This window comes from Pseudoduganella sp. R-43 (genome assembly GCF_049913255.1).
Classification (GTDB): Bacteria; Pseudomonadota; Gammaproteobacteria; order Burkholderiales; family Burkholderiaceae_D; genus Rugamonas.
On sequence record NZ_CP183988.1, the window covers coordinates 3,618,076 to 3,675,578 of the forward strand.

General features: G+C 61.2%; 46 protein-coding genes, 4 tRNA genes and 1 riboswitch (2 of these 51 only partly in view). Of the genes, 28 read left to right on the forward strand and 22 right to left on the reverse strand.

The window, feature by feature from the left end:
* Positions 1-797 carry the 5' portion of a hypothetical protein gene (locus ACN9M3_RS16515; RefSeq protein WP_426317981.1) on the reverse strand. The gene continues 601 nt to the left of window position 1, outside the view, so 797 of the gene's 1,398 nt are visible here — the first part of the coding sequence; it begins with the start codon at positions 795-797; its stop codon lies off the left edge, out of view.
* Between the two features lie 237 nt (positions 798-1,034).
* On the opposite strand from ACN9M3_RS16515, the gene ACN9M3_RS16520 reads away from it, so the two are divergent.
* Positions 1,035-1,502, forward strand: coding sequence for a GNAT family N-acetyltransferase (locus tag ACN9M3_RS16520; protein ID WP_426317982.1), 468 nt, complete (start codon positions 1,035-1,037; stop codon positions 1,500-1,502).
* Positions 1,499-1,894 (forward strand): GFA family protein, encoded by a 396-nt coding sequence (locus ACN9M3_RS16525; RefSeq protein WP_426161521.1) that lies wholly within the window; start codon positions 1,499-1,501, stop codon positions 1,892-1,894. Before ACN9M3_RS16520 ends, ACN9M3_RS16525 begins: the two co-directional genes overlap by 4 nt.
* A gap of 22 nt (positions 1,895-1,916) precedes the next feature.
* On the opposite strand, the gene ACN9M3_RS16530 is transcribed toward ACN9M3_RS16525, so the two are convergent.
* On the reverse strand, positions 1,917-2,492 hold the full coding sequence (locus ACN9M3_RS16530; protein WP_426161522.1) for a helix-turn-helix domain-containing protein: 576 nt from the start codon (positions 2,490-2,492) through the stop codon (positions 1,917-1,919).
* A 114-nt stretch (positions 2,493-2,606) separates the two neighbouring features.
* Between ACN9M3_RS16530 and kbl the strand changes: the two genes are divergently transcribed.
* The 9 genes from kbl (at position 2,607) to ACN9M3_RS16575 (ending at position 12,970) form a co-directional block, all read left to right on the forward strand.
* Complete coding sequence (gene kbl, locus ACN9M3_RS16535; protein WP_426161523.1) at positions 2,607-3,809, forward strand: glycine C-acetyltransferase; 1,203 nt, start codon at positions 2,607-2,609, stop codon at positions 3,807-3,809.
* Positions 3,810-3,830: 21 nt separating this feature from the next.
* A complete protein-coding gene (locus ACN9M3_RS16540; RefSeq protein ID WP_426161524.1) occupies positions 3,831-4,793 on the forward strand; it encodes an NAD-dependent epimerase/dehydratase family protein in 963 nt (320 codons plus the stop codon).
* Positions 4,794-4,813: 20 nt separating this feature from the next.
* Positions 4,814-6,193 (forward strand): L-serine ammonia-lyase, encoded by a 1,380-nt coding sequence (locus tag ACN9M3_RS16545; protein ID WP_426161525.1) that lies wholly within the window; start codon positions 4,814-4,816, stop codon positions 6,191-6,193.
* A gap of 177 nt (positions 6,194-6,370) precedes the next feature.
* A complete protein-coding gene (gene thrC, locus ACN9M3_RS16550) occupies positions 6,371-7,846 on the forward strand; it encodes a threonine synthase (protein ID WP_426317983.1) in 1,476 nt (491 codons plus the stop codon).
* A 9-nt stretch (positions 7,847-7,855) separates the two neighbouring features.
* Positions 7,856-9,052 carry a gephyrin-like molybdotransferase Glp gene (glp, locus tag ACN9M3_RS16555; RefSeq protein WP_426172224.1) on the forward strand — a complete coding sequence of 399 codons (1,197 nt, stop codon included), beginning with the start codon at positions 7,856-7,858 and terminating at the stop codon, positions 9,050-9,052.
* Between the two features lies 1 nt (position 9,053).
* A complete protein-coding gene (gene moaD, locus ACN9M3_RS16560) occupies positions 9,054-9,308 on the forward strand; it encodes a molybdopterin converting factor subunit 1 (RefSeq protein ID WP_426161527.1) in 255 nt (84 codons plus the stop codon).
* Positions 9,309-9,476: 168 nt separating this feature from the next.
* Positions 9,477-10,295, forward strand: coding sequence for a substrate-binding domain-containing protein (locus ACN9M3_RS16565; protein WP_426161528.1), 819 nt, complete (start codon positions 9,477-9,479; stop codon positions 10,293-10,295).
* Positions 10,296-10,299: 4 nt separating this feature from the next.
* The gene (locus ACN9M3_RS16570; protein ID WP_426317984.1) at positions 10,300-11,613 is read left to right on the forward strand and encodes a diguanylate cyclase domain-containing protein; all 1,314 of its coding nucleotides are present in this window, start codon (positions 10,300-10,302) and stop codon (positions 11,611-11,613) included.
* 136 nt (positions 11,614-11,749) lie between these two features.
* The gene (locus ACN9M3_RS16575; protein WP_426317985.1) at positions 11,750-12,970 is read left to right on the forward strand and encodes an NAD(P)/FAD-dependent oxidoreductase; all 1,221 of its coding nucleotides are present in this window, start codon (positions 11,750-11,752) and stop codon (positions 12,968-12,970) included.
* Here the strand turns inward: ACN9M3_RS16575 and ACN9M3_RS16580 are convergent.
* From ACN9M3_RS16580 to hpnC, 5 genes are all read right to left on the reverse strand, one after another.
* Complete coding sequence (locus ACN9M3_RS16580; protein WP_426161531.1) at positions 12,944-13,759, reverse strand: head GIN domain-containing protein; 816 nt, start codon at positions 13,757-13,759, stop codon at positions 12,944-12,946. The genes ACN9M3_RS16575 and ACN9M3_RS16580 overlap by 27 nt on opposite strands.
* A gap of 11 nt (positions 13,760-13,770) precedes the next feature.
* Complete coding sequence (locus ACN9M3_RS16585) at positions 13,771-14,553, reverse strand: DUF1700 domain-containing protein (protein WP_426317986.1); 783 nt, start codon at positions 14,551-14,553, stop codon at positions 13,771-13,773.
* Positions 14,554-14,679: 126 nt separating this feature from the next.
* The gene (gene hpnE, locus ACN9M3_RS16590; protein WP_426317987.1) at positions 14,680-16,059 is read right to left on the reverse strand and encodes a hydroxysqualene dehydroxylase HpnE; all 1,380 of its coding nucleotides are present in this window, start codon (positions 16,057-16,059) and stop codon (positions 14,680-14,682) included.
* Positions 16,052-16,885 (reverse strand): presqualene diphosphate synthase HpnD, encoded by an 834-nt coding sequence (gene hpnD, locus ACN9M3_RS16595; RefSeq protein WP_426161534.1) that lies wholly within the window; start codon positions 16,883-16,885, stop codon positions 16,052-16,054. Before hpnD ends, hpnE begins: the two co-directional genes overlap by 8 nt.
* Positions 16,886-16,923: 38 nt before the next feature.
* Positions 16,924-17,748, reverse strand: a complete 825-nt coding sequence (hpnC, locus tag ACN9M3_RS16600; protein WP_426317988.1) for a squalene synthase HpnC — start codon at positions 17,746-17,748, stop codon at positions 16,924-16,926.
* A gap of 167 nt (positions 17,749-17,915) precedes the next feature.
* Here hpnC and ACN9M3_RS16605 point away from each other — a divergent pair, with 167 nt between their 5' ends.
* From ACN9M3_RS16605 to ACN9M3_RS16665, 13 genes are all read left to right on the forward strand, one after another.
* On the forward strand, positions 17,916-18,989 hold the full coding sequence (locus tag ACN9M3_RS16605; RefSeq protein ID WP_426317989.1) for an efflux RND transporter periplasmic adaptor subunit: 1,074 nt from the start codon (positions 17,916-17,918) through the stop codon (positions 18,987-18,989).
* A complete protein-coding gene (locus tag ACN9M3_RS16610) occupies positions 18,986-22,072 on the forward strand; it encodes an efflux RND transporter permease subunit (protein ID WP_426317990.1) in 3,087 nt (1,028 codons plus the stop codon). Before ACN9M3_RS16605 ends, ACN9M3_RS16610 begins: the two co-directional genes overlap by 4 nt.
* Positions 22,073-22,303: 231 nt before the next feature.
* Positions 22,304-22,390, forward strand: a tRNA-Leu gene (locus ACN9M3_RS16615).
* A 36-nt stretch (positions 22,391-22,426) separates the two neighbouring features.
* Positions 22,427-23,764 (forward strand): trigger factor, encoded by a 1,338-nt coding sequence (gene tig / locus ACN9M3_RS16620; RefSeq protein ID WP_426161538.1) that lies wholly within the window; start codon positions 22,427-22,429, stop codon positions 23,762-23,764.
* A gap of 141 nt (positions 23,765-23,905) precedes the next feature.
* Entirely contained in the window at positions 23,906-24,523 is a 618-nt protein-coding gene (gene clpP, locus ACN9M3_RS16625) for an ATP-dependent Clp endopeptidase proteolytic subunit ClpP (RefSeq protein WP_055927915.1), read from the forward strand.
* 134 nt (positions 24,524-24,657) lie between these two features.
* Positions 24,658-25,926, forward strand: a complete 1,269-nt coding sequence (clpX, locus tag ACN9M3_RS16630; protein ID WP_426161539.1) for an ATP-dependent Clp protease ATP-binding subunit ClpX — start codon at positions 24,658-24,660, stop codon at positions 25,924-25,926.
* 247 nt (positions 25,927-26,173) lie between these two features.
* Entirely contained in the window at positions 26,174-28,582 is a 2,409-nt protein-coding gene (gene lon / locus ACN9M3_RS16635) for an endopeptidase La (protein WP_426161540.1), read from the forward strand.
* Between the two features lie 212 nt (positions 28,583-28,794).
* Entirely contained in the window at positions 28,795-29,067 is a 273-nt protein-coding gene (locus ACN9M3_RS16640) for an HU family DNA-binding protein (RefSeq protein ID WP_055927923.1), read from the forward strand.
* A 41-nt stretch (positions 29,068-29,108) separates the two neighbouring features.
* Positions 29,109-29,184: transfer RNA gene (locus tag ACN9M3_RS16645), tRNA-Val, on the forward strand.
* A gap of 38 nt (positions 29,185-29,222) precedes the next feature.
* Positions 29,223-29,299: transfer RNA gene (locus ACN9M3_RS16650), tRNA-Asp, on the forward strand.
* 21 nt (positions 29,300-29,320) lie between these two features.
* Positions 29,321-29,397, forward strand: a tRNA-Asp gene (locus ACN9M3_RS16655).
* A gap of 126 nt (positions 29,398-29,523) precedes the next feature.
* Positions 29,524-31,428, forward strand: a complete 1,905-nt coding sequence (locus ACN9M3_RS16660) for a SurA N-terminal domain-containing protein (RefSeq protein WP_426317991.1) — start codon at positions 29,524-29,526, stop codon at positions 31,426-31,428.
* 119 nt (positions 31,429-31,547) lie between these two features.
* Positions 31,548-32,348 (forward strand): hypothetical protein, encoded by an 801-nt coding sequence (locus ACN9M3_RS16665; protein ID WP_426317992.1) that lies wholly within the window; start codon positions 31,548-31,550, stop codon positions 32,346-32,348.
* On the opposite strand, the gene mnmH is transcribed toward ACN9M3_RS16665, so the two are convergent.
* Complete coding sequence (gene mnmH, locus ACN9M3_RS16670; RefSeq protein WP_426317993.1) at positions 32,314-33,369, reverse strand: tRNA 2-selenouridine(34) synthase MnmH; 1,056 nt, start codon at positions 33,367-33,369, stop codon at positions 32,314-32,316. The genes ACN9M3_RS16665 and mnmH overlap by 35 nt on opposite strands.
* On the reverse strand, positions 33,366-34,001 hold the full coding sequence (locus tag ACN9M3_RS16675; RefSeq protein WP_426317994.1) for an arylesterase: 636 nt from the start codon (positions 33,999-34,001) through the stop codon (positions 33,366-33,368). The genes mnmH and ACN9M3_RS16675 overlap by 4 nt, the downstream gene beginning before the upstream one ends.
* On the opposite strand from ACN9M3_RS16675, the gene ACN9M3_RS16680 reads away from it, so the two are divergent.
* A complete protein-coding gene (locus tag ACN9M3_RS16680) occupies positions 34,000-34,698 on the forward strand; it encodes an ABC transporter ATP-binding protein (protein ID WP_426317995.1) in 699 nt (232 codons plus the stop codon). The two genes, ACN9M3_RS16675 and ACN9M3_RS16680, sit on opposite strands and share 2 nt — an antisense overlap.
* A gap of 4 nt (positions 34,699-34,702) precedes the next feature.
* Here the strand turns inward: ACN9M3_RS16680 and ACN9M3_RS16685 are convergent, their stop codons facing one another.
* Complete coding sequence (locus ACN9M3_RS16685; RefSeq protein WP_426317996.1) at positions 34,703-36,229, reverse strand: NAD(P)H-hydrate dehydratase; 1,527 nt, start codon at positions 36,227-36,229, stop codon at positions 34,703-34,705.
* 54 nt (positions 36,230-36,283) lie between these two features.
* Between ACN9M3_RS16685 and ACN9M3_RS16690 the strand changes: the two genes are divergently transcribed.
* Positions 36,284-39,901 (forward strand): hydantoinase B/oxoprolinase family protein, encoded by a 3,618-nt coding sequence (locus ACN9M3_RS16690; protein ID WP_426317997.1) that lies wholly within the window; start codon positions 36,284-36,286, stop codon positions 39,899-39,901.
* On the opposite strand, the gene ACN9M3_RS16695 is transcribed toward ACN9M3_RS16690, so the two are convergent.
* Both ACN9M3_RS16695 and ACN9M3_RS16700 read right to left on the reverse strand, forming a co-directional pair.
* Positions 39,898-41,535: a tetratricopeptide repeat protein gene (locus ACN9M3_RS16695; RefSeq protein ID WP_426317998.1), complete on the reverse strand. Its 1,638-nt coding sequence runs from the start codon at positions 41,533-41,535 to the stop codon at positions 39,898-39,900. The two genes, ACN9M3_RS16690 and ACN9M3_RS16695, sit on opposite strands and share 4 nt — an antisense overlap.
* 12 nt (positions 41,536-41,547) lie before the next feature.
* Entirely contained in the window at positions 41,548-43,158 is a 1,611-nt protein-coding gene (locus tag ACN9M3_RS16700) for a response regulator (protein ID WP_426317999.1), read from the reverse strand.
* 219 nt (positions 43,159-43,377) lie between these two features.
* Between ACN9M3_RS16700 and purL the strand changes: the two genes are divergently transcribed.
* Entirely contained in the window at positions 43,378-47,421 is a 4,044-nt protein-coding gene (gene purL / locus ACN9M3_RS16705; protein WP_426318000.1) for a phosphoribosylformylglycinamidine synthase, read from the forward strand.
* 3 nt (positions 47,422-47,424) lie between these two features.
* Here purL and ACN9M3_RS16710 read toward each other — a convergent pair whose 3' ends face one another.
* The 8 genes from ACN9M3_RS16710 to ACN9M3_RS16745 form a co-directional block, all read right to left on the reverse strand.
* Complete coding sequence (locus ACN9M3_RS16710) at positions 47,425-48,105, reverse strand: hypothetical protein (protein ID WP_426161551.1); 681 nt, start codon at positions 48,103-48,105, stop codon at positions 47,425-47,427.
* 143 nt (positions 48,106-48,248) lie between these two features.
* The gene (locus ACN9M3_RS16715) at positions 48,249-48,914 is read right to left on the reverse strand and encodes a DNA alkylation repair protein (protein WP_426318001.1); all 666 of its coding nucleotides are present in this window, start codon (positions 48,912-48,914) and stop codon (positions 48,249-48,251) included.
* A gap of 58 nt (positions 48,915-48,972) precedes the next feature.
* A complete protein-coding gene (locus ACN9M3_RS16720; protein WP_426161553.1) occupies positions 48,973-49,749 on the reverse strand; it encodes a peptidylprolyl isomerase in 777 nt (258 codons plus the stop codon).
* A gap of 64 nt (positions 49,750-49,813) precedes the next feature.
* On the reverse strand, positions 49,814-50,593 hold the full coding sequence (locus tag ACN9M3_RS16725; protein WP_426318002.1) for a peptidylprolyl isomerase: 780 nt from the start codon (positions 50,591-50,593) through the stop codon (positions 49,814-49,816).
* A gap of 120 nt (positions 50,594-50,713) precedes the next feature.
* Positions 50,714-50,986: a BolA family protein gene (locus ACN9M3_RS16730; RefSeq protein WP_426161555.1), complete on the reverse strand. Its 273-nt coding sequence runs from the start codon at positions 50,984-50,986 to the stop codon at positions 50,714-50,716.
* Positions 50,983-51,612: a septation protein A gene (locus ACN9M3_RS16735; protein ID WP_426161556.1), complete on the reverse strand. Its 630-nt coding sequence runs from the start codon at positions 51,610-51,612 to the stop codon at positions 50,983-50,985. Before ACN9M3_RS16735 ends, ACN9M3_RS16730 begins: the two co-directional genes overlap by 4 nt.
* Positions 51,613-51,616: 4 nt before the next feature.
* Complete coding sequence (msrB, locus tag ACN9M3_RS16740; protein ID WP_426161557.1) at positions 51,617-52,015, reverse strand: peptide-methionine (R)-S-oxide reductase MsrB; 399 nt, start codon at positions 52,013-52,015, stop codon at positions 51,617-51,619.
* 10 nt (positions 52,016-52,025) lie between these two features.
* Entirely contained in the window at positions 52,026-53,489 is a 1,464-nt protein-coding gene (locus ACN9M3_RS16745) for a protein adenylyltransferase SelO (RefSeq protein ID WP_426318003.1), read from the reverse strand.
* 226 nt (positions 53,490-53,715) lie between these two features.
* On the opposite strand from ACN9M3_RS16745, the gene ACN9M3_RS16750 reads away from it, so the two are divergent.
* Positions 53,716-54,468: a PEP-CTERM sorting domain-containing protein gene (locus ACN9M3_RS16750; protein WP_426318004.1), complete on the forward strand. Its 753-nt coding sequence runs from the start codon at positions 53,716-53,718 to the stop codon at positions 54,466-54,468.
* Positions 54,469-54,525: 57 nt separating this feature from the next.
* On the opposite strand, the gene ACN9M3_RS16755 is transcribed toward ACN9M3_RS16750, so the two are convergent.
* Entirely contained in the window at positions 54,526-56,280 is a 1,755-nt protein-coding gene (locus ACN9M3_RS16755; protein ID WP_426318005.1) for a S8 family serine peptidase, read from the reverse strand.
* A gap of 100 nt (positions 56,281-56,380) precedes the next feature.
* Positions 56,381-56,469, reverse strand: a riboswitch (cyclic di-GMP riboswitch).
* A 270-nt stretch (positions 56,470-56,739) separates the two neighbouring features.
* Positions 56,740-57,503, reverse strand: partial view of a S8 family serine peptidase gene (locus ACN9M3_RS16760; RefSeq protein ID WP_426318006.1) — the 3' portion only. 991 nt of this gene lie beyond the right edge of the window; the window shows 764 of its 1,755 coding nt (coding positions 992-1,755); its start codon lies off the right edge, out of view — the gene reads right to left on this strand; its stop codon occupies positions 56,740-56,742.

Here is a 57,503-nt window from a genome sequence, read left to right on the forward strand (position 1 = left end):
CTATACCAGTCCGACGGCAGCAGCTGCACGCGGTACACCTTGGGCGAGAGACCGGTGCCGGTGTCGTTCAACACCACGCCGTAGCCTTCAAACAGGTCCTGCGCCTGCTTCCAGGCCAATTGCAGTGCATTCTGGACGGAGGTCGTTTTGATCGCCAGGTTTTGTTCGACCTTGTTGGCATCTTCAGCGCGCCAGCGGTCATAGGCGGTCTTCACAGGGATTTGCAAGGTCGATGCGAGCATCGGCCAGGTATTCTTGCCGGTCGTGGTTTTCTGGGCTTCCAGGAAGGCGCCAATGTAGGCGATACGTGCATTGTTGTACGCGGCCTGGTTGTCCAGGTAGTCGCGGTAAACCTGCGATTCGATCTTCTTCTTCGACTCTTCGCCGGTGTCCGGATCGGTCACGGTAATCGTGCGGAAGAGGTAGTTCTCAGCATCGGTGAGCTGCTTCTCGACTGCCGGATTAGGCGGTTGTGCAGGAATGTGCACGCCGTCCAGCATCTGTTTGTACATCTCGCTGATCTTGCGCGTGCTGTCGGTATAGATGGCCGACATCTTTGGCGCTACGTCCACCAATTCTGCGGTGTTGATGGCGGCGTCCTGGCTGCCATTGCTGTTACCCGGAGTCCAAGGATTGCGGAAGTCGGCTGAATTGATGGCGAGGCCGGGCTTCATCAATGAGAGTACGGTGGACGAAGCCTGGAGGACGGGTTTGCCGCCAGGTTCAGCCTGCGTGACGGAATTGAAGATGTTGTCGAAGATGTTTTGGATCAGCTTTGCTACTTCAGCTTGTGTCATGGTAGCGCTCCTCACCAGATGATTGAGTTTTTATGGCGCGCCTGTACGCGCAGGATCCGTGCTGCTTGCAACCGGTTGACGATCAATGAATTGAATGGATTGCCAGTTAAATATAGACGGCCGAGCCGCCTAGACATACACGCTTTGTCACAGCCTCGAAATTTGTTGCGGAGCGCTTGGGCAGAAACGCAGCCGTGCTAACATTTGCGGAATTTTCAATCAACTGTGTCCTTCAGCATGAGTGAATTCCGCATCACCACAAAAGCAGGCGAGCTGGATACTGGGCTCGTGCACCGATTCCTTTCGGAGCAGAGCAGTTGGGCGAAGGGCATTTCCCGCGACCTGGTCGAACGTTCGATTGCGAACTCGCTTTGTTTTGGCGGCTTCCTGGGGCGGGAGCAAATCGCATTTGCGCGCGTGATCTCCGATTACACGACCTTTGCAAACCTGGTGGACGTCTTCGTCCTGCCCGGACATCGGGGAAAAGGGTACAGCAAGGAGCTGATGGCTGCAGTCTTCGCACATCCCGAACTTCAGGGTTTGCGCCGCTTTACGCTTGCCACTGGCGATGCGCATGGACTGTATGCGCAGTATGGCTTCACTGCGCCTTTGTATCCGCAATCGCTCATGGAGCGCTATTTCCCGGGAATGTACGAAGCGAAGCCAGACCTTCAGGTCAAACATCCATCAGGAGCAATGCGATGACAAAACGCCTCGCGTCTTGCAGTTGTGGTCAGCTCACCGCCGAAGTGATTGGCGAACCAGTCAGGATCTCGATCTGCCATTGCCTGGCGTGCCAGCGCAGGACTGGCAGTGTGTTCGGCGAGCAGGCCAGGTTCCCGCGTGAGAACGTCACCGTGTCTGGAACTTCGACCGAGTACGTGCGGATTGGCGATGAAGGCGGCAAGGCCACATTTCATTTCTGCCCGACTTGCGGCTCGACGGTCTATTACGGCCTCGATAGCATCGATGGCTTCGTCGGAATTCCGGTCGGGGCTTTTGCAGATCCTGGCTTTCCCGCGCCGCGGGTGTCGGTCTACGAAGAACGAATGCACGCCTGGGTGGTTCCGCCGCCCGATGCGGAGCGGATCCCCTGATTGCCGCCGCACGGTTCCACCGCTAGCGGTGGATCACCACCAGCAGTGCCTTGGCTTCAGTCTTGCCTGGGTTGCGGATGGCGTGGTGCACGTCTGCGGCGTAGCGTGCCGTGCCGCCCAGCTTGATTTTCTTCTTGTTGGCGCCGACTTCCAGCTCCATCGAGCCGTGCAGGATGGTGAGGTGCTCGGTGGTGCCGGGATCGTGCGGTTGCGACACCAGTTCGCCGCCTGCCGACAGGGTCAGCTCGTACCATTCGTATTTGCCGGCCAACTCCATCGGTCCCAGGATGCGCAGCACATAGCCGGCGTGGGCGCCGGGCAGGGTAGGGGTTTCGTGTGCATCGATCAACTTTATCGCTTCGACATCCTTCTCGACATCGGAGAGCAGTTCGCCGATCTGCACGCCCAGCGCATTGGCCAGGCGCCAGGTGATGGCAATGGTCGGATTGGCCTTCTCGCGCTCAATCTGGGACAGCATGGATTTGGAAACCCCGGCAATGCGGGACAGGTCTTCCAGCGTCAGGCCGCGGGCCAGGCGCAGTCGTTGCAGGGCGGCGCCGACTTCCGGCGGGGCGTTGGTTGAAATGTTCGGCTTCACGCTTGCAGAGTTCAATATAGTAAAGTAGGATTCCGTATATCGAATTTACGTTCAATATAGTGAATTCCGGCCTTATTAGTGAAATAAGAGTAAACTTTACATCAGAGGACGACCATGAGCCAAGCGACGAATGCGTTTTACACCGGCCTGCAACAAAACCTGGAAAAGCTGCGCAGCGATGGCCTCTACAAGCCAGAGCGCGTGATCGCTTCCCGCCAGGGCAGCGAGGTGCAATCGGAAGACGGTCGTACCCTGATTAATATGTGCGCCAACAATTACCTCGGCCTGTCGGGCCAGGAATGGGTGGCGCAGGCCTCCATCGCGGCAACCGAGAAATACGGTTACGGCTTGTCCTCGGTGCGCTTCATTTGCGGCACCCAGACCGTGCACAAGCAACTGGAGAAGGCAATCTCCGAATTCCTGGGCACCGAAGACACCATCCTGTACGCGGCAGCATTTGACGCCAACGGCGGCGTATTCGAGCCTTTGTTCGATGAAAACGACGCCATCATCTCCGACGCGCTGAACCACGCATCGATCATCGACGGCATCCGCCTGTGCAAGGCAGCGCGCTTCCGCTACGCGCACAACGACATGGCCGACCTGGAAAAGCAATTGCAGGCGGCCGCCGACAAGCGCCACAAAGTCATCGTGACCGACGGCGTGTTCTCGATGGACGGCACGATTGCGCAGCTGGACAAGATCGTCGAGCTGGCGGAGAAATACGGCGCCCTGGTCATGATCGACGAATGCCATGCTTCCGGCTTCATGGGCAAGACCGGCCGCGGCACCCACGAGCACCATAATGTGCTGGGCAAGATCGACATCATCACCGGCACCCTGGGCAAGGCCCTGGGCGGCGCGATGGGCGGTTTCACTTCCGGCCGCAAGGAAGTCATCGACACCCTGCGCCAGAAATCGCGTCCTTACCTGTTCTCGAACACCCTTGCGCCGGCCATCGCCGGCGCTTCGCTGGAAGTGTTGAAGCGCTTGTCCGCTTCGACCGAGCTGCGCGACCGCCTGCATGAAAACACCGCCTACTTCCGCAAGGAGATCGAGCGCATCGGCTTCACCATCAAGCCGGGCACCCATCCGGTCGTGCCGGTGATGCTGTTCGATGCGCCGGTAGCACAGAAGTTCGCGGCCCGCATGTATGAACTGGGCGTGCTGCTGTCCGGCTTCTTCTATCCGGTGGTGCCGATGGGCCAGGCGCGCGTGCGCGTGCAGCTTTCCGCCGCCCACACCCGCGAGCAGCTGGACAAGGTCCTCGCAGCATTCGAACAAGCCGGCAAAGAGCTGGGCATCATCAAGAACTAATCTGGAATATAGGTAGGAATCATGGAACGCATTCTCGTCATCGGCGCCAACGGCCAAATCGGTAGTGAACTGGTGGAAGCCCTGGCAAGACAGCACGGCGAACAGAACGTCATCGCAACCGATATCAGCCCGGTCAACAAGTACAACGCAGCCCGCTACCAGGTGCTGAACGTGATGGACAAGGCCGCACTGCAAGCATTGGTTGCTGCCGAAGGCATCACGCAGGTGTACCAGCTCGCTGCGATGCTGTCCGCCACGGGCGAGGCGGCTCCGCTGAAGGCGTGGGACCTGAACATGGACGGCCTGCTGAACATCCTGGAAGTGGCGCGTGAACGCGGCGAACAGGGCAAGCCGCTGCGCATCTTCTGGCCGTCGTCGATCGCCGCCTTCGGCCCGAACACTCCGGCCGAGAACACCCCGCAGTACACGGTGATGGACCCGACCACGATTTACGGCATTTCCAAGCTGGCAGGCGAACGACTGTGCGAATACTACTTCCTGAAGTATGGCGTGGACGTGCGTTCGATCCGCTACCCAGGCATCATCAGCTTCAAATCGCCTCCAGGCGGCGGCACCACCGACTACGCAATCGCGATTTTCCACGCCGCGCTGCGCGGTGAACGCTACGATTGTTTCCTCGGCCCGAAGACCACTTTGCCGATGATCTACATGCCTGACGCGATTCGCGCAACCATTGAATTGATGGACGCACCGGCTTCACAAATCAAGATTCGTTCGTCGTACAATGTCGCCGGCGTTTCCTTCAACCCGGAAGAACTGGCCGCGGCGATTACCCGCGCACTGCCTGAGTTCAAGATCGCCTACACGCCGGACAGCCGGCAGGCCATCGCCGACAGCTGGCCGCGCAGCCTGGATGACTCCCAGGCGACCGCGGACTGGAACTGGAAAGCGAAGATCGGCGTGGAAGAGATGGTGAAGGATATGCTGGCAAATATCGACGTGAGCCTCAGCGAGGCCGCATAACTAGAGAGAGACAAGCAACAATGGACATGAGTGTTTTCGACTTATTCAAGATTGGCATTGGCCCATCGAGTTCGCATACGGTGGGACCAATGGTGGCGGCACGCCGCTTCCTGGTCGAAAACTGTCCATTGGACGATGTCGCTTCGGTGACGGCCGAGCTTTACGGTTCGCTGGCCTTGACTGGCGTCGGCCACGGCACTGACAAGGCCGTGCTGCTTGGCCTGATGGGCGAGACGCCGCAGGGCGTCGATCCGGATGCGGTGGAAGACATGCTGGCGGCAGCCGACGTGGACGGAGAGTTGCGCCTGCTGGGCGAAAAGGCCATTCCATTCACGCGCAAGCAGCACCTGGTGTTCCATATGGCCGAGAACCTGCCGGAGCATCCGAACGGCATGCGCTTTACGCTGACGCGCGCAGACGGCAGTTCGGTTTCCAGGATTTACTACTCTGTGGGCGGTGGCTTCATTCGCGCAGAAGGCGAAGAGGCAAGCACGGATGGCAAGCCTGCCGTTCGCCTGCCATACCCGTTCAACACAATGGCCGAGCTGCTGGGCCATGGCGTCAGCAGCGGCAAGACCATTCCGCAAATGCTGCGCGCAAACGAGCTGACGCGCATCAGCGAAACTGAACTCAACGAAGGCATGGACCGCATCTGGCACGTCATGCGCGACTGTATCCAGCATGGCCTGGAGACCCGCGGCCAGTTGCCGGGCGGCTTGAACGTGAAGCGCCGCGCGGCCGATCTGTGGCGCCAGGCCCAGGGCGGCGACCGTGCCAATCAGCTGCCGCACGATGCGCTGAACGGCGTGAGCCTGTATGCGATGGCGGTCAATGAGGAGAATGCAGCGGGCGGACGTGTTGTAACGGCGCCTACAAATGGGGCTGCCGGCATCATTCCCGCTGTGCTGAAATACTATGCGGAAGACTGCAAACCGGTCGACCCGGTTTCCGGCGTGCGTGCGTTTTTGCTGACGGCTGCGGCGATTGGCATGCTGTGCAAACGCAATGCTTCGATCTCCGGGGCGGAAGTAGGGTGCCAGGGCGAGGTTGGCGTTGCATGCGCGATGGCGGCTGCCGGCCTGGTGGCGGCCTTGGGCGGTTCCAATGCGCAGATCGAAAATGCGGCGGAGATCGGGATCGAGCATCACCTGGGCATGACTTGCGACCCGATCGGCGGCCTGGTGCAGATTCCTTGCATTGAACGCAATGGCATGGGGGCGGTGAAGGCGATCACCGCTGCATCGCTGGCCATGAAGGGCGATGGAACCCACTTCGTCACGCTGGATAATGTGATTGAGACCATGCGCCAGACTGGCGCTGACATGCAGGCCAAGTATAAAGAGACTTCGCTGGGCGGCCTGGCGATTCATGTGGTGTCGGTGAATCACGCCGCCTGCTAAAACCGGCAAACCAGTGTCAGGCCCGCGGGGCCTGACACTATGACGCGGCGGCTGGGGGTCAGGCACCGGTTCACCGGTTTTCGATAGAAAATTTCAAAAACTGGCTTAATTCACATAGAAACTCCGGCCAGACTATAATAGGTGTCCGTTTTCACCCGCCACCGGACTTTCTACTTTATGCAATACGTGTCTACCCGGGCCGACGCGTCGGCTGCATCGCACTCCCTCCAGCAATTTTCCGACATCCTCCTGGGTGGTCTGGCGCCAGACGGCGGCCTGTACCTGCCAGTCGAGTACCCTCAGGTTAACGGCGAAGAGCTGAACAAGTGGCGCCACCTTTCCTACGCTGACCTGGCGGTAGAAATCCTGAAGAAATTTGCCGGCGACATTCCGGAAGCCGACCTGCGCTCCCTGGCTAAAAAGACTTATACCGCCGACGTGTACCGCAACGTGCGTGAAGGTGAAAACGCAGCCGACATCACCCCGCTGCGCGTGCTGGAAGAGACCGACGGCAAGAAACTGGTGCTGCAATCGCTGTCCAACGGCCCGACGCTGGCCTTCAAGGACATGGCAATGCAGTTGCTCGGCAACCTGTTCGAATATGCCCTGGCCAAGCAGGACGCGCAGCTGAACATTTTCGGCGCCACCTCGGGCGACACTGGCAGCGCCGCCGAATACGCGATGCGTGGCAAAAAAGGCATCAAAGTCTTCATGCTGTCGCCGCACAAGAAGATGAGTGCCTTCCAGACCGCCCAGATGTTCAGCCTGCAGGATCCGAACATCTTCAACATCGCGGTAGAAGGTGTATTCGACGACTGCCAGGACATGGTGAAGGCGGTGTCGAACGACCTGGAATTCAAGGCCCGCCACAAGATCGGCACCGTGAATTCCATTAACTGGGCGCGTGTCGTGGCGCAGGTCGTGTACTACTTCCGTGGCTATCTCGCGGCGACCAGGAGCAATGAACAAAAGGTGTCGTTCACCGTCCCATCGGGCAATTTCGGCAATATCTGCGCCGGCCATATCGCCCGCCAAATGGGCCTGCCGATCGACAAGCTGGTGGTCGCCACCAACGAAAACGACGTGCTGGACGAGTTTTTCCGCACCGGAATTTACCGCGTGCGCAAATCGGCCGAGACCTACCACACCTCCAGTCCATCGATGGACATCTCCAAAGCTTCCAATTTCGAGCGCTTCGTGTTCGACCTGGTAAAGGGCGACGGCAAACGCGTGCGCGAACTGTTCAGGAAAGTGGAAACCGACGGCGGCTTCGACCTGTCGGGCGCGCCCGGCAGCGACGGCGACGAATTCAAGCTGGTGGGCAATTACGGCTTCAAGTCGGGCAAATCCACGCACGATGACCGTGTGCAGACCATTCGCGACGTGGCTGACGATTACGGCATCGTGATCGACACCCACACCGCCGACGGCATCAAGGTTGCCAAGGAATACATGGAGCCGGGCGTGCCGATGATCGTGCTGGAAACCGCTCTGGCCGCCAAATTCAATGAAACCATCCTGGAAGCACTGGGCGAAGATGCCGAGCGTCCGGCAGGTTTCGAGAACATCGAAGCGCTGCCGCAGCGCTTCGAAGTCATGCCGGCCGACGTGAGCAGGATGAAGGCTTACATCGCCGCCAATACAGGACTGTAAAACATGGCAATGCTCGCCGTACGCGAAGCCCTCGATTTCCTCCTCGCCGCCGCCCGCCCGGTGGCTGGGACCGAGCAGATTCCAACCCTGGAAGCCAACGGCCGCGTGCTCGCGAGCGCCGTGGTGTCCGCCATGAACGTGCCGGGCCACGACAACACGCAGATGGACGGCTATGCGGTGCGCTCCGCCGATTGCGCCAGCGGTGATGCGACGCTGACGGTAACACAGCGTATCCCGGCAGGGCACGTCGGCCAGCCGCTGCTGCCCGGCTGCGCCGCGCGCATTTTTACCGGCGCGCTGATTCCCGAGGGCGCCGATGCTGTGGTCATGCAGGAGCAATGCGAGGCGAAGGACGGCCTGGTGACGATCCGCCACACGCCCAAAGCCGGCGAATGGATCCGCCGTACCGGCGAGGACATCAGCGTTGGCAGCGTGATCCTGGCGGCCGGCACGCGCCTGCGCAGCCAGGAACTCGGCCTTGCCGCCTCGATCGGCATGGCGGAGCTGAACGTGCACCGCAAGCTGCGCGTGGCCGTGTTCTTCACCGGCGACGAGCTGGCGATGCCGGGCGAACCGCTGGCGCCGGGGGCGATCTACAATTCCAACCGCTTCACCCTGCGCGCCCTGCTGGAAAACCTGGGCTGCGAAGTGCGCGATTTCGGCATCGTGCCCGACTCGCTGGAAGCGACGCGCAAGGTCTTGCGCCAGGCAGCCGACGGCAATGACCTGATCATCACCTCCGGTGGCGTGTCGGTCGGCGAAGAGGACCATATCAAGCCGGCTGTCGAAGCCGAGGGCAAGCTGAATATGTGGCAAATCGCCGTCAAGCCCGGTAAGCCGCTGGCATTTGGCGAAGTGGGACAGGCCTTCTTCCTTGGCCTGCCGGGCAATCCGGTATCGAGCTTTGTCACTTTCCTGCTGTTCGTGCGGCCATTCCTGCTGCGCCTGCAGGGCGCAGACGTGCCGGCGCAACCACGCGGCATGCTGGTGCGCGCCGATTTCAGCTGGCCGAAAGCCGACCGGCGCAATGAATTCCTGCGCGCCAAGCTGAACGGGCAAGGCGGCCTGGACCTGTTCCCCAACCAGGGCTCCGCTGTGTTGACCTCGACCGTTTGGGGCGATGGCCTGGTGGACAATCCGCCCGGCAACCCGATCGCGCCAGGCGATGTCGTGCGCTTCATCCCATTCAGTGAACTGATGTATTGATATGCTGATCAACCTTAAATATTTTGCCAGCGTGCGCGAAGCGCTGGGCGGCGGCGAGCAGGTGGTGCTGCCGCCGGGTGCCGAGACGGTCGGCGATGTGCGTGCATGGCTGCTGGCGCGCGGCGAACCGTGGGCAAGCGCCCTGGCCGAGGGCCGCGCCTTGCGCATGGCCTGCAACCAGCGCATGTGCGACGCCGGCACGCGCGTTGCACCGGGCGATGAAGTTGCCTTTTTCCCACCTGTGACAGGCGGTTAAGGCCTATTGCTGTGCCCGCGCAACAGTCGAGTACTGACTGTTGACCAAAAGCATTGTCACGTTATACTTGACCACAGGCGGCCCAAAACCTGCGCCGCGCCTATCACCGCACACATTCCTGTCGCCTCTTCCCTGCGGCTTTTTCCTTTCACTGCAAGGAGAGTCGCAATGGGTTTTGTCTTTGCCGCCCTCGGCCTGAATGGCATCACACGGGGCCACGTTCCCGTCCCGCCGCGCAAGCGTGCGCAAAAGCTCCACATCGCCGGTTCGACCACGATGGGGCCGTTGTTGCAGGAGATCGCCGCCAAGTACCATCTGGCGCACCCTGAGATCGCCGTTGATGTCGAACTGGGCGGGTCGTCGCGTGGCCTGGAAGACGTGCGCTCTGGCCATGCGCATATCGCCATGCTGTCCCGCGCTCTCGCACCGGCGGAACGCGACCTGTACGGCATCCCGATTGCGCGCGACGGCGTTGGCGTCGTGGTGCATGCCAATAACCCGCTGCGGGAGTTGAGCGTGGAAGCACTGCAAGGCATCTTCACCGGCCGCCTGCGGGACTGGCGCGCAGCCGAAGGCAGCCCAGGATCGGTGTACGCGCTGGGCGGGCTGCACGATGGCGCCTCAAGTGCGCTGTTTGCCCGCTTTCTCCGTCAGCCGCTGGAGGCATTCAGCCTGAACGCGGCTGTGGAATCGAATATTGAACGTCTGGCCGTAGTGGCCTCATGCGAGAACGCAATCGCCTACGTCTCGGTCGGTACGGCGGAGCGCGCGATTTCGCAGGGCGTCCCGGTGCGCTTGCTGCCTATTGCCGGCGTGCCAGCCAGTACCGCAACTATCCGCAACGGCAGCTATCCGATCTGCCGCATCCTGACCCTGGCGAGCAGGGATGCGCCAACCGGGGTCGCGAGAAGCTTCTTCTCTTTTTGCCTTTCCGCTCAAGTGAACGGCATCCTGTCGGCATTCGACTTTGTCCCCTACCTGGACTGACGCCATGGAAAACTACATTTTGCTTGGATTGCTCGCTGCATGCGCAGCGGCGGCAACGGTCTGGGGCGTCCTCGCGCGTGAAGACGAGCACCAGCGCGCCAGTGCACAGGCAGACGAACTGCTGCGTGCCAACCAGGCCTTGCGCATGGCCTCGAGCTGCCGTGCGGCGTTGCTGCATGCCAGCAGTGCGGAAGAGATGATGGCGGCCATGTGTCGCGTCATTTCAGCCGAAGGCGCTTACTCGCTGGTCTGGACCGGCCTGTCGATGGCCGGCAGCAGCAAGGATCTGCTGGCCAGTGAGATCCAGGGCACGCCAGCGGGACGCTTTGCGGCGGCTGCTGGTGGATTGCAGCGCGGTTGCGCCTGTGAAGGCATCGCGCTTGATGTGATGGGGGACGGCCAACTCCGGCTGCGCCACGGAACGCCGGCGGAGTACGGTTATCCCAGCGTGCTTGCTTTGCCCTTGGACGGCACCGGTGAAGATGCGTCGCCGACGGGTGTATTGTGCGTGTACTCGATCGATCCCTGCGCCTTCGACGCAGATGAAGTACAGGTTTTGCAGGAACTGGCGGCCGACCTGGCGCTCGGACTCAGGAATATGCACGAAGCACGCAGGCGCCGGGCGGCAGAGCAGGCCTCGGCCAGCCATGCCCACCATGACCCGGCAACAGGCCTGGCCAATCGCGCCATGTTCAATGACCGCCTGCGCCAGGCCCTGGCGGCTGCCGAACGCACCGGCCGCAAAGTGGCGGTACTGGCCCTGACCATGGACCGCTACCGCGGCGTCAAAGCCAGCCTGGGCCCGGAAGCCTGCAGCGCCTTGCTGATGCATGCGGCTTCCGCCATGAAGTCCTGCCTGCGCGAAGGCGATACCGTCGCCCATTTGCTCGGCAACGAATTCGCGGTGATCCTGTCCGACATGGCCAATGATGACGATGTGCTGCCGGTTGCTGGCAAGCTGCTCGAGGCGATCAAGGCTCCTATGCGCTGGAAGGACAACATCGTCAATACCACCGCCAGCATCGGCGTTGCATTGATGGGCGAGGGTGGCGCTGAGCCCTCAGTCATGCTGCGCTCCGCCAACTCGGCCATGGCGCACGCGGTCGGTCACGGCGGCAATCGTTTCCGTTTCGTCGCACAGGAGATGAACGAGCGCGCCTCGCGCATGTTTGCGCTGGAGGCTGAGCTGCGCAGCGCCCTGGTGCACAATGAAATGGTGGTCCATTACCAGCCGCGGGCGGCCTTGAGCGACGGCCGCCTGGCCGCTGCCGAAGCCCTGGTGCCGCCAGCGGAGTTCCTGCCGCTGGCGCGCCGGTGATCCTGAGGCGCGAATGGCTGCGTGACCATTACTGCGACGAGATGCAGGGCTGCTTCGTTGCCCTGCCCATGGCGCCGGAGGACTTTGCCCAACTGCTGGCAGCCGATCGTCCGAGATCGACTACAATGCTGCCCCTATGGAAAGCAATCAATTACAAGGTGTAGCGGTGATCGGCGGCGGGCCGGCGGGCTTGATGGCGGCTGAAGTGTTGGCAGCGGCAGGTGTGCGTGTGGATGTGTATGACGCCATGCCATCGGTCGGCCGCAAGTTCCTGCTGGCCGGCCGCGGCGGCATGAACCTGACCCATTCCGAGCCTTACGAAGCATTCGTGGCCCGCTATGGCAGCCGTGCCGCTGCCTTGCGCCCGATGCTCGATGCTTTCAAGCCCGACGATCTGCGCGCCTGGGTGCACGGTCTGGGCATCGACACTTTTGTCGGCACCTCAGGCCGGGTCTTTCCTACCGAGATGAAGGCAGCGCCCATGTTGCGCGCCTGGTTGCATCGCCTGCGCCAAAGCGGAGTGCATTTCCACCAGCGCCATCGCTGGCTGGGCTGGACGGAGGAAGGTGGCTTGCGTTTTGAGACGCCGGAAGGCGAGCGCAATGTGCAACATCGTGTGGTATTGCTCGCACTGGGTGGGGCAAGCTGGGCGCGCCTCGGTTCGGATGGCGCCTGGCAGCCCCTGTTGGCCGGGCGCGGCGTCGAAGTTGCGCCGCTGGTGCCGGCCAATTGTGGCTTCGATGCCCGCTGGAGCGCGCATTTCTCGCAGAAGTATGCGGGGCAGCCCCTGACCACCGTGGCCATTGGCGGCCGGAAGGGCCAGATGGTTGTCACCGCGACCGGCGTGGAAGGCAGCCTGGTGTATGCGCTGTCCTCTGGGATCCGCGACCGTATCGCAGCGCATGGCAGTGCGACCATCGAGCTGGACTTGTTGCCGGACTGGCCGCTGGAGCGCTTGCAACAGGAACTGTCGCACCCGCGCGGTTCGCGCTCGATGTCGAGCTTCCTGCAAAGCCGCCTCCACATCAAAGGCGTCAAGACCGGCCTGTTGCACGAAGTTCTGGACAAGGACGCCTTCCATGACCCGATGCGCGTGGCAGCAAGCTTGAAGGCCTTGACAATCACGCTGTATGCGCCGCGCCCGATTGACGAGGCGATCAGCAGTGCTGGTGGCGTGCGATTCGAAGCGCTGGAAGGAACGATGTTGAAGGCAATGCCGGGCGTGTTCGTAGCCGGAGAAATGCTGGACTGGGAAGCGCCGACCGGCGGCTACCTGCTCACGGCCTGTTTCGCCAGCGGCCTGGCCGCCGGCAAGGACATGTTGCGCTACTTAATGCACCCAGCTCACGCCGCCTGAGCCGCTGCGGCTGACGTTGCGTTCGGAAGGGTTGCCAAACACGCGGATATTGCCGGTCCCCTTGACGGTGAGATCGGCCGACTGGCGGGCGAAGACATTGGTGGTGCCGGAGCCCAGCAGGGCCACCACCACTTTGTCCGTCGCCAGGTGCTGGGCGTCCAGGTCGCCGGAACCGGTCACTTCGGCCGTCAACTCCTTGCAGCTGCCGCTGGAAGTAATGGCGCCGGAACCGACCATTTCCAGGGCGACTTTCTCGCCGTGGCCGGTGTTCAGGTTCAGGTCGCCGCTGCCGTGCACGCCGGCTTCCACATTCTTGTAGCGGCCATTGAAGGTCAGGTTGCCCGAGCCTTGCAACTGGATGCTCAGGTGCTCGCCGCTGAAGCCATTGACGTTGCTGTCGCCGCTGCCATTGACCACCAGCTCGTTCAGGGACGGCAGTACCAGCTCGACCTCAATCGGGCGGCGTGGATGCAGCAGCAAGCCCTTGGAACCGATGCGGAGCGTTGCGCCATCCTGTTCGGTGCCGATATTGCCCAGCAGGCGCTGTTCGCCGCGCACCTTCAGGGATGGCACATCGCCCTGTTTCAGGCGCAGGTCGATGGGTCCGACCAGTTCGACATTGGAAATCGTTGCGCTGATTTCGCGCACTTCGGTGCGGGCGGCGCGGCCGGCCACGCTGGTGGGATTGGCGGCGCCCTGGGCGCGCAGCATGCTGTAAGTGACGGCCGTCAGCAGCACCGCCAGCAATGCCATGCCAAAGCCAATCTTGAGCAGGGAACGGATGTTCATTGCGTTTCCTTTCATTGGCCGCGCAGCAGCGCAACGTTCATCTGGATGTAGCGTTTCAAGCCGATCAGCGAGTAGCGCGTGATCACGATGCTTGCCAGGCTCAATGCGATACCGAGCAATACCAGGCCGATGCCGACCGCGGTTTGCGTGGCGCGCGATTCGTTATCGAGGTCGGAGGTGATGCGTACGCCGCCTTCAGCCATGGCTTCCGCGCCTTCCAGCCACTGTTCGGACTTGCTGTCCGCTTCATCCCATTCCTTGCGCAGCCCCGCCGAAGGTTCCTGTAACACTTCGACACCCTGGTCGCTGATCGAAATCCTGGTCTGCATGCGGGCATCAACCTGGTCGCCATCATCGAAGACGACGAGGTGGCGCAATGGGCCGGTGAGGACCAGTTCATTGGCTCCCGCCAGGCCGGTTGCAGTGATGGCGATCCCGCTGATGTAAAAGGCAAAGGCGCTGGCGTAAATCGACACCAGCAAGGCAGAAAAGACCGCGGCCGGGACCACCATGAAGAGGTTGAAGATGCCGAGGCCAATGAGGGAAAACACCATGCGGGCGAGGTTGGCCGGGTTGCGCTTTTGCTCGAATGCGCTGCGGTGGGCGTTGGCGCGCAGGGTCATCGCGATCTTGCGCGGTTCGTCCAGCTCGGCGGCGATTTCCTCTTCAGTCTTGCCGGCGGCCAGGCTGTCGATAAAACGCTGTTCGTAGTAAGCCATCGTCTTGGCCGCCACGTCGGGCGGCAAGCCGGCGAGGGCTTTCTTCAGTGCGTCGAGGTACTCATTCTTGCGCATTGGAAACTCAAGCCTCCTGTTGTTCCATGATTGCACTGTATCGCTGGCACTGGAGGGGCTCGAGCTGTTTACGACAGGATGCAGAAATGGGGGAGCAGGCGAGCAAAACGCCGGACAGGCGGGACATCAAGGTTTCGCCTTCGCGAGCAGGTGCGCCGCCTGGACGCCGCTGCGGACGGCCATCTCGAGGGTGGCGGGGTATTCCCCGGCCGTGTAATCGCCGGCCAGGACCAGCCCTTTTGCCGGCGTTTCGTTGGCTGGGCGCTTGAGGGCAGGCGTGCAGGCGTAGGTGGCGCGCTTTTCCGTGATGACCCTGGACCAGGCCGGATTGCCAAGCTCGGGCCGCGCCAGGTCGGCAGCCAGTTGTGCGGCGATCGCCGCTGCCAGCTCCTCCTGCGGCAGGCTTGCGGCGTCACTTGAGGCGCTGATCACGACGGCGAACAGGCCGGCATGCTTGGCATCGAGCTGGCCGCGATCGAAGACGAACTGGCCCCAGCGCTGGGTTGCCGGATCGTCGATCAGGGCGTAAAACGGGATTGCCAGCCGCGTGTCCGGGGCATATTGCAGGTAGCAGGTCGTGATCGGTTCGGGCTCGAATGCCGCAAGCTGGCTTGCCAGTTCGGCGAATTCCGAAGGATTTGCGGCTTCGCTGGCCCCGGCGCGGTGTGCGCTGGCGAGCAGTGCGGCGGTCGCAGTGGGGGAGGTGGCGAGTACGACGCCATCAAACTTGCCGGTCCAGTCGCCGCCAACAGCCGCGCCGCTTGCCTCGACGGTCCAGCCTCCGGCTTCGGAGCCGATGGAAGTGACCTTTGCGCCGAGATGGACGGTGTTGCCCTTGCCTTGCAGCCAGGCGGCGGCGGCATCGGGGAAGAGGGCGGACAGGTCGGCACGGGGAACCAGCATGTCCGATGCTGCCCGTCGTGCGCCGAGGCTGTCGCGCAGCACGGCAAGGAACACCTGCGCGGAAGCACGTTCCGGCGGCGTATTCAGGGCGGCGAGGCACAACGGCCGCCACATCAACGCCACCAGCCTTGGCGTCTGGTCGAAGCGTTCCAGCAACTCGGCCACGCTGCAATCATTGTTCAAGCGCCAATCCATCCAGCGCGCAGTCGTGGTAAAGCGGGCCAGGGCCATCTTGTCCTCGCGCGCCAGGCCTTTCGCCCGCAACAGGGCAATGCCGACATGCAGGGGCGCAGGCAAACGCGGCGCCAGGAAATCCATGCCGTCGCCACCGGGCGGATAGCGCATCTGCAAGGGCAGCGTGAGTACGGCGGAACGCAAATCCACGCCAACCGCACGCATGATGCGAAGCGATTCCGAATAAGCCCCCAGCATGATGTGCTGGCCATTATCCAGTTCACGCCCGTCGAAAGATACGCGGCGCGCCCGGCCGCCCAGCGAGCGGGCAGCCTCGAAAACGGTCACCTGGTGGCCGGCCCGGGCGAGTTCTACGGCGGCGGCGAATCCCGCCCAGCCGCCGCCGGCAACGGCGAAGTGCTTAGCCACGAACCCAGGTCTTCCACGCCAGCCACAGCTTGCGGATAGGCGTAAGGGAAATGCGCTGCTTGAGGACGTGGTAGCCATCCTCCTCGATTTCATTTAACAGGGTGCGGTAAATGGCCGCCATGATCAGGCCCGGGCGCTGGGCGCGGCGGTCTTCCTTCGGCAACAGCGCAAACGCCTCGTCATAAGCCTTCTGGGCACGCGCCACCTGGAATTGCATCAGCTTCGAGAAGTTCTCGGTCTCGCGGGCATTCAACAGGTCCGCGGCAGTTACGTTGAACTGCTGCAGTTCGTTGACAGGCAGGTAAATGCGGCCTTTGCGCGCATCTTCGCCCACGTCACGGATGATATTGGTGAGCTGGAAGGCATGGCCCAGCTTTTCGGCATATTGCAGCGTCTCCGGCCTCGTCACGCCAAAAATCGACGCCGACAGGATGCCGACCACGCTCGCCACATGCCAGCAGTACTTCGTCAGGCCGGCGTAATCGAGATAGCGGGTCTGGTTCAGGTCCATCTCCATGCCGTCGATGATGGCCTGCATATGTTCCTGCTTCAGGTCATACGTCGCAATATGCGGCTGCAAAGCCTGCGTCACCGGGTGGGTCTGCTTGCCCTGATACATCTGGGCGATCTCATTGCGCCACCAGGCCAGCTTGATGCGCGCCAGCGATTCATCGCTGCACTCGTCGACGGTGTCGTCGACTTCGCGGCAAAAGGCGTACAGCGCAGTGATAGCGCGGCGGCGCTCCGGCGGCAGGAACAGGAAGCTGTAGTAGAAACTGGAACCGCTGGCGGCGGCCTTCTGCTGGCAGTATTCGTCGGGGGACATGTTCTTATGGCTTTGGTAATGCTGACAAAGGCGCTATTTTATAGTGAAGACGGCTTCATCCGAAGCGCGCGCCAGAAAACCTTGAACCAGTCGCGCTTTTCAAGCTTGGGCCGACGCAGAAAAACGTCGTAATCGACTTCCTCGATTGCCTCCAGAATACGCAGGCCGCCCTGGACCACCATGCGCAACTCCAGTCCAATGCGGCCTTTCAGGCGGCAAGCCAGCGGCGCGCCCGAAAGCATCAGGGCGCGGGCGCGGTCGACTTCGAATTTCATCATGGCGCGCCACTTCGCCCTGTTGTCGGGGCGTGCCAGGTGGGCTGGCGACAGCGCGTAACGCGCCAGGTCTTCCATCGGAATGTAAATACGCTCCTTATGTTCATCGATGGCGACATCTTGCAGGAAGTTGATGATCTGGAGCGCCGAGCAGATGGCGTCCGACTGGCGGATATTCTCCTCATCGGCCGCGCCGTACAGGTGCAGCATCAGCAGGCCGACCGGATTGGCCGAGCGGGCGCAGTAATCGAGCAGGGAGGCGTAGTCCTGGTAGCGGTGCACCACAATGTCCTGCTTGAAGGCGGAAAGCAGGTCGTAGAAAGGGCGCATGGGCAGCTTGTGCTGCGCGATCACGGCTGCCAGCCGTTCGAACATCGGTTCATGGCCGCCTTCGGCGCGCTCGATGCGGCCCAGGGCTTCCTCGTAAGCGGTCAGGCCCGCCAGGCGCTGTTCCGGCGTGGCGTCGCCCTCGTCGGCGATATCGTCGGCGCTGCGGGCGAAGGCGTAAATCGTCTCCACCGCCGGGCGTAAACGGCGCGGCACGAGGATGGAAGCGACAGGGAAATTCTCGTAATGGTCAACGGACATAGAGGTGCTGTTCTAAATTAATGACGCGAAAGTCATTTGCAAGTTCGGTTGACCCGGCTATAATTTTTTTCTTACTAAACGGAAAGTCATTTAGTTCCAAACGGGAAATAATAATGGCAAACATATACACCCGGCAATTGCCAGAGACACCAAAAAGGAATTCCATCGTGTTCGCAGCGAAAAAACTACCCCTGGTTGCAGCCTGCGCCTTGCTGCTTGCAGCCTGCTCGAAAGAAGCCCCCAAGACCGAAGACATCCGGCCCGTGCGCGCCATGGTGCTGCAAAGCTCGGATATCGATGTGAATGCCGAATTCTCCGGTGAAGTCCGTTCGCGCGTCGAATCGCGTCTCGGGTTCCGGGTTGGAGGCAAGATTATCTCCCGTAAAGTGGATGTGGGCAGCGTCGTCAAGCGCGGCCAGGTGCTGATGGATCTCGACCCGCAGGACCTGAAGCTGTCGCAGGCCCAGTCGATGGCGGCTCTGCGCGCTGCTGAAACCACGCGCGACCTGGCCAGTGCAGAATTGAAGCGCTACCAGGAGCTGCGCGAAAAGAATTTCGTCAGCCAGGCCATCCTCGATGCCAAGCTGTCCGCCTACAAGTCGGCGCAGGCCCAGGTGGACTCGGCGCAAGCGGCATATCGCGGCATGTCCAACCAGGCCGGCTACGCGAGCCTTGAATCGGACATCGACGGCGTTGTCACCGCCGTGGATGCGGAAGTAGGGCAAGTCGTATCGCCGGGGACGCCGGTAGTTCGCGTTGCCAAGACCGACGAAAAGGAAATCGTGTTTGGCGTGCCGGAAGACAAGGTCGATACGCTGCGCAATATCTCGGACGTGCATGTGCGCCTGTGGGCCAGCCCGGATAAATCGGTGCCGGGCAAGATCCGCGAGATTTCGCCGGTGGCAGACCCGTTCACCCGTACCTACGCCTTCCGCGTCTCGATCCCTGCCAGCCTGGCCGAGGCCAAGCTGGGCATGACCGCCTTGGTGGCTTTCGCCTCGCGCACGCCGCAACCGCAGATCAAGGTGCCGCTGACGGCGCTGTTCCATGAAAAGGCGGCGACCTCCGTCTGGGTGGTCGAGAACGGCGTGGTGCGCCTGGTGCCCGTCACGGTGAGCGGGGTATCGGGCAATGACCTGGTGCTGGGCAGCGGCGTCAAGCCCGGCCAGACCGTGGTCACCGCCGGCGTCAACCTGCTGAAGCCTGGCCAGAAAGTGACCATCCTCGGAGCCGCCAAATGAAGGGCTTCAACCTTTCGCGCTGGGCGCTGGAGCACATCCCGCTCACGCGCTACCTGATTGCGGTGCTGCTCCTGGGCGGCATGCTCGCCTACAAGAACCTGGGGCAGGATGAAGATCCGCCGTTCACCTTCCGTTCCATGGTGGTGCAGGCCTTCTGGCCGGGCGCTACCTCGCTGCAGATGGCCGAGCAGGTTACCGACAAGCTGGAAAAGAAGCTGCAGGAAACGCCGTTTGTCCACGAGATCACAAGCTATTCAAAGCCGGGCCAGACACTGATCATTCTTAGCTTGCGCGAGTCGACGCCGCCGAAAGAGGTGGCGCAGGCCTGGTATCAGGTACGCAAGAAGATCGGCGACATCCGGTCGACGCTGCCGTCGGGCGTGCAAGGACCCGTATTCAACGATGAATTCGGTGATACCTATGGCTCGATATTCGCGCTGTCCGGCGATGGCTTTACCTATGCGGAGCTGAAAGACTACGCGGACCTGGTGCGCCAGCAGCTTCTCGGCGTGAAAAAGGTATCGAAGGTTGAGCTGTTTGGCGTGCAGGATGAGAAGATCAACATCGAATTCTCGCACAAGAAATTTGCCCAGTTGGGACTGACCATCGAACAGATTGCCAACCAGATTACGACCCAGAACGTAGTGGAGGCGACCGGCGTCGTGGTGACGCCAACCGACAACCTGCAAGTGCGCGTTTCGGGTGCGCTGCGCACGGTCAAGGACCTGGAAGAACTCGAGCTGCGCGCCAACAACACGACCTTCCGTCTTGGCGACTTCGCGACCATCAAGCGCGAATACCTTGATCCGCCGCGCGACAAGATGCGCTTCAACGGCAAAGAAGTCATCGGCCTGGGCGTGTCGATGGAGAAGGGCGGCAACATCATCCAGATGGGCAAGGACCTGGAAAAGACCGTCAATGCCATGAAGACCAAGCTGCCGGTCGGCATTGAGCTGGAGCGCGTGTCAGACCAGCCGGCCGCTGTCACGGCGTCGGTGGGCGAGTTCCTGCACACGCTGGTCGAGGCGGTGCTGATCGTGCTGGCGGTAAGCTTCGTCTCGCTCGGCCTGCACACCAAGCCCAAGCTGCGCCTCGACGCGCGGCCTGGCCTCGTGGTGGCGCTGACAATCCCGCTGGTGCTGGCGGTGACCTTCCTGTTCATGCGCATCCTGGACATTGACCTGCACAAGATCTCTCTGGGCGCGCTCATCATCGCGCTTGGCCTGCTGGTCGACGATGCCATCATTGCGGTTGAAATGATGGTGCGGAAGATGGAAGAGGGCCATTCGAGGCTGGAAGCGGCGACCTTCGCCTACACCTCCACGGCCATGCCGATGCTGACGGGCACCCTGATCACCGTCGCCGGCTTCCTGCCGATCGGGCTCGCCGCATCGGCGGCGGGCGAATACACCTTCTCGCTGTTCTCCGTCAACGCGATTGCGCTGGTGACTTCGTGGATCGTGGCCGTCGTGTTCACGCCTTATATCGGCTACATCCTGCTGAAAGTGAAGCCGCACTCGGAAGGCGGCGGACACCACGAACTGTTTGATACGCCGGGCTACCGCAAGTTCCGCGCCGTCGTGAACTGGTGCGTGGAGTACCGTAAGACCACGATTGTGGCGACGCTGGTCGTGTTCTTCCTTGGCGTGTACGGCTTCAAGTTCATCGAGAAGCAGTTCTTCCCTGACTCCAGCCGCCCTGAACTGATGGTGGAAATGTGGTCGCCGGAAGGCACTGCATTCGCGCAGACTGAGCGCCAGGCGAAGAAATTCGAGGAATTCATCCGCAAGGAGCCAGGCGTGGCAAGCGTGACGACCTACGTCGGCACTGGCAGCCCGCGCTTCTACCTGCCGCTGAACCAGATCTTCCCGCAGACGAACGTCTCGCAAACCGTGGTGCTGGCGAAGGACCTGCATTCACGAGAGGAATTGCGCAAGAAGATCAGCCATGTCTTCAAGACCGACTTCCCGGAAGTTCGCGGCCGCGTGCAGTTGCTGCCGAATGGTCCGCCGGTGCCGTACCCGGTGCAGTTCCGCATTACTGGCACCGAGGTTGATGGCGTGCGTTCCATTGCCGACCAGGTGAAGGACATCATGCGTGCCAATCCCAATGCAGTGGGCGTCAACGACAACTGGAATGAGTCGATCAAGGTGCTGCGCCTCGACCTGGACCAGGACAAGATGCGCGCGCTGGGTGTGACTTCGCAAACAGTGATGCGTGCCGCGAACACGATCCTTTCCGGCACGCCCATTGGCCAGTTCCGCGAAGGTATTCGCCTGATCGACATCCAGGTGCGCCAGCCGCTGGACGAACGCAGTACCATTGCGGTCCTGAATGACACCTACATCCCGACCAATAGCGGGCGTTCGGTGCCGATCTCGCAGCTGGCGCGCGTGCATTTCGTGTGGGAGCCGGGCGTGGTGTGGCGCGAGGGCAGGGAATGGGCGATCACCGTTCAGTCGGACGTGGTGGAGGGTGTGCAGGGGCCAACCGTGTCGGGCCAGATCAATCCGAAGCTGGACGCACTGCGCGCCAAGCTGCCGCCGGGTTATGAGATCAAGGTCAAAGGCGCCGCCTCGGACAGCAGCGCGGCGGAGGAGTCGATTGCCGCCAACCTGCCGCTGGCCGTGTTCATCATCTTTACCTTGCTGATGCTGCAGTTGCACAGCTTCTCGCGTGCGCTGCTGGTGTTCCTGACCGGGCCGCTCGGCGTGGCGGGTGCGGCGATGGCGCTGCTGGTGATGGGAAGGCCGCTGGGCTTCGTGGCGAACCTGGGCATTATCGCGCTGTTCGGCATGATTATCCGTAACTCGGTGATCCTGGTGGACCAGATCGAGCAGGACATCAAGGCTGGTGTGCCGGCCTGGGATGCGATTGTGGAATCGGCTGTGCGGCGTTGCCGTCCGATTATCCTGACGGCGGCAGCGGCGGCGCTGGCCATGATTCCCTTGTCGCGGTCCGTGTTCTGGGGGCCAATGGCGGTGGCGATCATGGGTGGGTTGATTCTGGCGACTGCGTTGACGTTGCTGTTCTTGCCGGCTTTGTATGCTGCGTGGTTCCGCGTGCCCAGGCCAAACCGGTAAACCGGTGTCAGACCCATGGGGTCTGACACCCGACCTGCGGCTGCCGCGAATCGGTGTCTGACCCTGTGGGTCAGACACCTGGGTTGCCGGTTTTGCCCAAATGTTGCGCAATACGCAAAAAAGCACTACCGCACTCCAGAAACACCGTATAGAATGCCGGGTTGAAGTTGAAAGCCCCGGGCGACCCCGTTTTCACTGTAAGGTCGCCCTTTGCTTTTGTGCAAATATGCCGCGAGGATGGCGAAATTGGTAGACGCACCAGGTTTAGGTCCTGACGCCAGCAATGGTGTGGGGGTTCGAGTCCCCCTCCTCGCACCATAAGTACACTTAAATTTTTATTGGACGATTTTTACAATGGCCACTGCAGTTGAAACCCTGGGCAAACTCGAACGCCGCATGACGATTTCCTTCCCACTGTCGGACGTGCGTTCCGAAGTGGAAAAGCGCCTGAAAGTGCAGGCTCGCTCCGCACGTGCTCCTGGCTTCCGTCCAGGTAAAGTGCCAATGAAGATGGTTGCCGCACAATACGGCTACCAGATCGAAACCGAAGTGCTGAACGACAAAGTCGGCCGCGCTTTCAACGACGCAGCCAACGAAAACCAGCTGCGCGTTGCCGGTTTCCCACGCATCGAGCCAAAACAAGACGCACCAGAGGGCCAACTGTCCTTCGACGCAACCTTCGAAGTGTATCCGGAAGTTGAAGTCGGCGACCTGACCAAGGTTGAGATCGAAACCGTCAAGTCCAACGTGACCGACGTAGAAATCGACAAGACCATCGACATCCTGCGCAAACAGCGCGTGCACTTCCACGTGAAGGGCGAGAAGGGCGAACACGGCGACGGCGGCGAAGCGATCGCTGCTAACGGCGACCGCGTGACGGTCGACTTCGTCGGCTCCATCGACGGCGTTGAGTTCCCAGGCGGTAAAGCTGAAGGCTACCCGTTCGTCCTGGGCGAAGGCCGCATGCTGCCGGAATTCGAAGCCGCTACCGTCGGCCTGAAGGTCGGTGAATCCAAGACCTTCCCGCTGTCGTTCCCAGAGGACTACCATGGCAAGGACGTGGCTGGCAAGACCGCCGAGTTCACCATCACCCTGAAGAACCTGGAATGGGCGCACCTGCCGGAAGTCGATGCCGAGTTCGCCAAGTCCCTGGGCGTGGCTGACGGCGACCTGGCCAAAATGCGCGAAGACATCAAGGTGAACCTGGAGCGCGAAGTTGCAGGCCGCGTCAAGGCTCGCAACAAAGAAGCCGTGATGGACACCCTGGTGAAGACCGCGACCCTGGAAGTGCCGCAGTCGCTGATCGCGCAAGACACCGAGCGCCTGGCTGAAATGACCCGCCAGGACATGGCCCAGCGCGGCATGAACGTAAAAGATGTACCATTCCCTCCAGAGCTGTTCAAGGACAAGGCTGAGCGTCGCGTGCGCCTGGGCCTGATCCTGTCCAAGCTGGTGGGCGACCAGAACCTGCAGGCTACCCCTGACCAGGTGAAGGCACAGATCGAAGACTTCGCACAAAGCTATGAAGATCCACGCGAAGTGCTGAAGTACTACTACTCCGATCGCCGCCGCCTGGCTGAAGTCGAAGCTCTTGTATTGGAAGAAAACGTCGTTACTTACGTCCTGGGCCTGTGCAAGAACGTCTCGAAAGAAATTCCTTTCGACGAACTCATGGGAAGCGTACAAGCTTAATAGCTTGGTTAACCGCCAAACCGGTAACCCGGGGTCAGACCCACAGGGTCAGACCCCAGCAACGCGGCAGTCGCCGACCGGGGTCTGACCCTTGGGTCTGACCCCGTTTTTATTGGTTTGGCAGCAAAACAAGGAATTGGAATGAATCGTAATCCCGCACTCGATACGGAAATGCTCGGCCTGGTGCCGATGGTGATCGAACAAAGCGGCCGCGGTGAGCGCTCGTACGATATCTACTCGCGCCTGCTGAAGGAACGCGTGATCTTCATGGTCGGTCCGGTCAACGACCAGATGGCCAACCTGATTGTTGCCCAGCTGCTGTTCCTGGAAAGCGAAAATCCGGACAAGGACATCTCGCTGTACATCAATTCCCCAGGTGGTTCCGTTTCCGCGGGCCTGGCGATCTTCGACACCATGCAGTTCATCAAGCCTGACGTGTCGACCCTGTGCACCGGCATGGCCGCCTCGATGGGCGCCTTCCTGCTGGCCGCAGGCGCCAAGGGCAAGCGTTTCTCGCTGCCGAACAGCCGCATCATGATCCACCAGCCGTCCGGTGGCTCGCAAGGCATGGCGTCGGACATCGAGATCCAGGCCAAAGAGATCCTCTACCTGCGCCATCGCCTGAACAGCATCATGGCTGAGCGCACCGGTCAGTCGATCGAGCAAATCGCCAAGGATACCGACCGCGACCGCTTCATGTCCTCGGACGAAGCAGCGGAATATGGCCTGATCGACAAAGTCTTGACCAGTCGCGCATAAGCGTCCTTGCAAGTCGACGCCCGGACGCTACAACGTTCGGGCGTTTTGCTTTTATTTCGGGTAGCATGTGGTTGTGCGCAGGATTTCTTGCTTGTGCGCACGGTAAACTTGCACCAAAACTAAAGATTAGTCCCATGTCAGAGAAAAAATCCTCCAGCGGTGAAAAACTCCTTTACTGCTCGTTCTGCGGCAAAAGCCAGCACGAGGTGAAGAAGCTGATTGCCGGCCCGTCCGTCTTCATCTGCGATGAATGCATTGACCTGTGCAATGACATCATCCGCGACGAGACGTCCAGCATCGAATCTGTCACGGGCGCGAAATCGGACCTGCCAACCCCGCAGGAAATCACCGATCTGCTGAACCAGTACGTGATCGGCCAGTCGACTGCCAAGCGCATCCTGTCCGTGGCCGTGTACAACCATTACAAGCGCCTGAAGCACCTGGGCAAGAAGGACGACGTCGAGCTGGCCAAGTCCAACATCCTGCTGGTGGGCCCGACCGGCTCCGGCAAGACCCTGCTGGCCCAGACCCTGGCGCGCATGCTCAATGTGCCGTTCGTGATCGCCGACGCCACCACCCTGACCGAAGCCGGTTATGTGGGCGAAGACGTGGAAAACATCATCCAGAAGCTGCTGCAGAGCTGCAACTACGATGTGGAAAAAGCACAGCGCGGCATCGTCTACATTGACGAAATCGACAAGATTTCCCGCAAGTCCGACAACCCATCGATCACCCGCGACGTATCGGGCGAGGGTGTGCAGCAGGCGCTGCTGAAGTTGATCGAAGGCACCATGGCTTCCGTGCCTCCGCAGGGCGGCCGCAAGCATCCCAACCAGGACTTCGTGCAGATCGACACCACCAACATCATGTTCATCTGCGGCGGCGCCTTTGATGGCCTGGCCAAGATCATTTCCAACCGTTCCGAAAAGTCCGGTATCGGCTTTGCCGCGGAAGTGAAGAGCAAGGAACAGCGCTCGAACAGCGACCTGATGATGGACGCGGAGCCGGAAGACCTGATCAAGTTCGGCCTGATCCCTGAGCTGGTGGGCCGCCTGCCGGTCGTGGCAACCCTGGCCGAGCTGACTGAAGAGGCCCTGATCGAGATCCTGGTCGAGCCGAAGAACGCGCTGGTCAAGCAGTACTCCAAGCTGTTGGAAATGGAAGGCGCGGAACTGGAAATCCGTCCTGCCGCCTTGCACGCCATCGCCCGCAAGGCGCTGGCCCGCAAGACCGGCGCCCGCGGCCTGCGTTCGATCCTGGAACACGCCCTGCTGGACATTATGTTCGACCTGCCAAACCAAACGAACGTCACCAAAGTCGTAATTGATGAAAATACGATCACCAGTGGCGCAAAACCCCTCCTGATTTATCAGGAAACCCCAAAAGCAGCAGGGGAAAACTAAATAGGGTTTTGAATCCCTGAGGCAAGGCGTTACAATCGGTCTCAATAACCATAACGCCGGCTTCAGTCGAAAAGCCACTCGCGATCACCTGTCGCGCGTGGCTTTTTTTGTTCCAAAAATGGCTTTATTGCGGCGTTTAGTTAGAGTAAAACTGCATTTTCTCAAAGCAAATATAATTGCAGCATAGGGCTTGTGAATTGGCCGCTGGGGCCTATATCAGAACCAAGCTTTTAAAATAAGGTACGCCATGACAACTACCAAATTAACTGAGCAAACTCAACTGCCTCTGTTGCCACTGCGTGATGTCGTTGTCTTCCCGCACATGGTAATTCCGTTGTTCGTTGGCCGACCAAAGTCCATCAAGGCGCTCGAAGCTGCCATGGAGCAGGGCAAGAGCATCATGCTGGCAGCACAGAAAGCCGCTGCCAAGGACGAACCTTCGCCATCGGATATCTATGAAATCGGCTGCGTGGCCAACATCCTGCAGATGTTGAAGCTGCCTGACGGCACCGTGAAGGTGCTGGTCGAGGGCGCCCAGCGTGCACGCATCAAGAAGATCACCGATAGCCCAACCCATTTCATTGCCGACCTGATGCCGCTCGAATCCGAGCAGGGCGATGAGTCGGAGATCGAGGCCATGCGCCGTGCGATCGTCCAGCAGTTCGACCAGTACGTCAAACTGAACAAGAAAATCCCGCCTGAGATCCTGGCTTCGCTGTCGGGCATCGACGACGCCGGCCGCCTGGCCGACACCGTGGCTGCGCACCTGCCGCTCAAGCTTGAGCAGAAGCAGGTGATCCTGGAAATCATCGAAGTCTCGAAGCGCCTGGAGCACCTGCTCGGCCAGCTGGAAGGCGAGCTCGATATCCTGCAGGTGGAAAAGCGCATCCGTGGCCGCGTCAAGCGCCAGATGGAGAAGTCGCAGCGCGAGTACTACCTGAACGAACAGGTCAAAGCCATCCAGAAGGAGCTGGGCGAGGGCGAAGAGGGCGCCGATATCGACGAACTCGAGAAGAAAGTCGCCGCCGCCAAGATGCCGAAGGAAGCGCTGGAAAAGGCGCAGGCCGAGCTGAAGAAGCTGAAGCTGATGTCGCCGATGTCGGCTGAAGCGACCGTGGTGCGCAACTATATCGACACCCTGGTGTCGCTGCCATGGAAGAAGAAGTCCAAGGTCAACAACGACCTGGCCAACGCTGAGAAAGTGCTCGATCACGACCACTACGGCCTGGAAAAAATCAAGGAACGCATCGTCGAGTACCTGGCAGTCCAGCAGCGCGTGGACAAGCTGAAGGCGCCGATCCTGTGCTTCGTCGGTCCTCCAGGCGTGGGCAAAACCTCGCTGGGCCAGTCGATCGCCAAGGCCACCAACCGCAAATACGTGCGCATGGCGCTGGGCGGCGTGCGCGACGAAGCCGAGATCCGCGGCCACCGCCGTACCTACATCGGTTCCATGCCGGGCAAGGTGCTGCAGTCGCTGGCGAAAGTCGGCGTGCGCAATCCGCTGTTCCTGCTGGACGAGATCGACAAGATGGGTGCGGATTTCCGCGGCGATCCATCGTCGGCTTTGTTGGAGGTGCTGGATCCTGAACAGAACCACACTTTCTCGGACCACTACATCGAAGTCGACTTCGACCTGTCCGACGTGATGTTCGTGGCGACTTCGAACTCGTACAATATTCCGCCGGCCTTGCTGGATCGCATGGAGGTGATCCGCCTGTCCGGCTACACGGAAGACGAGAAGACCAACATCTCCTTGCGCTACCTGTTGCCGAAGCAGGTGAAGAACAACGGCCTGAAAGACGAAGAAATCTCCGTCAGCGAAGCAGCGGTGCGCGACATCATCCGCTACTACACCCGTGAAGCGGGCGTGCGTTCGCTGGAGCGTGAAATCTCCAAGATCTGCCGCAAGGTCGTGAAGATGCTGCTGCTGAAGAAGTCGGACAAGAAGGTCAGCGTCACGCCGAAAAACCTGGACAAGTTCCTGGGCGTGCGCCGTTACGACTTCGGTGTCGCCGAGAAAACCAACCAGGTGGGGCAGGTGGTCGGCCTGGCCTGGACCGAAGTGGGCGGCGACCTGCTGACCATCGAATCGGTTGGCATGCCTGGCAAGGGCAATGTGATCCGCACCGGTACTTTGGGCGACGTGATGAAAGAGTCGATCGAGGCAGCCCGCACCGTGGTGCGCAGCCGCGCTTCGCGCCTCGGCATCAAGAATGAAGTGTTCGAGAAGCAGGACATCCACATCCACGTGCCGGAAGGCGCGACGCCGAAGGATGGTCCATCGGCAGGTATTGCAATGACCACGGCGATGGTGTCGACCTTTACCGGCATTCCGGTCCGTGCGGACGTGGCGATGACCGGCGAGATCACGCTGCGCGGCGAAGTGCTGCCGATCGGCGGATTGAAAGAAAAACTGTTGGCAGCGCATCGCGGCGGCATCAAGACCGTGCTGATTCCTGAGCAGAACGTGAAGGACCTGGCCGAGATTCCGGACAATGTGAAGAACAAGCTGGAAATCGTCCCTGTGCGCTGGATCGACAAGGTGCTGGAAGTCGCGCTGGAACGCCAGCCGGAGCCGATCGTGGAAGCGGCCGCGCCGGTTGAAGTACCGGCAGTCGCAGCGACCGCCGACGGAAGTGAAGTAGTTAAACATTAAACCGGAGGGCAAGTGTCTGACCCAATGGGTCAGACACTGGTTTGCCGGTTTTGCCGGTAAAAAAGGGCGCCAGAAATGGCGCCCTTTTCATTTCTACCCTTGACACAGTGCAACCCCCGCCTGTCTAATACGGCCCTGAGATTTTTATACGCATCAAAAACGCGGCATAAAAAACGGTATAAACGATATAAACCTTTGTGACGGGGACTGTAATGAACAAGACCGAACTGATCGACCACATCGCGACTTCCGCTGACATCTCCAAGGCCGCTGCTGCACGCGCCCTGGATGCTGTGATCGATGGCGTAACCACCACCCTGGCCAAGAACGACAGCGTCACCCTGGTTGGCTTTGGCACCTTCTCCGTGAGCGAGCGCGCAGCCCGTACCGGCCGCAATCCGCGCACCAAGGAAGAGATCAAGATCGACGCAGCAAAAGTTCCTAAATTTAAAGCTGGTAAAGCGTTGAAAGACGCTGTACAATAATGGCCTTCGGTAAGCAGTGATGCTTACCGGGCAGTTTAAGCGGGCGTTTAGCTCAGTTGGTAGAGCGGATCCCTTACAAGGATTAGGTCGGGAGTTCGACCCTCTCAACGCCCACCAAGGCTTAAACAAGACGTAGTACCTGTGTTGTGAATGCTGGAGCGGTAGTTCAGTTGGTTAGAATACCGGCCTGTCACGCCGGGGGTCGCGGGTTCGAGCCCCGTCCGCTCCGCCAGCAAACGCACACACACTACCTGGAGCGGTAGTTCAGTTGGTTAGAATACCGGCCTGTCACGCCGGGGGTCGCGGGTTCGAGCCCCGTCCGCTCCGCCAGAATCCCGAGAAAGCCCCACCAGTCCAAAAGACGGTGGGGCTTTTTTACATATTGCACCATCAGCAACTGCCCTGTAAAATCGCGCGAGCAGTTTTAAAGCCTCCACTCTAGGAACCCACGCTGACATGTTTGATTTCGTACGTACGCATCAAAAGCTGATGCAGATTATCCTGGCGCTCCTGATCGTGCCGTCGTTTGTGCTGGTCGGCGTGAGCGGCGTCAAGCTGTTCGGCGAAGACGCGAACACCATCGCTAAAGTCGCGGGCTATCCGCTGACCCAGCAGGAATGGGAAAATGCCCAGCGCCGCCAACTGGACCAGATGCGCCAGCAAATGGGCAAGAATTTTGACCAGAAGGCCTTTGACACTCCTGAGTTCAAGCAGAACGTCCTGGACCAGCTGATCGCCCAGCGTGCCGTGAACGCGGAAATCCGCAGCGCCCATCTGACCACCAGCGAGCAGAAAGTCCAGGAAGCGATCAGTACGCAGCTGCCAATGCTGTTCAAGGCCGATGGCACATTCGACAAGGAGCAGTACCTGCAGATCCTGGCTGCTCAAGGCATGAACGCCGGCATGCACCAGGAGCAGGTTCGTCACGACCTGGCGCTGCAACAGGTGGCCAATGGCGTGGAATTGAGCGGCTTTGTGCCACGCACTGTCTCCAAGGCGATTTCCGATTTCGGCTCGCAAGAGCGTGAAGTGCAGGAGATGGCCCTGCCAGTCTCGCAATTCCTGCCGAACGTGAAGGTTACCGACGACATGGTGAAGGCCTTCTACGATAAGAACGCCAAGCTGTTCGAGATTCCTGAGTCGGCCAAGATCGAGTACGTCGTGCTGAACACCGATGCCGTGGCTGCACAAGCTACCGTAAGCGACCAGGAAGTGGCCAGCTACTACGAATCGAACAAGAAGCGCTTCACGAGCGAAGAAGCGCGCCGCGCGTCGCACATCCTGATCAAGGGCGAAGGCGACAAGGCAGCCGCGAAAGCCAAGGCCGAAGCAGTGCTGGCCGAAGTGCGCAAGAATCCAGGCGATTTCGCCAAGATCGCCAAGGCCAAGTCGGATGACCCGGGCTCCGCAGCCCAGGGCGGCGACCTGGACGTGCTGGTGAAGGGTTCTTTCGTCAAGCCGGTCGAAGATGCAATCCTGAAGCTGAAGCAAGGCGAAATCAGCGACTTGGTCGAATCCGATTTTGGCTATCACATCATCACCGTTACGGAGCTGAAGCCGGCACACCTGAAGCCGCTGGATGAAGTGAAGGGCGACATCGCTGCGGAAATCAAGAAGCAGAAAGCCGCCAAGCTGTACTCGGAGATGTCCGAGCAGTTCACCGATACCGTGTTTTCGGATTTCGAAAGCCTGAAGCCGGTTGCCGACAAGCTGAAGCTGAAGATCGAAACCGTGGAAGGCGTTCGCCGCCAGCCTAACCCGATCCTGGGCGCGGCTCCTTTCAACAACGCCAAGTTCCTGGCCGCTCTGTTCTCCGACGACTCGCTGAAGAACAAGCGCAATACCGAAGCGGTTGAAGTCGCACCGCAAACCCTGGTTTCCGGCCGCATCGTCGAATTCAAGCCTGCTGCCAAGAAGCCGCTGGCTGAAGTCGAAGCTGCCATCAAACAGCAGGTCGCGCTGGAAGAGGCTGTGAAAGCTGCGAAGAAGGCTGGCGAAGAAAAGCTGGCAGCAGCCAGGAAGTCCGGTGACGCTGCTGGTTTCGGCGAGGCGAAGACGATCTCCCGCGCCAAGGCAGACGGCATCAACCCGGCTGCCGTGGCAGCGGTGATGAAGGCCGATGCCGCCAAGCTGCCAGCCTACGTTGGCGTGGAAATCCCTGGCCAGGGCTACGGCGTGTACCGCATCAACAAGGTCGGCCAGCCGGCTGAGCAGGATGCTGCCCGCCGCGAACAGGAAGGCCAGCGCATCAACCAGATCGTCGCGCAACAAGAGATGACAGGCTACATCGACGCGCTGAAGCAGAAGGCCAAGGTCAAGATCCTGCACCCGGTCCCAACGATCAAGAAGCAAGCCGAATAAGCAGTTGAACGCTCTATGAGGGCCGGTGTCCGTGCAAACGGACCCCGGCCTTTTTCTTATGTGCGGATAATGTCCTGCGGGGCGGCGCCCCGCTGCCCATGCCTTGGGAGGAGCACATCATGCACATGATCCGTTTAGGTCTCGCTGCGCTGTTCTGCGCTTGCGTCGGCGCCGCCGGCGCCCAGGAACCGCCTGCCGCGCCCGGCACCAGCGAAATCGTCCTGCAGCTGTCGGACCTCGAATTCGACGCGTATTCCCTCGATCCGCTGGGAGGAACCGCTGCGGCGGGCTTGTTGGGACAGGAGTATCGTGCGGACGCGGAAGTGCTTGGAACGCGGGAGCAGTTTTCCATGGTGCATGCCGGTGCCGGTCCGGTCAGCGCCTACGCACTTGGCGATTCGACCCGCATGGAGTACGCCAGCAGCATCTTTATCGATTGGAATCGCTATTCCGACGCCACGGACTACGCTTTCGATGCGCATGCCAGGCTGCGCGATCCGCTGAGTCAATGGTATCTCGCGGAAGGAACGGCAAGCTGGAGCGCCACCATACACCTGACGCCCAACTCCGTGCTGGTGGTGAGCGGCCATCTGTTCGGCACGCAGGAAGTCGGCGCCGGGGCCCCCTTCGGTGCAACGGCGGGAGGGTTTTTTGATATCGGGCTTGAAGGCGCCGGCGCTGCAACGGCTTATACAAGAAGCTTCGGATCGGACAGCGCACAGCCGGGCATCGACGAGTCCTTTTCGCTGTCGATCTTCAACCGCAGCGACACGGCCAAGGACTTCAGCTGGAGCGTCGTAGCCGGCGCGAGCGCCGCCAAGGCCATTCCGCCGGTGCCGGAACCGTCCGCCCTGGCGATGACCCTGTGTGGATTGCTATTGCTCGCTATGCGCCATGCAGCCTGCGCGCAGCGGCGATGAAGGATTCGGGCGAGATGTCGGCAAGCGCCACTTCAGTGGCCTGGTCGTATTGAACGAAGTTGCGGTGGATCGATTTGAGATAGGCCGGGTCGTAATGGTCGACCAGGAGTTCGTCGACCAGGGCGGGCATCTCGCCCGCAGTGGCCATGGCCTGCCAGCGTTCGATGCGTTCGCGGCCGTGCAACTGCACCAGGAATTCCAGCTGCGCGTTGAGCGCCGGGGCGTTGCAGGCGAAATGCTGGTAGTCCTCGATCAGCAGCTTAACGCGGTCTTCCCGCGCCACCTGCATGGCGATGCAGGGCGAAGCCCGCATACGTTCCATCAGCGCGCCCGGCACGCGCAGGCTGCCCACCTTGCGGCTTTCCGATTCGACGAAGACCGGAAACTGCGGGTCGAAACGGCGCAGGCGGTCCCAGATCGAGGTTTCGAAGGCCTTTTGCGAAGGCTGCGGCTGGCATGGAATGTTGCCCAGCACCGAACCGCGGTGCGCCGCCAGCTGCTCCAGGTCCAGCACCTGCGCCCCGATCGCCTCCAGCGTGTCGAGCAGGCGGGTCTTGCCGCTCCCGGTGGTGCCGCAGATCACGCGGAAGTCGAGTTCCGGCGTCCGTTCAAGCTGCGCATTGATGGCGGCGCGGAAGGCCTTGTAGCCGCCATCGAGTTGCACCACGGGCCAGCCGATCTTGGCCAGCACCGTTGCCATGGAGCCGCTGCGGTTGCCGCCGCGCCAGCAATAAACGAGGGGCTTCCAGTCGCGCGGCTTGTCCAGCCACAGCGTCTCGATATGGTGGCCGATATTCTTTGAGACCATGGCCGCGCCGACCTTCTTCGCTTCAAAGGAGCCGACCTGCTTGTACATGGTGCCGACGGTGATGCGCTGCTCGTCGTCGAGCACCGGACAGTTGATCGCGTTCGGCAGGTGGTCGAGCGCGTACTCGGATGGGCTGCGCGCGTCGATGATGGTGTCGAAATCGTCAAGGCGGGCCAGGACGTCTTCGATCGGCAGGATTTCTGGATACTTCATTTTGTTTTCAGTATTGGCAGGAGGTGGGGCCAGATATTGCCCAGGATGATAGGGTGGGCCGTTGCCAGCGGGTGCAGGCGGTCTGGCTGGAACAGCTCGGGCTTTTGCGCGACGCCATCAAGCATGAAGGGCGCCAGGGGTACTTTGACATCCTTGCTCACGGCGCCGTACATGGCGAAGAATTTGTCGGCGTAGTCGCGGCCATAGTTGGGAGGAATGCGAATGCCGACCAGCAGCACCTGTGCACCTGCCTTGCGCGATTCATCCACCATGGCGCGCAGGTTGGTTTCGGCGGCGGCCACCGGCAGGCCGCGCAAGCCATCGTTGGCGCCCAGTTCGATGATGACGATATTCGGCTTGTGCTTGCTCAGCAAGGCAGGCAAGCGGGTGCGGCCGCCGCTGGTCGTCTCGCCGCTGACGCTGGCGTTGACCACAGTTGCCGGCAGTTTCTGGTCCTTCAGCCGCTGGTCGAGCAGGGCGACCCAGCCGGCGCCGCGCGAGATGCCGTATTCGGCCGACAGGCTGTCGCCCACCACCAGGACGGTTTTTGATGCAGAATAGGCGTTCGTGGCGGCGCTGAACATCAGGATCAGCATCGCGAAGCAGCGTACACTATTTTTGAACATGACCATGCGTGATATTCCTCAAACCTCCAGTCAGTTGGCCAAGGCGGCTATTTCCGTTTCCGGCCTGGGCAAGCGGGTGGCCGACGCCAGCGGCGAACTGACCATCCTGCATGGAGTGGATTTTACAGTGCAAAAGGCGGAAACGCTTGCCATTGTAGGGGCTTCCGGCTCCGGTAAATCGACCTTGCTTGGCCTGCTGGCGGGCCTGGATACGCCCGCCGAGGGCAAGGTGGTGCTGGATGGCGTGGACATTTTCGCGCTCGATGAAGATGGCCGGGCTGCTTTGCGCAAGGAAAAACTGGGCTTTGTGTTCCAGTCTTTCCAGTTGCTGCCTCATTTGACGGCGGTCGAAAACGTGATGCTGCCGCTTGAACTGGCCGGCGACGGCGCGGCGCGCGAAAAGGCGGAAGCCATGCTGGGCCGCGTCGGTCTTTCAAGCCGCTTGAAGCACTATCCGAAATTCCTGTCCGGCGGCGAGCAGCAGCGCGTCGCCTTGGCGCGCGCCTTCGTGACGCAGCCGCCCTTGCTGCTGGCCGATGAGCCGACAGGAAGCCTGGATGCGGCCACTGGCGAATCCGTCATCCAGCTGATGTTCGAATTGAACCGCGAACACGGTTCGACCCTGGTGCTGGTCACGCATGACACCCATATCGCAGCGCGCTGCGGGCGCGTCATCACGATCGCGGCGGGGCGCATCGCCTGATTGTTCAGGAGCCGTGCTGCGCCGCCAGCCGGTTGACGGCGGTGCGGATGGCTGGAATCAGTTCGCTGGCCGTCAGGCCGATGGGTCCTGCACCCTCCGTGACGAGATCGTCGGCCGCCATGCCATGCAGCCAGACCGCGGCCAGGGCTGCCTCCCATTCCGGCCAACCCTGGGCAAGCAGGCTGCCGCACAAGCCGGACAGCACGTCGCCGGTACCGGCAGTGGCGAGGGCCGGATTGCCGGTTGTATTGATCACAATTTCCCCGTTGCGGGCGGCAAGCACTGTTCCCGATCCTTTCAGTACGACCGTCGCCGCCAGCCGCGAGGCCAGCATGCGTGCAGCGGACGGGCGGTCTGCCTGGATTTCGGTGGCCGTCACTCCCAGCAAGCGGGCGGCCTCCAGCGGATGCGGCGTCAGGATGCACGGCGCCTTGCGCTGCGCCAGTTGCGTGCGCAGTGCTTCGGAACCAGCCAGCAGGTTGAGCGCGTCGGCGTCAAGTACGGCCGGGCTTTGGCTATGCAGCGCGCTGGCCAGCATTTCGGCGCTTGAGGCGGACCCGCCCATGCCGGGGCCGATCACCAGCACCGCGCTGTTGAAATCATATTCCTGGGCGCTGCGGCACATCAGTTCTGGCTGTGCGGCATCGAAGGCCGGCGGCTCGCCGACGAAGCAGGCGTAGACGCGGCCGGCGCCGCTGGTGAGCGCAGTTCGGGCGGCCAGGATCGGCGCGCCTGCCATGCCGCGTGCGCCTCCCACCACAGCCACGCTGCCATGGCTTCCTTTGTGCGAACTGTGGCGGCGCCGGCGCACGCAGTGGGCGAACAGCGCCACGTCGTTCAGTCGCGCGCGCGGCGCCGGAAAGAGCTCGGGGTCGATGTCGAGATTGCTGACCGTGACAGCGCCCGCATGATCGCGGCCCTCGGCCGTGTGCAAGCCGGGCTTGTCGCCGATGAAGGTGAGCGTGCGCGTGGCACGCACCGCGATGCCTGTCTTGCCGCCCCCAACGACAGCGCCGGTGTCCGAGTCAAGGCCGCTGGGGACGTCGAGCGCGAGGATGGGGCAGGCCAGCTCGTTGACGGTCGCCACCAGCGCCGCGAAGTCGCCCGTGATTGGCCGGGCCAGCCCGATGCCGAACAAGCCATCAATCATCAGTGTCCAGGCGGTGCCAGTCACCACGGCACGGGCGTCGGCGGCCTCGGTGATTGCGGCGAAGCGGGCAGGGGAACTGCGTGCACGGCGCAAGGCCTCGATGCGCTCCGCTGCGGCTGCGTCTGCAGGCGGAAAATGCAGCACGGTGACCTGGGCGCCGGCATGGCCGAGGTGCGCTGCGGTTTCCAGTGCGTCGCCGCCGTTGTTGCCCGGGCCAGCGAGCACCAGTACCTGGGCGCGGTGAATGGTAAAGGGAAGCAGGTCCAGTGCCTGGTTGGCGCCGGCCTGGCCCGCGCGCTGCATCAGTGCACCTTCGGGCAAGCGCTGCGCCGCAGCGTGCTCGATCGCGCGAAGTTCTGCAATCGTAAAGAGGGGCGTCATGCGGGGCATTCTAGCACTACAATAACTGCTTCACGATTAGAGCGAGGCAGCGCAATGGATTGGCAATTCTGGATCGACCGTGGCGGTACTTTCACTGACATCGTGGCGCGCCGCCCCGATGGCGGCCTGATGACCCAAAAGCTCCTGTCGGAAAGTCCTGAACACTACCGTGATGCAGCCATCGCTGGCATTCGCCATCTGCTGGGCGTTGCAGGCGGCGCTGCCATCCCGGTCGGGCAGGTCGAGGCCGTGAAGATGGGCACAACGGTCGCCACCAACGCGCTGCTCGAGCGCAAGGGCGAGCCGACCGTGCTTGCGATAACGCGCGGCTTCCGCGATGCGCTGCGCATTGCGTACCAGAACCGTCCGCGCCTGTTCGACCGCCACATCGTCCTTCCCGAACTGCTCTACCGGCATGTGGTGGAGATTGATGAGCGCATGGGCGCGCACGGGGAAGTGGTCAGGGCACTGGATACAGCGGCGGCGCGGGCCGGCCTGCAGGCGCACTTTGACCAAGGGCTGCGTTCGATCGCGATTGTCCTGATGCATGGCTACCGCTACAGCGCGCATGAAGCGGCGCTGGCGCAAATTGCCCGCGAAATCGGCTATACCCAGGTCTCAGTGTCCCACCTGGTCAGCCCGATGATGAAGCTGGTGGCGCGCGGCGATACGACCGTGGTCGATGCCTACCTGTCTCCAATCCTGCGGCGCTATGTGGGCCAGGTTGCATCCGAGCTGCCGGGCGTGAACCTGCAATTCATGCAGTCCAACGGCGGCCTGACCGACGCGCGCACCTTCCAGGGCAAGGATTCGATCCTGAGCGGCCCGGCCGGCGGGATTGTCGGCATGGTGCGCGCCAGCCGGGCGGCAGGATTCGAAAAGATCATCGGCTTCGACATGGGCGGTACTTCGACCGATGTCTCGCATTTTTCGGGCGAATTCGAGCGTGTGTTTGAGACCCAGGTGGCCGGCGTGCGCATGCGCGCGCCGATGATGAGCATTCACACGGTTGCTGCCGGCGGCGGCTCGATCCTGCATTTCGACGGCAGCCGTTTCCGCGTCGGACCGGACAGCGCGGGCGCCGCTCCGGGGCCGGCCAGCTATCGCCGCGGCGGCCCGCTGGCTGTAACGGACTGCAACGTCATGCTGGGCAAGATCCAGCCAGCGTTCTTCCCGAAACTGTTCGGCAGCGATGGCGCGCAAGCGCTCGATGCGGCAACCGTGCGCGAAAAATTCGCCGCCATGGCCGCGGAAATCCAGGCGGCGACAGGCGCGCCGTCCTCGCCGGAGCAGGTGGCCGAGGGCTTCATCGAAATTGCCGTCGGCAATATGGCCAACGCCATCAAGCAGATTTCCGTGCAACGCGGTCATGACGTGACCGAGTACGCCCTGACCAGTTTTGGCGGCGCCGGCGGCCAGCACGCCTGCCTCGTTGCAGACGCGCTGGGCATGAAGACAGTCTTCATTCATTCCCTGGCCGGGGTGCTGTCGGCCTACGGCATGGGCCTGGCCGACCAGGCAGCGATGCGTGAAAGCGCCGTCGAACTTCGGCTCGCGGCTGAAGCGCTGCCGGCGCTGGAAGCGCGCCTGCAGGCGCTTGCCGCGGAGGCTGTGGCAGAGCTGCACGCTCAGGCGGTGGCTGGCGAGCGTATCAGCGTGGTGCACCGTGTCCACCTGCGTTACGAGGGCACGGATTCGGCCCTGATCGTGCTGTTCGGCACCATCGACAGCATGAAGGCCCAGTTCGAAGCCGCCTATCGCAAGCGCTTCTCCTTCCTGATGCCGGCCAAGGCCCTGATTGTGGAGGCGGTCTCAGTGGAGGCCATCGGCAAGTCCAACGCCCCGCCGGAAGCGGCGCCGCAGCAGGCGCCGCGCCACGCACCGCTGCAGCCTTCGCAAACAGTGCGCATGTACAGCGCCGGGCAGTGGCACGACACCGGCCTGTTCAAACGCGATGCGACCCGCATCGGCGATATCATCAAGGGCCCGGCCATCATTGCCGAGGCCAACGCCACGACGATCGTGGAGCCGGGCTGGCAAGCCGAAGTCACGCCACAGGACCATCTGGTGCTGACCCGCGTCGAGGCACTGCCGGTGCGCCGCGCCATTGGCACCACGGCCGATCCGGTCATGCTGGAGATCTTCAACAACCTGTTCATGTCGATCGCAGAGCAAATGGGCCTGCGCCTGCAGAACACTGCCTACTCGGTCAACATCAAGGAGCGCCTCGACTTCAGTTGCGCCATCTTCGACGCTGAAGGCAACCTGATCGCCAATGCCCCGCACATGCCGGTGCACCTTGGATCAATGGGCGAGAGCATCAAGACCGTCATGCGCGAAAACGCAGGCCGGATGCATCCGGGCGACGTCTACATGCTGAACGATCCCTACAACGGCGGCACGCACCTGCCGGACGTTACCGTCATCACGCCCGTGTTCGATGAGGCAGGCAGCGCGATCCTGTTCTACGTCGGCTCGCGCGGCCATCACGCCGATATTGGCGGCAGTACGCCGGGCTCGATGCCGCCGGACTCGCGGAATATTGAAGAAGAAGGCGTCCTGATCAACAATTTCAAGCTGGTCGACGGCGCCAGCGGCAGCCAGTTGCGCGATGCCGAGGCGCGCGCCTTGCTGGCCAGTGCACGCTACCCGGCCCGCAATCCCGACCAGAACATGGCCGATTTCCGCGCCCAGGTCGCCGCCAACCAGAAGGGCGTTGAAGAACTGGGCAAGATGGTCGCGCACTTCGGCCTTGACGTGGTGCGTGCCTACATGGGCCACGTGCAGGACAACGCCGAAGAGGCAGTGCGGCGCGTGATCAGCGCCCTGCGCAACGGCAGCTATGAGCTGAAACTCGATAACGGGGCGGTCATCAACGTCGCGGTGCGCGTGAACGCGGCCGAACGCAGCGCCGAGATCGACTTCAGCGGCACTTCCAGCCAGCTGGATAACAATTTCAACGCGCCATCCGCCGTATGCATGGCGGCAGTCCTGTATGTCTTCCGCACCCTGGTCGACGATGACATCCCGCTTAACGCCGGCTGCCTGAAACCGCTGCACGTGATCATTCCACCGGGCTCGATGCTGAACCCGCATTTCCCGGCATCGGTGGTATCGGGCAATGTCGAAACCTCGACCTGCATCACCAATGCGCTGTACGGCGCGCTTGGCGTGCAGGGCGCTTCGCAGGGAACGATGAACAACTTCACCTTCGGTAACGCGAAGTACCAGTATTACGAAACGATCAGCGGCGGTTCCGGCGCCGGCGATGGCTTCAACGGTACCGACGTGGTGCAGACCAATATGACCAACTCGCGCCTGACGGACCCGGAAATCCTGGAGTTCCGTTTCCCGGTGCGGCTGGAAAGCTATGAAATTCGCCACGGCTCCGGCGGCGCCGGCCGCTGGCACGGCGGCAACGGGGGCGTGCGCAAAGTACGCTTCCTGGAGCCGATGACGGCTGCCATCCTGTCGAATAACCGCGTGCATGCGCCGTTCGGCATGGCCGGCGGCGCTCCGGGGGCCTTGGGCCGCAATACGGTGCTGCGCGCCGATGGCAGCACCGAACAACTGGGCCACATCGGCAAGACCGAAATGCAGCCCGGCGATATCTTCGTTGTCGAGACGCCGGGCGGGGGCGGTTACGGTCCCGCAGGCGGCGAGGGCGCTTAGGCGGTCGTCGAAATACCGTATTTGCGCTGGGTGCCCGAATACTGCATCAGCAGGGCTTCCAGCGCAGGGCTGCCGGCGTCGAGACGGCGGATGCGGTCGATCAGGGCGCCCGCCTGGTCGCCCAGCGGTGCTTCCCAGCCCAATTCGTCCAGTTGGCGCAGGATGGCCTGCACGGCCGCGTACAGCACCTTCAGGTTGCCCGGCGTGCGACGCAGGGCCTGGTGCAGGGTCGCCACTGCCGCGCGATGGTCGCCCTGGCGGGCCATCGACTCCGCTTCCGTGACCAGTTCCTGCATGACGTTGTCGATCTTCTCGCCAACGCCGCGCGCCAGGTCGTGGCGGCCTGCCTTTTCGAAGACGCTGACGGCTTCTTCCATGGTGATCGGCTTTTCGTTGTCGTTCATCATATGCATGACGACGTCGGCAGCGTCCTTGTCCAGCCGGTGCTTGAGGCAGGAATCCACCAGCCCGATGCGCAGGCGGTTCGACAGGCCGCGCGCCATGCCGACCGCCGTGACGGCATTGGACAGTTCGGAGGCAGCCTCGGTTGCGTGCCCGGTCACGTCCAGCAGCAGGGCCGAAGAAATATGCTTGCACACTTCCGTGTTGGCACTGGCGCGCAGCGTGCGCTCCATATCGCGGATCACGCCCGAAGCCTGGTTGACGTCGCCCTTGCGTACCAGGGCGCGAACCAGGTTCACGTGGTCTTCAGGATCGCGGAATTCGGAGTAGCGGGCCTTGGTCACCACCTGGCGGAAGGCCTTCTCCGCCGCCGAGATATCACCGGTGCCGTAGGCGACCTCGCCAAGGTGGCGCAGGCGCCGCACCATGTTCGGCGACATGGCAACTGCATCTTCCAGGATCTTTTTCGCCTGCTGCGACTGGCCCATGGCCTCGTACGAGCGGGCCAGCAGGTCGTAGGCCGCCATCATGTTGGGATTGGCCTCGAGCAGGCGCTCCAGCGTCCCCATTGCGTCGGAATAGTGCTCGAGGCCGAACTGGCATCGCGCCAGGCCAAGCTGGGCCCAGCCCGTCGGGCGGCCGATCAGGATCGACTGGTAAATCAGCTCGGCCTGCGCAAGCTCACCGATTTCATAGTGAAGTTCGGCGCGCAGGCGGGAAAATTCGGTGGCGTAGCGCGGATTCGCAGTCTCGGCCTCCTGGCAGGCATCGATGGCTTCGCGCTGCTTGCTCTGGGCGATCAGCTGATAGACCGGCATGAATACTGCGCGGCGTTCCACTGCGCGGCCGATGCGCTGCATCAGGCCATCGACAGTGAAGGGCTTCAGCACGTAATCGGTCGGCGTCAGTTCTGCGGCGCCAATCACCTTGGATTGCACCGCCTCCGAGGTCAGCATGATGAAGATGGCCGAGCGGTCGATCAGCTTGTGGTGGCGCAGGTCTTCCAGTAGTTGCTGGCCATCCTGGCCGTTGTCTTCATTGCCGCTGCCCAGGTCGTACTCGCACAGGATGACGTCAAAGCGCTTGTTGGTCAGTTGGCGGATCGCCGTGCCCGAGCTGACGGCATACTCGATCCGCGTGATCGAGGCCTGGTTCAGCATATTGTGCAGGTTGCCCCGCATTGCCGGGTTGGGGTCGATGATCAGCACCGACAGGTCGCTATACGATTGCATTGACTTCGTCTCTTATTGTTTGCCCCGCAGGGTGACATATTGTGATGATAACGCAGCCAGCATGGGATGATGGGGATCTGCCTTGCGCATGCGTATCAGCAGCGCAGCACATTGCTCGCCCAGCGCGGCTTCCCAGCCGCTGTCGCCCATCAGGCGCAGCATGGCGGAGGCGAGGGCGGAGATCAGTCCGGCATTTTCGGGCCGCCGCCGGACCGCCACCTGGAGCACGTCGATGGCGCCACGCTGGTCGCCCTGGCCGCTGCGCGCGGCCGCCCGCCGCACCAGGCCGTCAAGGTAGCGTTCCACGCTGTCGCCGCGGTTTTGCGCCAGTTCGGCGCGGCCGCTGCGCTCGTAGACGGCCGCCGTATCGGATTCGCTGATGCCGCTGGCGGGGTCGCTGGCCAGCGCATCGAGCAACTGCATGCCTTGCTCGTCCATGCCTTGCTTCAGGCAGCTTTCCGCGATGCCGAGTTTCAGCGCGCTGGAAAGGGTACCTGCCTCGCCGGCAGCGCGCACGGCATTGGCCAGCTCCGACTGCAGCGCCGCGCCATTGCCGTTCAATTCCTGCAGCAGGACGGCGGAAAAAGCCTTGCAGGCATCTGTCGCCGGGCCGCTGCGCGCCGAGCGATCGAGCTCGCGCAGGGCGTTGGCTGCGCCGGCGGCATCGCCTTTCCGGACCAGGGCCCGCACCAGGTTGACGTGGTCTTCGGGGTCGCGAAACTCGGAATACCTGGACTTGGCGACGACTTGTTTGAAGGACTTTTCGGCTGCATCGAGATCGCCGGCTTCAAGCGCCACCTGGCCCATGTGGCGCAGCCGGCGCACCACATGGGGAGAGATCGACACCGCAGTTTCCAGCGCGGCGCGGGCATCGGCCGCGCGGCCGAGGGCCTGCTGGGTGCGGGCCATGAGGTCGTAGGCCGCCATGTACCTGGGATTGTCGTCGATCAGGCGCTGCAGGGTCTCCAGCGTTTCAGCGAACTGGCCCTGGTCGAACTGGCAACGGGCCAGGCCAAGCTGGGCCCAGCCCAATGGGCGGATTTCGAGGATTTCCCGGTAAATCGCTTCCGCCTGCGCCTCCTCGCCCAGCGCGGCATGCGCCTCCGCGCGCAGGCGGGCGCATTCCGTCGCATAGCGCGGATTGGCCGCGGCCGACACTTCACTGGCCAGGATGGCTTCGTGCAGCCGGTCGCGTTCGATCATCCGGTGCACCGGGAGGAGGGCGGCGCGCCGGTCGACGGCCCGGGCAATGCGCTGCGCCAGCACATCGACTGTAAAAGGCTTGAGGATGTAATCGGTCGGCGTCAATTCCGCTGCGCTCACCACCTTGCCGTACACGCCCTCGGTGGTGAGCATGATGAAGATGGTGGAAGGGAGGATCAGCTTGTGGTGGCGCAGGTCTTCCAGCAACTGCTGCCCGTCCTGCCCCTGTTCGTTGCCCAGGTCGTATTCGCAAAACACCAGGTCGAACGCCTTCTTCTCGAGGTGGCGGATGGCAGTGCCTGCGCTCACGCCGTGCTCGATGCGGGTAATCCCCAACTGGCCGAGCATATTGTGCATTCCGCTGCGCATATGCTGGTTGGGGTCGATTAGCAGGACTGACAGGTCGCTATATTCTTGCATTTTGAAGGCAGAAGGCTGTCATAGAGGGAGAATACCCCAAGGCCGCTCAAAAAACAGGCGTAAACGCAGCAAATGTTGCTTTCGGACCAATGAAGGAAGGGTGGGAAGTGATGCCTGAAACAAGTATAATGTCGGCAAATCGAAATACAGCAAGACCAGTCAGCTCGTGCACAGTATTCCTTTAAACCGCAGCAACGCTGCATTCTTCACGCCCCCACTATGTTGATTCTGCCGGGCTCCAACGCCCTGTCCTCTTTCCGTAGCCAACGCCTCCTCAACCAGCTTCAAGCAGTTCTGCCGTCCATTACGTCGGTCCAAGCCCGCTTTATCCACTTTGTCGACTCCGCTTCGCCCCTGTCCGAAGACGATCTGAACCGCATGAATGGCTTGCTGACCTACGGCGAGCCAGCCTTGCCGGAGCATGCCGAGGGCGTGGTGGAAGAGTTTGTCGTCATTCCCCGTTTCGGCACCATTTCGCCATGGGCTTCCAAGGCCACCGACATCGTGCACAACTGCGGCATGGCGCATATCCACCGCGTGGAGCGTGGCGTTGCGTACCGTATCAACCTGAAGGGCGGCATCCTGGGAACCGGCCTGGGCGCGGCCAGGAGGCTGGATAGCGAGCAGGCGCAAGCTGTTGCCGCGCTGCTGCACGACCGCATGACCGAATCCGTGCTGCGTCACCCGGACCAGGCTGCCGGCCTGTTCTCGAGCCTGGAAGCCAAGCCGCTGGAATCGATCGACGTGATGGGCGCCGGCCGCAATGCGCTGGAAAAGGCCAATACCGACCTGGGCCTGGCGATGTCGGACGACGAGATCGACTACCTGCTGGAAGCCTTCACCAACGCCAAGCGCAACCCGACCGACGTCGAACTGATGATGTTCGCGCAGGCCAACTCGGAGCACTGCCGCCACAAGATCTTCAACGCCGACTGGACCATCGACGGCGTGGCACAGGACAAATCGCTGTTCAAGATGATCAAGAACACGCACGAGAAGAACCCGCGCGGCACCGTCGTGGCTTATTCGGACAACTCCTCGATCATCGAAGGCGCCGAAGTGACCCGCTTCTACCCGCGCGAAGGCCAGGAATACGCGCCGTCCACCGAGCTGGTGCACACCCTGATGAAGGTGGAAACCCACAACCACCCGACCGCGATTTCCCCGTTCCCTGGTGCTTCGACTGGCGCCGGCGGCGAGATCCGCGACGAAGGTGCAACCGGCCGCGGCTCCAAGCCCAAGGCAGGCTTGACCGGCTTTACCGTGTCCAACCTGATGATCCCTGGCGCCGTGCAGGCGTGGGAAAACGCCGCCAACGTGACCGCTCCGGTCGGCAAGCGCGACGAAAGCCAGGTGTACGGCAAGCCGGAGCGCATCGCTTCGCCGCTGCAGATCATGATCGAAGGCCCGCTGGGCGGCGCGGCATTCTCGAATGAATTCGGGCGTCCCGTGCTGGGTGGCTACTTCCGCACCTACGAACAGAATATCGGCCAGCAGTTCGCCGGCGGCAAGGACACCGTGATGGGCTACCACAAGCCCATCATGATCGCCGGCGGTATCGGCAACATCTCCGCTTCGCATACCCACAAGAACGACATTCCGGTCGGCAGCCTGCTGATCCAGCTGGGCGGCCCGGGCATGCGCATCGGCATGGGCGGTTCGGCTGCCTCGTCGATGGCGACCGGCACCAATACCGCTGACCTGGACTTCGATTCGGTCCAGCGCGGCAATCCTGAAATGGAGCGCCGGGCCCAGGAAGTCATCAACGGCTGCTGGCAATTGGCCGACAAGAATCCGATCATTTCGATCCACGACGTGGGGGCGGGCGGCCTGTCGAATGCCTTCCCTGAGATTACGAACGACGCCAAGCGCGGCGCGATTTTCGACCTGCGCAAGGTGCCGCTGGAAGAGTCCGGCATGGCGCCCAAAGAAATCTGGTCCAACGAATCGCAGGAACGCTATGTGCTGGCGATCGCCCCGAGCGACCTGGCCGTGTTCCAGGCCCTGTGCGAGCGTGAGCGCTGCCCGTTCGCCGTGGTCGGCGTGGCAACGGAAGAGCGCCAGCTGAAGGTGATCGACCAGGAAATGGGCAATAGCCCAGTCGACATGCCGATGGAAGTCCTGCTGGGCAAGCCACCCAAGATGCACCGCGATGTGAAGCATGTCCAGCACGACCTGCCGGCCATCGACCTGACCGCCATCCAGCTGGAAGAGGCTGCCAAGCGCGTGTTGTTGCTGCCAACCGTGGCCGACAAGAGCTTCCTGATCACCATCGGCGACCGTACCGTGGGCGGCATGTCGGTGCGCGACCAGATGGTCGGCCCGTGGCAGGTGCCTGTGGCCGACTGCGCCGTGACCACCCTCAGCTACGACGGCTATGTGGGCGAGGCGATGGCAATGGGTGAGCGTACCCCGCTGGCAGTGATCGACGCGCCTGCGTCCGGCCGCATGGCGGTGGGCGAGACCGTCACCAACCTGGCAGCGGCGCCTATCAACGATATCTCCGACATCAAGCTGTCGGCCAACTGGATGGCTGCCTGCGGCCAGCCAGGCCAGGATGCAGCCCTGTTCGATACGGTCAAAGCCGTCGGCATGGAGCTGTGCCCGGCGCTGGGCCTGTCGATCCCGGTCGGCAAGGATTCCCTGTCGATGCGCACCACCTGGAAAGACGAGGGCGCCGACAAGGCCGTGATTTCGCCGGTGTCCCTGATCGTTTCCGGCTTCTCGCCGGTGTACGACGTGCGCAAGTCGCTGACCCCGCAGATCCGCACCGACCTGGGCGAAACCTCCCTGATCGTGATTGACCTGGGCCGCGGCAAGAACCGGATGGGTGCTTCGGCCCTGGCGCAAGTGATGGGCCAGTTGGGCAATGCCGCGCCGGACGTGGATTCGCCGGAAGACCTGAAGGGCTTCTTCAACGCCATCCAGCAGCTGAACAAGGAAGGCAAGATCCTGGCTTACCACGACCGTTCCGATGGCGGCCTGTATGCAACCCTGGTCGAAATGGCCTTCGCCGGCCGCGCCGGCCTGTCCGTCAACCTGGACATTCTGACCCTGGGCGAAGAGGGCACCATGGATCACGGCGACGCCAAGAACTGGGCCGGCCAGGTGGCTGAACGCCGCAATGAACTGACCCTGTCCGCGCTGTTCAACGAAGAACTGGGCGCGGTGATCCAGGTACGCGCCGACGAGAAATCGGCGGTGATGGACGTGCTGCGCAGCTTCAACCTGGGCGCTTGCAGCCACATCATCGGCAAGCCGAACGACCGTGGCGTGATTGAGTTCACGCGCGACGCCAAGATCATCTACTCGCAGCCGCGCGCCGACCTGCACCGCCTGTGGAGCGAAACCAGCTGGCGCATTTCCCGCGTACGCGAAAACCCGGCCACGGCGGATGCCGAATACGATCGCCTGCTGGATGAAACCGACCCGGGCATGCAGCCGAAAATCACCTTCGATATGGCGGAAAACGTCGCGGCGCCTTTCCTGGCGACCGGCGTTCGTCCACGGGTTGCCATCCTGCGCGAGCAGGGCGTTAACTCGCATATCGAGACGGCCTGGGCAATGCACCGCGCCGGCTTCGCCGCTGTCGACGTGCACATGAGCGACCTGATTTCGCGCCGTGTATCGCTGGCTGATTTCCAGGGGATCATCGCTGTCGGCGGCTTCTCCTACGGCGACGTGCTGGGTGCGGGCGAGGGCTGGGCCAAGTCCATCCTGTTCAATCCTGAAATGGCTGAGCAATTTGCCGCCTTCTTCCAGCGCAAGGACACCTTCGGCCTGGGCATTTGCAACGGTTGCCAGATGATGTCGAACCTGAAATCGCTGATTCCGGGCGCGCATGCGTGGCCGAAGTTCACCACCAACAAGTCGGAGAAGTTCGAAGCACGCTTCTCGATGGTGGAAGTGCTGGATTCGCCATCGATCTTCCTGCAAGGCATGGCCGGCACCCAGACGCCGATCGCGATCGCGCACGGCGAAGGTTTCGCCGACTTCAGCCAGACCGGCAATATCGATGAGGCAATCGGTGCGTTGCGCTTCGTGGACAATCAAGGCGGCGCCACCGAGGGCTACCCATATAACCCGAACGGTTCGCCGCGCGGCTTGACCTCGGTGACCACGCCTGACGGCCGCTTCACCGTGATGATGCCGCACCCGGAACGCGTTTCCCGCACGGTGCAGAATTCCTGGCATCCGGACGGCTGGGGCGAGGATTCGCCTTGGGCGCGCATGTGGGGTAACGCGCGCAAATTCATCGGTTAAAGGCTAAGCGCGCCTCCGGCGGGCCGCCAGCAAGGCGGCCATGCCACCGAGCATCAAGACGGCCCCGCCCGGGGCCGGTACCTGGGTCGCATCGACGAACTGGAAGTCGTCGGCGACCCAGTTTCCATTCTGTTGTCCGAGTTCGCGCCGGTCGATCCGGTAGCCTGTGATCGGGCCCAGCGCAGCGAAAATGCTGGTGTTGACGAACGACAGCGGCTCCGGCAAACCCGGATGACTTTCTGGCAAGTCGAACACGACTGAGCCCAATTCACTTGCACCATTCAGCGCCACGATCGTGACCTGGTCAGCGCCACCCTCGCCGAAACCGTAGTACTGGTTGCGGCCGAACCATGCGCCGGTCAGGATTTTATCGGTCGTGATCGTCATGCCGCTCGATCCGCTCGAATTGGAGACAAAGTAGTGCCCGGAGTGGGAAATGCCGAATAATGGGCCGCTCGGCCCGCCAACGCGATATTGGTCGCCCACCACGCCGAACCTGGCATCCCAAATAACACCCTGGTATTCCAGGCTGCTGCTGGCATTTGTCCATTGGATGCCTGTCGCACTATCAAGCGCAGGAGGGAATGGCAGATCGTCGAAAGTAGCGATAACGCTTGCCATGGCAGGAGCCGCGGTAATAAAAGCGCCGCACAGGATTAACTGCCGTAATGCGAGTTTATTCATTGTCAGCCTCCATTTAGTTGTCACGAGTTTAACGCGACATTTTCAGGAGCGGCAATTGTGCGAATTATTTCTGTTGTTTTGATGCCGAGTGGCGGCTAGCAGGATAAACGCTAACTTCTGGCACATATGCGCCAGCTCCTGGCTTAAGCAAAGGGCGCAAGGTGCTTGCCGGCCTCGCGAACGCTCAGCTTCGACAAAGACGCCTTATTTTCATTAATAAAATGAGCGACATTATGTGGAGCGTGCCGCGCATAATCCCGCAAGGCCCAGCCAATTGCTTTTTGAATGAAAAATTCATTTTCATGGCCGAGCGCAAGTGAATAGCGGAATAGGCGCATTTCATCGGTTTTGCCCCGCCACCCTAATTGGTGGAGCAGGGCAATTCGCCGCATCCAGAAGCTGTCATGTTTTATCGCTTGGTCCATGCCATCGTGCCCGAAACGCAGGACATCACCGATAATCGCAGCCATGCCGTCCACCGAATCCCACCAGGATTTGCGCATGACAAAAGCCAGCAATTCCGGTAAATCGCCGGCGCTGAACTGTTTCCAGTGTGCGGCCATCAAATCCAGTGCCGCGTACTGGTATTCACGTTCCGGCAGGCGCCATAGCTTATCTGCAATGCCGAGGAGTTCAGCCGGCGGCGCGCCCTTGAACGCGCGGATGGCTGGCTTGAGTGCTTCGCGTCGCGCCGGCGTGGGAATGCCGAGGAAAGGGAACTGCTCGCGCATATAGGCGCGCATGGCTGGCGCCCGCGAGGCGTCGGCCAGCGGTGCGAGGGCGGAAATGATGTCTTTGCTTGTTGGCATAATAAAAAAGCGCCCCGTGGGGCGCTTCGTGAAGATCGCCTGTAAAGGCGCATCTGGATTATTGCACTTTGGCCTTGGCCACCAGCTGGTCGCGGTACGCTGCGACTTTACGCTGGGTCAGGGATTCGGCGATCTGCGGCTTGATTTCTTCCAGCGACGGCACCTTGGCGGCGCGCGAGCCTTCCAGCTTGATCACGTGGTAGCCGAACTGGGACTGCACTGGCTTGTCGGTGATCTGGCCGTCTTTCAGGGCGACCATGGCGTCGGCAAATGGCTTCACGTAGTTGCCTGGCGCTGCCCAATCCAGGTCGCCGCCATTGGCAGCCGAGCCTGGGTCTTGCGAGGCCTTGGCCAGTTCTTCAAACTTGGCGCCGCCTTTCAGCTTGGCGATGATGTCGGTCGCTTCCTTCTCGGTTTTCACCAGGATGTGGCGAGCGTGGTATTCCTTGTCGCCCTTGGAAGCCTTGAACTGGTCGTAAGCGGATTTGATTTCTGCGTCGCTCACTGGGTTCTTCTTGACATAGTCAACCAGCAGGGCGCGGATGATGATGTCCTGGCGAGCTTGTTCCAGGGCTTCTTTCACTTCCTTGTTGGCAGCAACGCCTTGCTTGGTGGCTTCCTGCACCAGCACTTCACGGCCGATCAGGGATTTCTTGATCATGTCGCGCAGTTGTGGCGAGTCAGGCTGGCCTTGGGCAGCAGCTTGCTTGACAGCGGCTTCCATCTGGGCCGATGGGATAGCTTTACCGTTCACGGTAGCGACGTTCTGGGCAAATGCAGGGGTCGCTGCAACTGCGATCAGGGCCAACAGCAGGGTGGCTGGTTTGAATTTCATTGAGTATTTCCTTAGTTAAAATAAATCCGGCGCCGCTTGGGCGCCGGATCAGGTCCGTGACGGATTATTGTACTTGGGCTTTCTTCACCAGGGATTCCTGATAGGCCTGCAGTTTCGCGCGCATCAGGGAATCGGCGATACGTGGCTTCACTTCTTCCAGGGTAGGCAGCTTGACCGGACGGGTGTCTTCCACCTTGATCACGTGGAAACCGCTTGGGGTTTGCACTGGCTTCTCGGTAACCTGGCCTTTTTGCAGGGAGGTGAACGCGTCAGCGAAGACTTTAGGGAAGTTGGCTGGAGTGCCCCAGTCCAGGTCGCCGCCGTTGGCAGCGGAACCGGTGTCCTTGGAGTTCTTGGCCAGGTCTTCAAACTTGGCGCCGCCTTTCAGCTTGGCGATGATGTCGCTTGCTTCTTTTTCGGTTTCCACCAGGATGTGGCGCACGTGGTATTCCTTGTCGCCTTCGGCGGCAACGGCGCGGTCGTATTCAGCCTTGATTTCGGCGTCGCCAACCGGGTTCTTTTTCACGTAATCAGCAGCCAGGGCGTTCAGCATGATGTCCTGGCGAGCCTGTTCCAGAGCAGTGGTAACGTCCTTGCTCTTGGCCAGGCCTTGCTTTTCCGCTTCCTGGATCATTACTTCGCGGCCGATCAGGGACTTCTTGATCATTTCGCGCAATTGAGGGGTGTCTTGCTGCTGGCCTTGGGCAACGACTTGCTTGACCAGGGCGTCAACTTTGGCGGTCGGGATGGCTTTGCCATTGACGACAGCGGCGTTCTGGGCGAAAGCTGGTGCAGCGGCAACGGCGATAAGTGCGAGCAGCAAGCGGGCTGGCTTGAAAGTCATTTAGTTTAATTCCTAGGGAAAGTTTACTGAATTGCGGGGATTTTGGGCTGGTTCGCCGAGATGTCTCTACTATTCAACGATCGAGGTTCTTTTTGATGTTTCCCAAAAACTCCGCGCATATCATACTTCGGACGGTGCCAATGCGGTAATGGCCAATGCATGAATTTCTTTATGCATCATATCGTGCACGGAATCATACACCAGACGATGGCGCATGACGAGTTTCACACCTTCGAATTTAGTAGAGACAATTTTCAGCCTGTAATGTCCGCCGCCGGAGGCTGCGCCGGCATGGCCGGCATGCAGCGCGGATTCATCTTCCAGCACGATTTCCGATGGCGCCAGCGAGGCTTCCAGGCGCTCGCGAATCCTGGCAAGGCGCGGGTCGCTCATGCTTCATCCTTAATATGTTTAGAGAGGTAGAAAGCCTGTGCGATAAAGAACACCAGCATCAAACCGGTAACTCCGAAAGCCTTGAAATTGACCCAGGCGTCGTTATCGGACTTGAACAGGATGAAGGCGACAAAGAGGTTCACAAAACCCAGCACCAGCCAGAAGGTAATCCACATGAAATGCAGGCGCACCCAGACATGTTCCGGCAGTTGGACCTGCTTTTCCATCGCCAGGCGGATCATGTTTTTATCGAAGAAGCGGTACGCCACCAGCATGGCCGTCGCAAGCGACCAGTAAATAATGGTTGGCTTCCACTTGATAAAGTCATCGTCGTGGAAATAGATGGTCATGCCGCCGAATACGATAAACACTACCAGGGAAACCCATAGAGCCCCGTCGACCTTCTTGCGCCGGGCCAGCAGATATAACACCTGGGCAGCGGTGCCGATAATGCCGACAATAGTCGCGACCACGATCGGCGCCTGCGATGCCGGAATCGCTCCGCCGGAAACCAGGCCGCCAAGATGGGCATTCAGCATGGCATGCGCGGCCTCCTGGTGACTGCCGGCAAATTTGTAGCTGACAAAAAACAGGATCAGCGGAAACAGGTCAAAAATAATCTTCATCTTTTCAAGGCTTCGGTTCAAAGCGCAGCGAGGCCGAATTAATGCAATAGCGCAATCCGGTCGGCGGCGGGCCATCAGGGAAGACGTGGCCCAGGTGGGCATCACATACTGCACAGATGATTTCGGTGCGCAGCATACCATGCGAGCGATCCGTTTTCTCTATGATATTCGCAGGATCGAGCGCCTTGAAGTAACTCGGCCAGCCGCAGCCGGAATCGAATTTGGCATCCGACTCGAAAAGCGGGGTGTTGCAGCATACGCAGGTGTAAATGCCATGCTCGTGGTGGTCCCAGAACTTGCCCGTAAATGCGCGCTCGGTGGCGGCATGGCGGGTAACCTGGTATTCCATCGGGTCGAGCTGGGCGCGCCATTCGGCATCGGTCTTGACAACTTTGTCGCTCATTGTTGATCTCTCACGAAGAGCAGCTTACCGAGAGCTGGCTGGACCAGTCTGGCGGAAAGCCTGCATATTGTTCATTCTCTGCTTGTTCGTCGAAGGGGCGTTCGAGCAGGGTCAAGAGGCGCTCGACTTCGGAAAAGTCCTTATTTTGCGCCTTTTCGATGGCGAGCTGTGCCATATAGTTTCGCAGCACATACTTGGGATTGACCTGATCCATCGCAAGTTTGCGCGCAGCATCGTCGCTGTTTTCGGCGCGCAGGCGCGCACGATAAGCTTCGGCCCATTGATCGAAAGCGGGGCGATCGATGAACAAGTCGCGCAAGGGTTCGTCGCCTTCCGAGCTGCCGGCGCGCAAGGCGCTCAGGCGGCGGAAGAAAATCGTGAAGTCAGTGTGGTTGGCTTGCAGGATGGCAAACAGGCCGTCAAGCAGTTCGCGGTCGCCTTCTTGCGTGGTAGCCAAACCGAGCTTGGCATGCAGCAGCTGATCGATGTGACGCGCGAACTCCGGCTGGTAGACGTCGAGCGCTTCCTGGGTCAGTTCGACTTCGCCAATCAGCGGCAACAAGGCTTGCGCGAGGGCGTAGCAGTTCCAGTGACCGATCTGCGGCTGGTTGGAATACGAGTAACGGCCACGCTCGTCGCTATGGTTGCAGATCTGGTTGGCGTCGAATCCGTCCATGAAACCGAAGGGGCCGTAATCGAGAGTCAGCCCCAGGATCGACATATTGTCGGAATTCATTACACCATGCATGAAGCCTACTGCTTGCCAGTGCGCAATCATGCGCGCGGTGCGGCGGGTCACTTCTTCCAGCAAGGCAGCGTACGGGTTTTCCTCGTCGCGCAGGGAAGGGTAGAAGCGGTCGATGACGTAATCGGCTAATTGCTTGAGTTCATCCGGCTTGCGATTGTAGTACCAGTGTTCAAAAGAACCAAACCGGATGAAGGTTGGGGCCATGCGGACGACGACGGCCGCGGTTTCGATCGATTCGCGCACGATTCCCTGGTCAGAACCGACTACCGACAAGGCGCGGGTGGTCGGGATGCCGAGGCCATGCATCGCTTCCGAGCACAGGAACTCACGGATGGACGAGCGCAGCACGGCGCGTCCATCGCCCATCCTCGAGTATGGCGTCATGCCGGCGCCTTTCAGCTGCAACTCGATCGGGCCCTCGGGAGTGGCTAGATCGCCGAGCAGGATGGCACGCCCGTCGCCGAGCTGGCCGGCCCAGACGCCAAACTGGTGGCCGGAATAGACAGCCGCAAGCGGCTTCGAACGCTCCGCGAGGCGGTTGCCGGTCAGGATATCAACCGCTTCTTGCGTCGCCAGCGTTGCTGGTTCAAGACCAATGAGGCGTGCAGCCGCAGGACTCAGCCCAACAAGGTAAGGCGCCGGCAATGGAGTCGGCATCAGGTGAGTGTAGAACGCTGGCGGCAAACCTGCGAAGGAATTTTCAAACTGGAAGTTAGTAGCGCTCATGTCCAGCGCATTTTAACGCAGGCACCCGATGCCGTCTTGCGCCCTAAGGGAAACCTAAGTTTCCGTACGAAATCAGTGGTGACTTTCATGTCAATGTCGAGAATTCTTACAATTTTTGGGGTCAAGATTTAACTGCTGAGGTTAACCGATTGATTTCGTTGGTGAGTAACTTTTAGGCACGCTATATGCGTATAGGAGTTCGTACCATAATAAAAGGGGGTGTAACATGAAAAGTATCAAAACTGCGCTGGGTGTCTTGGGAGCAGCACTGCTGATGGGGGTTGCTCCTTTGTCTCATGCGGGCGAATGGACGCTCAATTTTAATAACGCCAACGTCTACACCGGAGACGCGCCACCCCTGCAGTCTGGGGCGACCGCAACCGACTCGTGGGCGCAACTGAAGTTTACCGACTATGGCACGAATTATGTGGACATCAGCCTGAGCGTCGCAACCGGCGTGCTGGAGTCTGGCATCTATGTGAACGACTGGTGGTTCAACGGTGATGCACTGGCCCAGACCGGAACGTTCTCCTTGTTAAGCGGGGTGAACGCCAACACCAGCATCTGCTCGGATTGCCAGAACGGAACCGGGTCCGGCAGCTACGATGGTGTGTTCCATTTTGTGAATGCGAACCCGGGTGAGCTGGCGCAGGGGAACGAATCGGTCTGGCGTCTCTCTGTCGACCTAAGCGAGACGCTAAGCGTCAATGATTTCATGTTCCTGTCGTGCATGCCAGGCCGTACCTGCGGAACGGACGGCTTGTTTGCAGCAGTGCATGTCCAGGGCTATGCATCTTCCGCTAAATCCGGTGCCTGCGTGGACGGAGAAGAAAACTGCAATCCGCCTGAATGCCCTCCAGGCGACACACGTCCGGAATGCGGAGGCGGTGAACAGGAAATTCCAGAGCCTGCTACGTTGGCTATATTCGGTGTCGGCCTGCTGGGTTTGGCGCTCAGCCGCCGACGCAGTATCCGCTGATCGCGACCTGATGAAAAAAACGGCAGCCAAGGCTGCCGTTTTTCATTGGAGAGCCGCTTACTTGCGTACGCTCACGCTGCTGGCAGCAGTGTTACCGGCGCGATCACGTGCGACTGCTTTCAGGGTATGGCTGCCGTTGCTGGGTTTCCAGCTGTAGGCCATGCTCGATCCGCTGCCCGAAGCAACCAGCGCGCCGTCCACGTAAAGCGACATCGAAATCCCAGCCGCGCCGCTATTGTCCGATGCATTCACGGTAACGTTGACGTTGCCGTGAACGGTGCCGCCATTGCTTGGGTTGGTGATAGCCACAACGGGCGCAACCGTGTCGGTCGTCGGAGAAATGGTGGTGGTACTGTTCGAGACGTTCACGCTGACTGGCGTGGAAGAGGTCACATTGCCGGCAGCATCACGCGCGACGGCCGTCAGGGTTGCCATACCGTTGGCAACGCCTTTGGAATCCCACGCAAAGCTAAATGGGCTGCTCGCATCGCTCGCTACCACCGTGCTATTGACTTTCAAGTCCACGCGCGCCACGCCGACGTTATCAGCAGCGTTGACGTTGACCGAGACGATGCCCGACACCGTGCTGCTGCCCAGCGGGGCAGCGATCGAGACCGTTGGCGCAGTGGTGTCGGCCGTGGTTGTGGTACCCGCAGCTTTTGCTACGGCAGCCGAAGCATTCACACGGCCATAGCCGAAGTAGATGTCGCGGCCGGCAGTGCCCAGGTCGACAGCGGTGGTGAACAGGATGCTCTTCACCTGGTCTGCGCTCAGGGAAGGATTGGCCGACATCACCAGGGCTGCCACCGCTGCGGCGACCGGGCTGGCGAAGGAGGTGCCATTGACCGCGCCGTAGCCGCCACCCTGGACAGTGGTGTAGATGCCCACGCCCGGCGCCGACAGCGCGACAAAGGCGCCATAGCTGGAGAAGCTGGCACGGTTGTCGGCCGAATCGGTGGCCGAGACCGGGATCATGGTGTCGGTCGGGGTGAAGCCTTCATCGCGGTTGTAGTTGCCGGCCGAGACGAACAGCAGGCCGCCCTTGCCTTTGAGGTAGTTGGCAGCGCTTTGCACGGCCGAGCTGGTTGGCACGTTGGCGTAGCTGATGTTGACCACGCGGGCGCCGTGGTCGGCAGCCCAGGTCACGCCGCTGGCCATGGTCGAGAAGTAGGCGTAGCAGGTGCCGGAATTGTTGTAGGCAATGCGCACTGGCATGATCCTGGCTTGGCCCGCCACGCCGGCGACGCCGATGGCGTTATTGGACGCAGCTGCCGCGGAGCCGGCAGCCTTGGTGCCGTGGCCGCAGACGTCGGCGGTGTTGGTGTTATTGTCGTAGGTGTTATAGCCTGCTACCAGGCGGCCCGAGAAGTCGGGGTGGCTTGCGTCAACGCCCGAATCCAGGATGGCAATGGTGATGTTGCCGCCCTGTGTCTTGTCCCACGCGGCGCTGGCGCCGATCTTTCCGATGTGCCATTCGCTGCCCAGGTAAGGGTCGTTGGTGGTCGCGCTGACTTCCACACGCTGGTCAAGTTCGGCGAACTTGAAATGGGGATTGTGTTTCAGCTTGTTGGCAATCGCCCTCTCGGAGCCATGCGGCACGTCAATAATATGGATATTGCTCTGACCAAGCTTCTGGGCCTTGCCGGCGCCATGGCCTTTCAAGTCTTTGGCGAACTCATCGGCAGTCAAGCCTGCCTGAGGTTCGACCAGGATACGGCCGGGAGCAAAATCAGTATCGTTGCCTGGGGCTGCAAATACGATAGGGGCGGCGCCAGCGAGGATGAGGGTGGCGATGCAGGTGCGGTTCTTCATTAAAGCAGATCCTTTTTCAAGGTTTCAGAAAAAAGGACTGCCGGCCACTCCCAAGGGAGTAGTTGGAGAGCACACCGGGGACATCAGGGTCACCTGTGTATCTGGCAGTCCAGCCGTCATGGACGCTTGCGCGTCGTTAGACCGTTGACTTTGCGTCCCGTGCTTTCGCGCGGTTTGCCTTTGTCAGACTTCAGGTTCGATAGTAATTCACGATTTACCGCGAGGCAAATGAAATTTCCCTCAAATTACATCCTGATACAAATCCGTCTGAGCATTTGTGCAAAGTTGGCTTGCAGGATTGTAGCGATTAATAATATTCAGTCAAATCAAAGGGTTAACTAATGTCGCGAAGAAATTGATATTAACTTCATTTCATTTGATATGGAGTTAATTGATATTTCCAGCGGCTAATAAAAAAAGGCCCGGCAGAGCCGGGCCCAAACAGGGTATTTATATTAATTAGCGGGTTACCTGGACGCTGGTGGTCGAGGTATTGCCGGCAGCATCCCTGGCCACGGCTTGCACGGTGTGGGTGCCGCTGGCGAGCTTGCGGGTGTTCCAGCTGTAGGACAGCGAAGAGCCGGCGCCGGAAGCCTTCAGTTGGCCGTCGATGTACACGCTCATGTTGATGCCGGCAGCGCCGCTGTTGTCCGAAGCGTTGACGGTGACGTTGACGGTACCGGAAACAGCGCCCGAAGTCGGGTTGGTGATGGCGACCACCGGGGCAGTGGTATCGGCTACCACGGCTGGAGCGGCGTTGGAGACGTTGACCGACACGGTGCTGGAGGTGGCGACGTTGCCGGCTGCATCGTAAGCGATGGCGATCAGGTTGTTCATGCCGTTGGCCACGCTGCCGGAATCCCAGCTGAAGGCATAGGGGCCGGCGCTGTCCGAAGCGACCACGGTGCCGTTGACTTTCAGGTCGACGCGGGCCACGCCCACGTTGTCGGCGGCGTTCACGCCGATCGAGACCAGGCCGGAGACGGTGCTGCCGCCTACTGGATTGGCAATGGCCACGGTCGGTGCGGTGGTGTCGGGAGCCGGTGCGGCCTTGGCGGCGGCCACGGCGGCGGCGGCATTGACGCGGCCGTAACCGAAATAGATGTCGCGGCCGGCAGTGCCCAGGTCGACAGCGGTGGTGAACAGGATGCTCTTCACCTGGTCTGCGCTCAGCGATGGATTGGCTGCCATCACCAGGGCCGCGACGCCGGCGGCAACCGGGC

Excerpts from the sequence above, each read along its gene's own strand:
- hpnD (WP_426161534.1), bottom strand. The coding sequence starts at position 16,885 with ATGTCCCCCGACGAATACTGCCAGCAGAAGGCCGCCGCCAGCGGTTCC.
- ACN9M3_RS16730 (WP_426161555.1), bottom strand. The coding sequence starts at position 50,986 with ATGAGCGACCCGCGCCTTGCCAGGATTCGCGAGCGCCTGGAAGCCTCG.
- hpnC (WP_426317988.1), bottom strand. The coding sequence starts at position 17,748 with ATGTCCGTTGACCATTACGAGAATTTCCCTGTCGCTTCCATCCTCGTG.
- thrC (WP_426317983.1), top strand. The coding sequence starts at position 6,371 with ATGCAATACGTGTCTACCCGGGCCGACGCGTCGGCTGCATCGCACTCC.
- ACN9M3_RS16610 (WP_426317990.1), top strand. The coding sequence starts at position 18,986 with ATGAAGGGCTTCAACCTTTCGCGCTGGGCGCTGGAGCACATCCCGCTC.
- ACN9M3_RS16660 (WP_426317991.1), top strand. The coding sequence starts at position 29,524 with ATGTTTGATTTCGTACGTACGCATCAAAAGCTGATGCAGATTATCCTG.
- clpX (WP_426161539.1), top strand. The coding sequence starts at position 24,658 with ATGTCAGAGAAAAAATCCTCCAGCGGTGAAAAACTCCTTTACTGCTCG.
- ACN9M3_RS16665 (WP_426317992.1), top strand. The coding sequence starts at position 31,548 with ATGCACATGATCCGTTTAGGTCTCGCTGCGCTGTTCTGCGCTTGCGTC.
- lon (WP_426161540.1), top strand. The coding sequence starts at position 26,174 with ATGACAACTACCAAATTAACTGAGCAAACTCAACTGCCTCTGTTGCCA.
- clpP (WP_055927915.1), top strand. The coding sequence starts at position 23,906 with ATGAATCGTAATCCCGCACTCGATACGGAAATGCTCGGCCTGGTGCCG.
- mnmH (WP_426317993.1), bottom strand. The coding sequence starts at position 33,369 with ATGAAGTATCCAGAAATCCTGCCGATCGAAGACGTCCTGGCCCGCCTT.
- tig (WP_426161538.1), top strand. The coding sequence starts at position 22,427 with ATGGCCACTGCAGTTGAAACCCTGGGCAAACTCGAACGCCGCATGACG.
- ACN9M3_RS16565 (WP_426161528.1), top strand. The coding sequence starts at position 9,477 with ATGGGTTTTGTCTTTGCCGCCCTCGGCCTGAATGGCATCACACGGGGC.
- ACN9M3_RS16580 (WP_426161531.1), bottom strand. The coding sequence starts at position 13,759 with ATGAACATCCGTTCCCTGCTCAAGATTGGCTTTGGCATGGCATTGCTG.
- ACN9M3_RS16545 (WP_426161525.1), top strand. The coding sequence starts at position 4,814 with ATGGACATGAGTGTTTTCGACTTATTCAAGATTGGCATTGGCCCATCG.
- msrB (WP_426161557.1), bottom strand. The coding sequence starts at position 52,015 with ATGAGCGACAAAGTTGTCAAGACCGATGCCGAATGGCGCGCCCAGCTC.
- ACN9M3_RS16755 (WP_426318005.1), bottom strand. The coding sequence starts at position 56,280 with ATGAAGAACCGCACCTGCATCGCCACCCTCATCCTCGCTGGCGCCGCC.
- kbl (WP_426161523.1), top strand. The coding sequence starts at position 2,607 with ATGAGCCAAGCGACGAATGCGTTTTACACCGGCCTGCAACAAAACCTG.
- moaD (WP_426161527.1), top strand. The coding sequence starts at position 9,054 with ATGCTGATCAACCTTAAATATTTTGCCAGCGTGCGCGAAGCGCTGGGC.
- ACN9M3_RS16575 (WP_426317985.1), top strand. The coding sequence starts at position 11,750 with ATGGAAAGCAATCAATTACAAGGTGTAGCGGTGATCGGCGGCGGGCCG.
- ACN9M3_RS16685 (WP_426317996.1), bottom strand. The coding sequence starts at position 36,229 with ATGACGCCCCTCTTTACGATTGCAGAACTTCGCGCGATCGAGCACGCT.
- ACN9M3_RS16525 (WP_426161521.1), top strand. The coding sequence starts at position 1,499 with ATGACAAAACGCCTCGCGTCTTGCAGTTGTGGTCAGCTCACCGCCGAA.
- ACN9M3_RS16750 (WP_426318004.1), top strand. The coding sequence starts at position 53,716 with ATGAAAAGTATCAAAACTGCGCTGGGTGTCTTGGGAGCAGCACTGCTG.
- ACN9M3_RS16700 (WP_426317999.1), bottom strand. The coding sequence starts at position 43,158 with ATGCAAGAATATAGCGACCTGTCAGTCCTGCTAATCGACCCCAACCAG.
- ACN9M3_RS16520 (WP_426317982.1), top strand. The coding sequence starts at position 1,035 with ATGAGTGAATTCCGCATCACCACAAAAGCAGGCGAGCTGGATACTGGG.
- ACN9M3_RS16680 (WP_426317995.1), top strand. The coding sequence starts at position 34,000 with ATGCGTGATATTCCTCAAACCTCCAGTCAGTTGGCCAAGGCGGCTATT.
- ACN9M3_RS16675 (WP_426317994.1), bottom strand. The coding sequence starts at position 34,001 with ATGGTCATGTTCAAAAATAGTGTACGCTGCTTCGCGATGCTGATCCTG.
- ACN9M3_RS16695 (WP_426317998.1), bottom strand. The coding sequence starts at position 41,535 with ATGCAATCGTATAGCGACCTGTCGGTGCTGATCATCGACCCCAACCCG.
- ACN9M3_RS16640 (WP_055927923.1), top strand. The coding sequence starts at position 28,795 with ATGAACAAGACCGAACTGATCGACCACATCGCGACTTCCGCTGACATC.
- ACN9M3_RS16745 (WP_426318003.1), bottom strand. The coding sequence starts at position 53,489 with ATGAGCGCTACTAACTTCCAGTTTGAAAATTCCTTCGCAGGTTTGCCG.
- glp (WP_426172224.1), top strand. The coding sequence starts at position 7,856 with ATGCTCGCCGTACGCGAAGCCCTCGATTTCCTCCTCGCCGCCGCCCGC.
- ACN9M3_RS16570 (WP_426317984.1), top strand. The coding sequence starts at position 10,300 with ATGGAAAACTACATTTTGCTTGGATTGCTCGCTGCATGCGCAGCGGCG.
- ACN9M3_RS16540 (WP_426161524.1), top strand. The coding sequence starts at position 3,831 with ATGGAACGCATTCTCGTCATCGGCGCCAACGGCCAAATCGGTAGTGAA.
- purL (WP_426318000.1), top strand. The coding sequence starts at position 43,378 with ATGTTGATTCTGCCGGGCTCCAACGCCCTGTCCTCTTTCCGTAGCCAA.
- ACN9M3_RS16710 (WP_426161551.1), bottom strand. The coding sequence starts at position 48,105 with ATGAATAAACTCGCATTACGGCAGTTAATCCTGTGCGGCGCTTTTATT.
- ACN9M3_RS16585 (WP_426317986.1), bottom strand. The coding sequence starts at position 14,553 with ATGCGCAAGAATGAGTACCTCGACGCACTGAAGAAAGCCCTCGCCGGC.
- ACN9M3_RS16735 (WP_426161556.1), bottom strand. The coding sequence starts at position 51,612 with ATGAAGATTATTTTTGACCTGTTTCCGCTGATCCTGTTTTTTGTCAGC.
- ACN9M3_RS16715 (WP_426318001.1), bottom strand. The coding sequence starts at position 48,914 with ATGCCAACAAGCAAAGACATCATTTCCGCCCTCGCACCGCTGGCCGAC.
- ACN9M3_RS16690 (WP_426317997.1), top strand. The coding sequence starts at position 36,284 with ATGGATTGGCAATTCTGGATCGACCGTGGCGGTACTTTCACTGACATC.
- ACN9M3_RS16720 (WP_426161553.1), bottom strand. The coding sequence starts at position 49,749 with ATGAAATTCAAACCAGCCACCCTGCTGTTGGCCCTGATCGCAGTTGCA.
- ACN9M3_RS16725 (WP_426318002.1), bottom strand. The coding sequence starts at position 50,593 with ATGACTTTCAAGCCAGCCCGCTTGCTGCTCGCACTTATCGCCGTTGCC.